The organism is Lentiprolixibacter aurantiacus, assembly GCF_026241225.1.
Lineage (GTDB): Bacteria > Bacteroidota > Bacteroidia > Flavobacteriales > Flavobacteriaceae > Lentiprolixibacter > Lentiprolixibacter aurantiacus.
Map to the genome: position 1 here is coordinate 1 of NZ_JAPFQP010000001.1, position 57,671 is coordinate 57,671.

The following is a 57,671-nucleotide window of genomic DNA, read 5'->3' on the forward strand; positions in this document are numbered from 1 at the left end:
AGTACCAGTGTGGGGGATCCCCCTCTCAGGGCCCCTACTTATCGTTGCCTAGGTAAGCCGTTACCTTACCTACTAGCTAATAAGACGCATAGCCATCTTTTACCGCCGTAACTTTAAACGTTTTACGATGCCGTAAAACATTACTATGGGATATTAATCCGGATTTCTCCGGGCTATCTCCCTGTAAAAGGTAGGTTCTATACGCGTTACGCACCCGTGCGCCGGTCGTCAGCGGTTTGCAAGCAAACCCTGTTACCCCTCGACTTGCATGTGTTAAGCCTGCCGCTAGCGTTCATCCTGAGCCAGGATCAAACTCTTCATCGTTAAATCATAATAATCACTAACGAACCCGAATCCAAGATCCTGTCCCGTATCTCCTCATTGTTTTGGAAATAATTCTAATTTGTACTTCTTCTCATCAACCAACTAATTGGCCAACGAAAAAACGCTTGTCTCTGCCAATATTTCAATGAACTTTTGCTATTCTTACCCCACAGATCCTAACCCATCATCCATCATCTCATCCGTAAAGCGGGTGCAAATATAGAGGACTTTTTTTGGTTGCACAACTGTTACTGAATTTTTTTTTGACAGTTTGAGGACCCCTGTTAATAATCCCCAGCCAGAGAGCAACTTAGGGTAAATCAAATAGTATATCAGGAGAAAAAATTCCAGACAAGTCCAAACCGGATCACAAAGTCACGGTAGGGATAATCCGGGGCCGCATAAAAGGTATTGCCGGTAAATGAAGAATTAAAGTGCTCTGCCTTTAAATAAATACGCGTTTGTCTCACCTTGGCGTTGATAAAGAAATCCATCATGGGGAAGCCACCAAGCTCTTCCCGGTTCTGCACATAAAACTCTGCAAGCAATGGATTGTAGGCATCCATATTATAACTGGTAAAATACTTAAAGGTAATACCAGTTTGAATATACATCGCTTTCCTAAAGATGTCATCCGAAAAATAAAGGGTGTTCCGTGTTACCAGCTGCGGAAGGTTCAGAATATTACCGGACTGGTCTACCTGCTGATACATTAATGTATTGTTAAGCGCCCATTTTCGGTAACGGAATTCCTTTGCGTATTTTACCTTGAGCACATTAATACTGTTGCCGGCCTGAAACGGTCTAACAAAAGCATTCTCCGTTCCAGCCTCAATTTGCTCCGAACTTGCCGTGGAGGCAAAATAATTGTAATTGTTGAGCACACTGTATTTTATGGAAAGATCCCCCCATACCTGGGAAGCGAGATCAAACTGAAGGCTGCTCACCTGCTCCTTATCAAAAATTGCATCGTTTTGCCAGTTGTAATTTTCATACTCGGACTGATACAGCAAATAATTGAAATCCGGCAATCGGGATGAGGCATGCAGGCTGGCCCCAATACTGTGCTTATCGTTAATCTTATAATTAGCATTGGCCGTAAGGAAATAATCCGTCAATTCACCCGCCAGGGTATAGGAACCGTTACCTTTTAGTTTAAAATTGCCAATGGCTTTTTCATACTGAGCGCCAAGGCTTATTTCTTCGCCCTGCAGCCTGTTGGTAATGGTCTGGTTTTCCGTAATCAGAATACTATTGAAATAGTAATCGTAATTGTATATGCTGGCATATCCACTAAGTGTCCCCAGCAAGCGATTGCTGAAATTTACCGCAACCTGGTTAGTAAAGGTCTTGAGAGTAGCCTTATCGTCTATAGGACTGAGAATTGTGGAGCCAAAAAAGTCCTGCTGGGCATCCTGCTGGAACTGGTAGTATTTGGTTTCGTAATTAAAGGTATGTCCGAATGTCAAAGAAGTTGACCTGCGACCCAGTGAATCCTGCTGTGGCTTAACCAGGGCGTACTGATGATCCAGGTAATACCTTTTCCCCAAAACCTTGTTACGGGCATTGGTGAAATTCACATCCAGTCTGGACCGGTCTGAAAATTGTGGATCCTCCGATTCAAATTGCAACTCTTTCTCGGATAAGCCCCCGTTCTCTTCTCCAATAATGTCCTGGGCTGCAATATGTGCCCGGAACTGATAACGGCCATTTCTGGTGATATAATTGGCCGTGGTTCGGAAATTGCCGGACTCTGCCTGACTGTACTGGTATTTTCCCAGAGAACGAAAGCCTTTAAAGGCAATGGAAAAATTAAACCTCCTGGACGTATTTACCGCCAAAAGGGCATCAAGCAATTGTCCCTGTTCAAAAGTAGTTTTGAAAAAGAGATCGGTCATGGGGGTAGCCACGTTGTAATACTTCATATCCTCGATCTCTTCATAATTGAAGTGGCGGGCAGTGGCCCCTATCCTGGGGTACAATTGTATCCGGTCCAGATTTGCGCCAAGGCGGTTGTACGGCTGCCCCACATTCGAAAAGGGCATGAGTTCAAAATCGTCTGTCCGAAGATAATTATAACGATACTCTTTTTGTATGGTCAGGGTGGTATCCAGATAGGTGGTATCCCGATCATGGGTAATGATCTTGTAATTCTTTATGGTGATCTCCTCTGCTCCTTCCTGAGGCCTAGCAGGTATATTTTTCAGTGACTTTTCTAGTCTGGTAGTATCTAACTGTTTCCTGGAAACTGGCTGTTTATCCTGGGCAAGCAGAATAATCCCAAAGAACATAAAAAAGAGCAGTATGCAATATTTCATCATAAATCTTAACGGAAACAAAGTTAGTTTTTTTTGATTAGCCCTGGAGGAAAGTTCTCTTAATTGCCTGAACCGGTCACAACTCGGTAATGAAGTCACAGGTTACCCGTTAGCATCACTTTAACAGGGTATTTGATCGCAAAAAATTGAGAATTAGTGATAAAATCCTGATATTTAGCTGCCAAAAAAAATGCTATGCTAAGAGTTCTACTTCTTACACTTTTCCTGTGCGCTATAGCAACCTACGGCCAGGTTAATCCGCAGGAGCCATTTGTGGATCCCGGTGACGGTTCCCAGGGAATATATTCGAACATTCCCGGCAAACCCGTTAACCTTTATAAGATAAAGGAGCAGATGGATGCCTACTGGGCAGAGCGTGATCCTAGTGCCAAAGGAAGTGGCTATAAGCCTTACAAGCGCTGGGAGAACTACTGGCTGAATTTTGTTGACCAGAATGGGAATCTGCCCACTGCCAAGGAATTATATGATTCCTGGCAATCCAAAGCCAGCTCAGCAAAAACACCCAATCCCACTGCCAACTGGTCGCCCATAGGGCCCTTTAATCCCGGGACTTTGGGGAATCGTCTGCCAGGAACTGGCAGGATCAATGCCATTGCTGTTGACCCCAACAACCCGGATGTATGGTATGCAGGAGCACCTGCGGGAGGAATATGGAAATCTACCAATGCGGGCGGCAGCTGGACCAATTTGTTTGACAATTTCCCGCAAATAGGAGTTTCGGGAATTGCTATCGATCCCAATAACTCCAACATTATTTATATAGCCACAGGGGATGATGATGCGGCAGATTCTTATAGTATCGGGGTATTTAAATCCCTGGATGGTGGACAAACCTGGAACCAAACAGATCTGAATCCATCGAATACCAGCGTAAGTTCCCTGATGAATGAGATCGTCATGGATCCCACAGATTCAAACACACTCTGGGTGGGGACCAGTTTTGGTTTGTATAAAACGACAAATGGGGGAGATAATTGGAACCGGGTACTAAATGGTTATATTTCCGACTTTAAACTTAAACCGGGGAGTCCTGATACCGTATATGCTGTAAGGAATGCTCATATTGGTGGAGGCGGAAACGCTACAGCCTACTTTAAAACAACGGATGGGGGAGCAACTTTTGCTCCAATGGATGATGCTGTAAATCCTATTCTCCCCTCTTCCTGCGGACGAGTAGTCCTGGGTGTTTCCCCTGCGGATCCTGAAGTGCTATATATCCTTGCTGCAAATACAGGTATAGAAGATAATAATTTTGAATACCAGGGCCTTTACAAGTCCACAGACAGCGGAGCAACATTTACAGAAAGTCCAAACACAACAGACATTATGGAATCCAGCCAGGCCTGGTTTGACCTCGCTCTTGAAGTTTCACCTGCCAATGCCAATGAATTATACATGGGCTGTCTCAACATTTGGAAGAGTCTGAATGGAGGAAATAGCTGGAGTAAGCTTAATAATTGGTTTGTCAATAATGCAGCCTATACTCATGCTGACATTCATACCCTTAAAATAATAAACGGAAATGTCTATGCGGGTACAGACGGTGGTCTCTATATCTCCGATGATAGCGGTGCATCCTTTACAGATGTTACATCGAATATGGCCGTGACCCAATTCTATAAGATATCCATTGCCGGGAGTAATAGCAATAAGATTACCGGCGGCACACAGGATAATTCGGGCTATATTTTCAATGATAATACGTGGAATATATTCACCGGCGGAGATGGAATGGATTATGAGTTTGATCCCAACAATCCGAACATTGCCTATGGATTTTCGCAGCGCGGCCAGGTCTTGTTTATTACAACAAATTCCGGTCAATCCGTGACTACCATTGGTGCACCACGAGACGAAAATGGTGATAGGATAAGCGGAAACTGGATTACCCCCCTGGCCGTTGGCAGTGACAGTCAGGTTTATGCTGGTTTTGATGCCATCTACCGCCTCAACGGGAATGCATGGGAAAAACTATACACCATACCCAGTACCGATGGGGGTATTGAGGACATTGAGGTAGACCCTAACAATCCTCAGGTTATTTATGCAGCAGAGGGATCCTTTGTTCAGCGCAGTGCGGACGGCGGCCAAACCTTTAGTGCCTTTTTTAACGCAGGTGCTTTGATATCGGATATTGCTATAAACACCAATGACGGTTCAGCCATCTACGTGGCAACTTCAAGACGGGCAGGCATATCCCAGTCTTCCCAACAGTCCGTTACACGAAGGGTATTTAAAGTCCCGGTAAATAATGGCGTGGCCGGAAGGGAAATAGACATAACCGGAAACCTGCCTACGGATCAGGCCTTTTTTGCCCTGGCACATCAGGGAAGGCATACGGACAACCCGGTATATGTTGGCACTAACCTGGGTGTTTATCGTATTGACGATACCCTTATAAACGAGAATAATGAATCCCTTACTCAGTGGGAAGAGTATTTTACCAACTTACCAAGTGTTGCGGTAAGTGATTTGGAAATAAGTGTGGAAGACGAAGTAATAGTGGCTTCTACCTATGGTCGCGGATCCTGGAAGTCGGCAATACCCATCCAGGTCCCTGACAATGATATTCGTCTAGTCTCTGTAATTCCCGAAACCGAACGAATTCTTTGCGGGGAAATTTTCCCTGAAATCCTGGTGGAGAACAAAGGACTGAATCCTATTACCAGTATCGATATTACCTACCGTTTAAATGGGGGTGCTGATCAGAGTCTTACCGAAACGGTTACCCTCAACCCGGGGGAAACTACCACACTGTTCCTTCCTTCCCTTAATATTGCAAACACAGGTCCGGCTACACTTGAAGTGGAGACTACCATCGCCAATGATACTTTTTCGGACAATAATTCGGTCAGCCAGACCTTTTTTTCCAATGCCTTTGGCGTGGGGGATGCCCTGAACACCTTTGAATCCGCCAGCGATGATCTCATTAGTTATAACGACGGTAATCCAAATTCCGGCCTATGGGAGCGTGGGGTGCCAAGCGGTACTTTATTGAATCAGGCTGCTTCAGGAACACAGGTTTATGGAACCAACCTTTCTGGCAACTATCCGGACGGGGTAAAAAGTTACCTGGTGAGCAATTGCTATGAGTTCTCCACCATCCTGGCACCCGTATTAAAATTTTCTATGGCATATGACCTGGAAGCTAATTTCGACATTGTCTATGTGGAGTACTCCACGGATGATGGTGCTAACTGGAACGTGCTTGGCAGCATAAACAGTCAGCCCAACTGGTATAACAGCGACCGTACCAATGAAAATTCAGGAAGCGATAACGATTGCCAGAACTGCCCCGGGGCGCAGTGGACAGGTACTAATGCCACTCTAACTGAATATGCTTATGATTTCGTTGCCAATGCGGCTCTCGGGGAAACAGACCTGACCAATGAACCCAATATTATTTTCCGGATTGTATTTCACTCGGATCCTTCAGTAAACCTGGAGGGGGTTGTAATTGACGATTTTGTGGTGGAAGGTTTCCAGGACGACGATGATGACGATAACGATGGTATCCTCGATGTTGATGATAACTGCCCGTTAGTGGGTAATGCTGATCAACTCGATACCGATGGTGACGGCCTGGGTGACGCCTGTGATGAGGACGATGATAACGACGGCGTATTGGATGTGGACGACAATTGTCCACTGGTAGCCAACCCGGATCAGGCAGATACAGATGGGGACGGTATAGGAGATGTTTGCGATGAGGATGCAGACAATGATGGTGTGCCCAATGATCTGGACCTCTGTGATGATACCCCGGCCGGTTCAGTTGTTGATGTAACCGGATGCCCCATATTTACGCTTCCCCCTGATAACTTCAGGATTCAGACTGTTGGGGAATCCTGCAGAAACAGCAATAATGGTAGTATTACTATTACAGCTGTACAGAGCCTGGATTATACGGCAACGGTTAGCGGACCTAATACAGATGAGACGCTTAACTTCACCGAAACCTTGCAAATATCGCCACTTTCAACAGGGGAATACACGGTTTGCATTACCGTAGCAGGTCAGGTTGATTATGAAGTTTGTTACACGCTTAATGTCCCGCAACCCGAGGATTTATCGGTCTCTTCAAGGATCAGCTCATTGGATAATGAGGTGATCATCAGTCTTGCCGGGGGACAGGCGTATACCATAAGACTAAACAATGAGGTATTCCAGACAACGGATAGTGAGATTACGCTGCCTTTAAGCAAAATAGAAAATACTTTACTGGTTAGTACAGACAAGGCATGCCAGGGTACTTACGAGGAAACTATTTTCCTGAGTTCAAAATTACTGGTATACCCCAATCCGGTGGAAGGCAGTAATTTAAATATTTTCATGGGTGATAATGAGTTAGAAGAGGTAGAAGTGACCCTCTTCACCCTGAATGGAATTGAGGTAATGAGCAAAAAATATGCTCTTCTTAATCGTGAAGTTAGCCTAAACCTGGGCGGGTTAGCCAAGGGGGTATACTTACTGAATATTCGTACAGCACGTTCACTGGTGAACTATAAAATATTGCGCAAATGAGTTGGAAAGTGAAACTGAATATATTACTGCTGTCGGGACTTTTTATAGCCTGTGGCGGCGGAAGTGACAACCCGGGGTCAGATCCCGATCCGGAACCCGATCCCGTCCCTGCCCCCAGGGCAACCACGCTAATTTTTCCGGAAAATAACAGTGAATGCACAACAGGGGTGGTAGTCAGTGATACCCAAAGTCAGGTTTTATTCGAGTGGAACGAATCGGAAAATACGGATTCCTATGAGGTAAATCTCAGAAACCTGAATACCAATAATACTTCAAGGTTTACCTCCAACACCAATAGCGTTAATATTACGCTCAACAGGGGCACACCCTATGAATGGTTTGTGGTTTCCCGTGCCGATGGCACCAGTGAAACGGCCAACAGCCCTTCCTGGAGGTTTTACAATGAGGGACCAGGTATCGAGAATTACGCTCCCTTCCCCGCTGTGGCCATCAGTCCGGAAAGGGGTGCCATTTTGAACGGGATCACATCTGTAGATCTATCCTGGACGGGAAGTGACGTGGATAACGACATAGTAGATTATGAGGTATATCTGGACACCAATACTGACCCTACAACTTCTTTGGGCATAACGGCAGAGACCAGTCTGCCGGATGTCGCAGTGAGTGCAGGTAACGTTTACTACTGGAAAGTGGTTACCCGGGATAGTCAGGGCAACAGTTCTACTTCTGAAATCTTTCAATTCCGTGTAGACTAAAATTTTCACAAAAGATTTGCATTAAAAACCTGCAAATGCTGGCTTTTTGCATGATTTTTGTGATTAATTATGAATTAACCCAAGGAAAATAAAAATGAGATTACTATCCAAAACCATCTTTTCAGCAATTCTATTGCAAGCTATTATCGTTAATGCTCAGGTCTCCGTTAATCTGCCCTCTGCCTATATTCAGAATCAACTTGACGAGTCAGGTATACCAAAGAACGTAGTTGGGTCAGCATATGACACTGAGAACTTCAAATACGGAAGTGTACTGGTTAAAGGATCCGAATCGTACAAGGCGCTATTACGATATAACGGTTTCAGGGATCAAATCGAGATGAAAAGCAGTGATAACAGCATTACGGTATTAATGAAACGCAATTACATTAGTGCCAGAATTAATAATGAGTTAATCACCATCAGGAAATTTGAAGACGAAGGCCGGGAACGACAGGGTTATTTTAGTGTTATTGCCCAACACGGGGATTTTGAACTCCTGCAGAGACGTCAGATTATTCTAAAAGAAGCGCAACAAGCTTCTTCCTCTTACGCCAAGGATAAACCCGCAAGGTTTGAAAAGGATTACAATTACTATCTTCAGTATAAGGAAGACGGTGTTGCTAAAAAAGTAAGATTAAGTAAAAAGTCGGTCATTGATGCCCTACCTGCTGAATATCAGGATAAGGCAAATGCCCTGTGTAAAGAGAATAAATGGAAATTAAAAACAGAAGCTGAAGTAGGTTTATTGCTTCAGAAACTGATTGAGACAACATAAGGCTTTCAATTGGCATTGTTTGCCAGGAAAAAATAAGGGTGTTGATAAAATATAATCAACACCCTTTTTCTTATTTTATATTTTAAGAGTTCACCTGAGAAGGAATAAGAACGGTTTATATGATTGCACCTCAAAACGAAATAAGATCAATCTAAACAACAGGGTTCAGGTAAAAGGGTGTCCCAACAGTATCTTCAGGTCTATTAGCACTAGGGGTAACGAATTACTTTTCAAAATATGATGAGCTTATGCCGTTAATCTCCGGGGAAGTGCTGCTGCTTTACTACTAAAAATACAGCACACTACTATGGACTTTTTGTATGCAAAACATTAGCCAGAAATACCGAGTATCATACTATAATATATCCTTTTATTAAAGCTACTGCGTTTTTGGTCCTTATTTAAAACTTTACGTGCTTATTGCTAATCCTACTTAAAGGTTATTAATTTTCAGTTGCCGCTGAACACCTTTCTTACAGACCTTTTATTGATCTAATAGTGCATCGTGCTCATTTTATTGAAGGGGAGACTATTTATAAATAAAAAAGCCCCGGAAACATTTCCAGGGCTTTTAATAAAATATAATCTATTCTTATTTATATTCCAGTCATTACAATATCCACTGTAAAAGCAGTAGTAAATAAATTCTGACTTAGAGTAATAGTGAATTGATCATCACAGGATGAATAAACTCCTGAACTTGGTCCAGAATAATCAAACCCAACTTCTGGTACAGTATCTCCTATAAAGTCAACCGTAAAGTCTTCATTGAGAACAATGGTCCCGGGATATATATAAATGCCACTAAAACCAGCACTTCCAGTTGCCCAAGCCACAAACTCAGGACCCCATGAAGAGGTAATAGTCCATTGGTTATCCGTTCCAGGAACAGGAACCAAATCTACTGTATGCGAAGGAGCTTCTGCTCCAAAGGCAAACACGCGAACACCATAGGAGTCAGAAATTTCTGTCGGACAGTCATTGTCGTTAATGGTAAAAACAGCCGAGGTTCCTTCAAGACCCTCACCAGCAACCCCTACCGGAACTGAACTGGATTCACTTAACTCAACCCGGATAACTACATTGCCATCCGCATCTAGATTATCTATTGGAGTTATTGTGATTTCTCCAGTGAACTCTCCTTCAGGAATATCCAACACCCCATTAGCCGGGCTAACTTCAAACCTGGAAGCATCGCCACTCTCAATGATCACGTCAAAATTTACGCTTACACCAGAACTATTTTCACCGGAGCCCAAAAGCACTCCAATAGTCATGGCGTCACCATCTTCAAATGTAGAAGCAGAAGTCGACTGGAATTGTACAAAACCATCTCCTACATTATATAGTCTATTGTCACCTAGATCCTCACAACTAATCGCGAAGAGGACAATAACTGAAAAAATTAAAGCTTTATAAACTTGTCTCATCTTATTTAAATATTAGTATCCAGGGTTCTGCTGCGTGCGCAAGTCCGGATTTGCGTTAAATTCAATTTGCGGAATTGGAAATGTAAACCTGTAATTATCAGGTGACAGGCTACATTGATTAACAATAGCACAATCAATTGCATCACGACTTACTTGTCGGTTTCCACGAAGCCCCATACGCTTAAGGTCTTTCCAACGGTGACCTTCAAAGGCGAATTCGAACCTTCTTTCATCAAGGATTGCTCCGTAAGCTTCCGTTTTATTAGCAAAAACTGGCAGGGCGGTGTCCGTACCAAATCTTGCATCTCTCAATTGCTTGATCAAAGCAGCAACTGAATTTGTTGCACCGTTTAGGTCTCCTATTTCAACCCATGCTTCCGCTAAAATCAATAACATCTCAGCAGATCTGAACACCTTCAGGTCATTCATATTGGTTACACCTTCAGAACCCGGGTATTTATAAACAACCAGTACATCAAGAGTAGGGTTATTATTTACCTCATAATCAGGGTCTATATCACTGTCAGGAGCAACCAGCACATCATATCGGATATCATCAGGATCGAGGGCGTTGAACAAAGACCTGCCCACTTCTAAAAATGCTCCACCTGTTCGGGTAGCAGCCGAAAAACTAAAAATCCCACCTGCATGGCCTCCAGCCGTACCACCAGTTCCCTGGTTGTCATAATTATCACCAATGGTTCTTTCCAATTTGAAGATAACCTCGGTATTGTCTACATCTTGAAAAATACCCTGGTACTGAGCCCTTGTAGCAAGGGGATATTTGTTCAAAAGTTCCTGGGCATAACCAGCAGCTTCAGCGTAATGCGCTGGACCACGGTATGCCGCTACTCTGGCCCTAAATGCGTCAATTACATCCTTATTGATCGTAGTAGGGTCTGAAGTATCATCAGAAAGCAATGACTCCGCCAAATCCAAATCATTTTCGATCAATTCGTAGAAATCAGCGTTAGTACTTCGAAGCAACAACTGATCGATAGTGGGAACAAAATCAACCAAAATCGCTGCCAACGCACTGTCATCTGCATAATCTGTTGAATAATATGACAACAACTCGAAGTGGCCCCATGCCCTGAGGAAATAAGCCTGTCCAAGAATTTCGTCCTTTAAAGATTGCTCTGCTGCATCTGCAGCCTCAACAATATCACCAGCCTCAATTAACCGGTTAGCTGCATTGAGCAAATCATAATTTCTGGTCCAGAAATTATTGGTAATGGCACTTGATGGGTTTAATACTAAACTATATAACCCAATTTGTTGTCCTCCATTTTCGATTCCTATGGCCAGCTCATCCGTAAAGATGGCGTTAAAAAGAATCTCAGGAGTTAAATCCACTCCGTCATATACCCCATTCAGACCTAAACTTAAATCCTCAACGGTTTGAAAAGCTCTGTCCGCATCAAGTCGTCCGGGCTGATTGATATCTATCGCATCCTCACAACCTACGGTGAGCACAAGCGATAATAATAAGTAATATATTTTTCTAATTTTCATTGCTATTATTTTAAATGCCTATTTCAAATCCAAGTGAAAGAATTCGCGGAGTAGGATATTCGTTTTGTTGTGAAACAAGTCCCTCTACATCAAATCCTCTCCATTTAGTAAACGTCAGAACGTTCTCTCCGTTAAAAAAGAAACCAAGTTTCTTGATTCCTGTCCCCTCAAGAAATTTCTTAGGGAAGTTGTAACCAACAGCCAGGAACCTTAACCTTACATAATCCGCACTAAACAAGAATCTATCTGAAGACACTCCTGCCTGCCCGACAGCATTCAAGTTGGAAGCTGTAAGGCTTGGTACGCTAGTTACCCGGTTGTTAGGAGTCCATGCATCCAGCAGGTCTCTGGAGGTCCTGAACTGACCAATAGTAGATGGATTCATTCGACCATAATAATCAAAATCCAAATTGTCTATCCCTAACATGTAGTTAAACTGGGTCTGAACATAAAAACCTTTCCAGTCAAAATTGAAACCAAAGCTTCCTACCCAGTCCGGGTATGGGTTTCTGCTCGTCCATACCCTGTCAGTATCAGCATTGGGGTTCTCTGTAAGATTACCATCCGCATCAAGGAACAACAGGTTACCATTTGCAGGATTCACACCCGCATATCTAACCCTAAAATATTCATCCAGCGGCCCTCCATTTCTACCAATTCCAATAATCTCACCTTCATCGCTTGGTAGATCCTGTAATTCGGTCTCATTGTAGTTACCGACCAAATTCAGCGTAAGCACCATATCCTTATTTCGGATTAAATCGTAATCCAAATCAACCTCAACTCCACGGTTGAACAGGGAACCTACGTTGGCATTCAAAGTAGTTACTGAATTAATCGCAGATACCGGTGTGCTCTGGAAGAGGTCTGTTGTCTTCTTTTCATAAACATCGAACGAACCTCTTAACCTGCTGTTGAATACTTCAAAGTCAAGACCAATATTCGTTTGTTTAACTGTTTCCCAGCGCAATGTGGTATTTGGGATCTGTGATAAAAACAGGGCGTTCTGTCCCCGGTATCCTGGACCAGTTGCAAAAAGACTTCTGGTTAAATCAGGAGCACTAAAAATACTGGTTCCGGTTATTCGCTGGTTACCAGCAGTACCTATAGAAGCTCTCAGTTTCAAAACATCAAAAACAGACCCGTCCATAAAGGACTCGTTACTGATGTTCCAACGACCAGCTACAGACCAGAATGTTGCATATCTATTAGACTCTGCAAAGCGGTAAGAGGCATCCCTTCGGACTGTCCCAACTACACCATATCGCTCATCATAATCGTAGTCAGCCTGTCCAAAGTATGAGAACAACCCGGCATCCCTTTTTGTAGCATTGATAATAGGAACAAAAAAGTCGTTGTCAGAATTATCCTGAATCCATCCCGCATCGTCCCCGGAAGCAAAAGTCCTGGGATCCAAACCTTCCTGTCTGTATCCAAGGTCTCTAAAGTGAGCTTTAAAGTATTCTGTATAAGCCCCTACGTTAACACTGTGTTTACCCCATTGGTTGTCGTAAGTTAAAGAAGTTACCTGGTTGTAAGTAAACACGCGATCATTATCTCCAAATTGGCGACCATTGTAATCGTCCCCGAAGTAAAAGTCATTCCAGTTATCAGGAGCTTCTAGCGCATTAAAGGTTGTATCAATATAATCCATACTACCGGTTACATTGGCTCTCAAGTTCTTAGCAACTTCATAGCTGGCATTTGCACTGGCTACTATTCGAACTTCCTCATCTCTTTGCTCATAGGAATTTAAAAAATCCAATAAGAGTAAAGGGGTATCAGCAAAAGTCCAATTCTGAGCCAGCAACTCAGATCCCGGATATTCATCAGGCGTTATATAAGTAACCGACTGATTTGCACCCAATAGAAAGTTCCTGTTGATACTTCCAGTTCCTACAGAAGATACCTCATTAGAAATAGAATAGTTAATGGTCAGATTTGTACCGTAAGTAAATCTTCCATCTTCGCTTCTACCTGTAATATTGTTTCTGAAGTTAAAACGCTTCAGATCCGATTCTACAACAACACCGTCTTGTTCAAAGAAACCGAAAGACGTGAACTGTGTGGTGTTAGAGCTACCACTTGACAAGGTCAGCGTATGGTTCTGGTTTACACCCTCGCGGATAAAAAAGTCAACCCAATTAAAATTGGGAGCTGCAGCAATTTCAGCGTCAGTAAGTTGTGATCCACGACCCCTATTCAATTGTTTCTCAAGAGCGAGCTGTTCCTGGGAATTCATTAAATCGTAATCATTGCCCGGTAACTTGCTAAATCCTGCAATACCGGTGTAGTTGATGCTTAAACCCTGATCATAATTACCTGTACGTGTTTTAATAACGATAACCCCGTTTGCACCCCTGTTTCCATAAATTGCTGTTGCACCAGCATCTTTAAGCACAGAAATAGACTGGATGTCCTGTGGGTTCAATGACCTGAAGTTATCCTCGTCTACCGGAGCACCGTCGATAATGAAAAGAGGTTCAGTGTTACCATTAATTGAGTTTACCCCACGTAACTGTACCAAAGAGTTGGCTCCCGGCTGACCGGATGTGGTGGTAATATTCAAACCGGCAACCTGTCCCGACAGGGTTTGAACAACACTGGCATTCGGACGGTTCTTAATAGATTCGTCAGCAGAAATGGTAACCTGTGCAATTGCAGATTTCGTTTTGGGCGCTGTTCGGTACCCTTGAACTACCACTTCCGCAAGCTGTTCGGCATCATCCTCCATCCTAATGTTAAGAACAGAAGTGGAAGCCGAAACAGTACGGTTTACTGTTTTCTGACCCAGGTAGCTGAATCGCAACACCTGGCCCACATTAACTGTAATGGAGTAATTTCCATCAAAATCAGTTTGTGTACCCGTAGAAGTTCCTACAACCACTACAGCTACACCGGGCAACGGTATTCCAGAAGAATCTGTCACGTTACCTGTAACTGTCTTTTGCGCGAAAGCAAAAGAAACGCAAAACACCAATAAAGGTGTAAGCACCTTCGTAAGCTTTGATCTCATTTAATTAGTTTTTTGAATTAGTCAGCGGCAAATTTGCCAATTAATTGTTAACTATGCAAGGATACAGGAGGCTTGGAAGGGGTTTGTGTTAAAAAAAAACAAATTATTACGAGTCTTTTATCAATTTCGTTAAAACTGTAATGTATATGTAATTTTTGAACATAAATACTAATTTATCCATCAACAATAATTCTATTTTTTAAAAATCATTCAAGTTATGTTGCAGGCTTATCTGCATAGTCCCTATGAGGCAGGCACTGACGAGGCGGGAAGAGGTTGCCTGGCCGGTCCGGTTACCGCAGCAGCCATAATTCTTGAACCGGATTTTTCCCATAAAACCCTCAATGATTCAAAATTGCTGACTGAAAGGCAGCGCAAGCAAATCCAACCCTTACTTGAGGAAGCAGCCCTTGCCTACGCAGTGGCACACGTATTCCCGGAAACCATAGACAAGATCAATATCCTCAATGCCTCCATAAAAGCCATGCATATGGCACTGGACCAATTGGCCCATATACCGGAATACATACTGGTAGATGGGAATAGGTTCAAACCCTACGAGAATATACCCCATACCTGTGTGGTTAAGGGCGACGGTAAATTTCTGCATATCGCTGCAGCCTCCGTCCTGGCGAAAACAGCCAGGGACGCATATATGGAACAGATACACCTGGAATATCCGATGTATCAGTGGATCAATAATAAAGGATACCCAACAAAAGCCCACCGGGAAGCCATTAGGAAATATGGCCCATGTGAATATCACCGAAAAAGCTTTCGCCTGCTTCCGGAACAATTGGAACTGGAGTTCTAAAGCGTAATTTCCCAAAAAACAACTTGCCCATATCTGGAGCAAACAGGCCACAGAGTTTTTTACCTTTGTTGTGTATACTGAAGTTCAGCTATGATTAGATACCCCTTTTTCCTGGCCCTGCTCTCCCTACTTATAATAAATTGCTCACCCGGAACAGAGCGAAACACAAATCTACACCGGTACATACCAAAAGATGCCTCCCTGTTGCTGCAGGTAAGGAACCTGTCCAATTTTAAAAGCAACCTGAGGAATTGCGAATACCTGTCTCAAATCAGTGCTCATCCCCTGCTTACCCCGGAAGAACTCTCAGGTGGCCTCCTTAATTATGTGGAGAGCGATAGCAGCGCCCTGATAAGCCTCATAAATTGGAAAGACAAAAAAGCAATGCTCATAGCTTCATGGGTAAATACCAACAAAACAGAACAGGATAGCACGGCAGCTGATCCTGGTGAGTCGGTTTCATCAAATGGCGTAGCCTTGTGGAAGCATTTACAGGATTCCCTGACATGGTACTCAACTACTTCGGGCGGGATAAAACTTTGGTCCCTTCATCCTGAGGTCCTCAGCAATATATTGAAACAGGATCAACCTGCAGACGCGGAGCTTTCCCGACTGCTGCGCGCTGCTAACGACAGGAGCTCGGCTTCCCTTTTCAGAAAAGCCAGTCCTGATCCCTACATGCATTTTTTCCCGTTTACGGAGGAAGAGGCCTCCGTGGACTCAGTCCAACCCATTTGGCAAGTGATGGACCTAGAGTTCCGAAAGGCTGGAATAACCGGTAGTGGTGTGGTTATGATCCCGGATTCCGGTCAGACCTGGGCCTCCTACTATCGGGGAACAGTCATGGAAAACAGGATTGCTGCCCTGGCCCCCTTGCAAAGCGATGCCATCATTAGTTTCATTTTGGATACCGCTCTGTTATCGTCAGAAATTCCACAGGATTCCCTTGAATTATATGAAGAAGAACAAAGTTTGTTAAACGCAGTTGCATCAGCCGGGGTGATCATCCAAAACAAGCAAAGATGGGTAGTTTTGGATCTCCTTGATGCCAGCGGGCTTGAGACCCTGCTGAAAAGTTTGCAGGTGGGTTCCAGGCAGTTCCAGGGCAGTGAAATTCTGGAACTTGGTCAGGGACAGTTTTTGGATGCCTATACCAACAAGGTTGTTAAAGGGTTTGATGCCCGGTTTGCAACCCGAATTGAAAACCAGTTTATTTTTGCCGAATCCTCCGCTTCACTGGAACTATTGCTACAGGACTATAACAGGGGAATGGTCTTTGAAATGAGCAGTCTTTATGAGAACAGCATAGACTTACAGTCTGGTGAGGCCTCCCTTCAATTTACTGCCAATGCGGAAGGAATGGGGAAACTGTTGCAGGAACCTTTATTTGCCGGTACCTCTCCAAAAAACCTTTCCCTGTTTCCCGAAGGTTATGTCTATTCGGGGCAGGTGCTGAGCGGCTCAGGCCATCTACTGAATAATATGGCTATCAATCGCATAAACAAAAAAGCAGAAAGCAATACCACTTCTGAGGAATTCAGGCTGCAACTCGATGCCGAGGTGGCCACTATTCCCCAATTTGTCATCAACCACCGGAATCGCCAAAAAGAAATTGTTGTGCAGGACGAAACCAACAAGCTCTACCTGATATCTGGGGAAGGGAAAGTACTGTGGAAAAAACAGCTGGATAGCAGAATTCAGGGAGAAATTAAGCAGGTTGACCTCTACAAGAACGGCAGACTTCAACTAGCCTTTACTACCAATAACCAGTTCCTGGTACTAGACAGGAATGGCAAAGAAGTACTCCCTTTCAACATGCGGTTCAAAGGGGGCAACCTTAATCCATTGGCAGTTTTTGACTATGAGAATAACAGGAATTACCGCTTTGTGGTTACTCAAGGCCGAAAAATCTATATGTATAATCGACGTGGTCAGATCGTCAGTGGCTATACTTACACAGAGGCAGCAGCACCAGTGCTCAGGGAACCCCAACATTTCCGGATTGGCAGCAGAGACTACCTGGTATTCCAGCTGGAGAACGGCGCCCTGGAAATCCGGAACCGGGTAGGCAAGACCCGCATACCAGTCAGCGAGCGCTTTCAATTCTCTGAAAATCCGGTGTATATGTACCTCAACCAATTCTCATTTACAGATAATTCAGGTAGATTATACTCTATTGATACCAAAGGAAAACTATCTGCCAGCAAGCTGAATCTGGATGCGCTTCACCGGATTGATGCCACCAGCAAAACCCTGGTCACCCTTAGCGAAAATACCCTCACCATCAAAGGCAGGCCTATCACCCTGGACCTCGGTGTTTACACTGGCCCAAAGATATTTTATCTCTACGATAAGATATACGTAAGCGTAACAGACCTACAAGCTGAAAAAGTATATTTGTTTGACAGCCAGACCAAGTCCATTCCCGGATTTCCGGTATTTGGTACAGATGCTATGCGTTTGGACGATGTGGATAACGACCGGAACCTGGAGCTGGTAACCAGTGGGCAGGCAAATGACCTCATCCTGTATCGGATGAATTAATTCTGAAAATCACCAGATCTGCCGGATTTGGAGAGCCTGGCTTCAAACAGTGTTTCAAAATGCCTTAGTAGTTTCTGCTTAACCTCCTCTACATCGAGCTCGGTTTTGCCAAGTTCCACATTGAGGGATGTAACAGCCTTGTCTTTTATACCGCAGGGAATCATATGATCGAAATACCCCAGGTCTGTGTTCACATTGAATGCAAACCCGTGCATGGTAACCCAGCGGCTGGCACGTACACCCATAGCGCAAATCTTTCGCGCAAAAGGAGTTCCCACATCCAGCCAAACGCCGGTTTCCCCATCGGAACGTTCTCCCCTGAGTCCATATTCCTCAAGGGTGAGGATAATCATTTCTTCAAGCAGCCTGAGGTATTTATGGATATCGGTAAAGAAATTATCCAGGTCCAGGATGGGATAGCCTACGATCTGGCCAGGCCCGTGGTATGTGATATCCCCTCCCCTGTTGATCTTATAGAATTTGGCCCCTTTTTTCTCCAGCTCTGCTTCCGCAACCAGCAAATTTTCAATATTGCCGCTTTTACCCAGCGTATACACATGAGGGTGCTCAACAAAAAGCAAATAATTAGGTGTAGGCTCCTGTAAACCCTCGCGCCTGTTGCGGATCTTCGTATCCACTATTTGCTGGAACAGGTTCTCCTGGTAATCCCATGTTTCCTTGTAGTCGCGATAGCCCAGTTCCTGAAAAGTAACCTGCTTGTTCATTCCCGCAAAGATACAACGCTCAGTTGGGATTATTAAGGATAATGAGTGCCGCAATCACACCTGGTACCCACCCGCATAGGGTAAGAAGAAAAACAATAATAAAAGACCCGCATCCCTTGCCAATAACAGACAGGGGCGGAAATATAATGGCCAGTAAGACCCTTAAAAAACTCATTTGGGGTATGTTGATTGATGTACTATATATGTATCCTAAAATGTGCTTTTGTTACATTTTCTTGTAAATTTAATCCTGCCTTCTTGAATATGGTTCGTTTTTTACTCGTTTTTAGCTTTTTTCTGTGCCTGCAGGCAGAGGCCCAATATCTTTTTACGGGAGAACTTGCAGAGCAATCAGCGGGCAGTACAGTTTACTTGTCACTGGTGGAGGATTATCGCAGGAGCTCCCGCATCTATTTTGACCAGATTATCCGTAAAACCACAGCCGATTCCCTGGGGCGATTTGCTTTTGAGGGGAATAACCTCTCTATTGAAAACCGGCTGTATCGCATCCATATAGACGAATGTCAGGATCAGAACAGCCCGGATGAGTACTTCCTCGGAAATTGCCCTAATAACCAGTCCATACTTTTCCTGGCCAATAACCGCGATACACTGGCCTTTCCGGCTACCTATGCCAATGAGCCTTTTTGCGCGGTGGAGTCTACCAACAAAGCATCAGACAAGATCCTGGAAATTGAGGCTATGAAGGAAGAAATGATCCTGGACTTCACAGAAGTGCGCAGCGAAGCAAATACCCGCCTGAATCTCCAAACCTGGTTCCGGAAATGGCAGGAATACGGTGAAGCATTGCAGGAACCTGTACTGGAACTATATATTTATGGGTTCCTTTCTGACCGCACTAATGAAACCTACGATTATTATCTGGAAGAAGTAGGGGATAATCCCTATTACCAGGAATTATTAGGCAGACTGCAACTTAAATACCCGGGGGCCTCTTTTACGAATGCGTACCAGCGTGAAATCCTAACCGATCGGTTGCTATCAAACCCTCAAAACAACAAGCAGGAACTATTGATCTGGATCCTGGGCGCCTTACTGGTCATTTCTATCCTCCTTAATATCTACCTGTTCAGGCGTATCCCCGGCAAGGGCACGGCGGTAGAAACGGATCCTACCAAATTAACCCAGCAAGAAAGGAAAATAGCCCTGCATGTGCTGGAAGACAAGACCAATAAGGAGATTGCCGATGCCCTGTTTATAAGCGTAAGCACAGTTCGGACGCATATAAACAACCTGAACAAAAAGCTCGGGGTAGGCGATCGTGAAGCCCTGAAAGTGCAACTGCAACAACAATTTCCACCGGGGGACTAGTCGGTAAATCCACCCCGAAACACTAACAGAGGAGCTGAATTTCTGTGAATTTTGGATCAAATTCAAATCACAGATCTATGAAAACAACACTCAGCATGTTCCTGGCATTGTTACTTGTTACAACCCTGGCGGCCCAGGACGAAGTAAAAGAGATTGAACTATCTAACGGAAACAGCATCCTTCTGGGAAGTATCCCTGAGGATGCACTACGGCAGGCTTCCTATTCCAACTGGTATTCCACGAACTATTCCCAATATTTCCCTGATCTGGACCGTATTTCACAGTTTAAGGAAGAACTTAAGAAGTATCACATCCTTGTTTTTATGGGAACCTGGTGTGGCGACAGTCAGAGGGAAGTACCACGGTTCATGAAAATTCTGGATGTGGCAGAATTCCCCGAAGAACAAGTCAAACTGGTTGCTGTGGATCAGAGGAGGGAATTCTACAAGCAGAGTCCGGGTGGTGAAGAGTGGGGATTAAATATCAGCAGAGTACCTACTTTCATCTTCCTTAAAAATGGTAAGGAAGTAGACCGAATTGTTGAATATCCACTGAATACCCTGGAATTGGACATGGAGAAGATTCTGCTGGGAATGCAGTAAGTACAAGGTGTATAAATTAAAAAGACCCTTCCGTTAGAAGGGTCTTTTATATTAACTAAAATACTGAATAAGTTTTAGCGTGAATCGTTATCAGCAGAAGACGAGATGCATAAGCCCTCAAGCGTATCTTCTATATCACCGGGAGTACTCATAATTTTCATGAAGGTACCCATTGTGAGATCCGGCCAGTGCAACGCTATCCTGTACTTGCCGTGCAACATGGTCGCCTCATTTTTCTGAAGGATGATCTCATAGGGCAATGCCGCGGCATGTTCAACCCCTATCTTAGGTAGGAAATGGGATTCACCGTCTTCTGTACTTTTCAAGCCTATTCCAAATACAGCCACTTGCTTATCCGGATAGACCAGTTCATAGACCTTTACGGTATTTCCCTTCCCGGATTTGAGGTTTTGCCTGATGATCCGCAACCCTTGATTAAAGGAAGAATATTCTGCCAGGCTAATAGGGTCTGTGAAGTAAGGCATCATAATCTTGTAATGGTATTTTTTCAGCTTATCTGCCTTCACAGTTCCACCAAAGGGCACAAATTCCTTCCCAACGGAAGTAAGCGCTTTTTTAAGGTCTTTGGATAGTTTATCAAAGATTGCCTGATGCCTGGTAAAATCATCCCTCAGATAGGCTCTGAGTAAATAATCAGGATTGGTATAGGAAACCGTTACCCGGCCTTCTTTTTCCACAAGTCCCACCTTCAGCACAGCACCGAGAGCACCTCGGTCTGCCACTTTAACGGTAGTGTTTTTTAGATCATTTCGCGTAAAGGCAATTACTTTGAGGGATTTGCTATTGGCTGGCTGATATGTACCCAATACCTCAAAGGAATTTTGCCGGAGTGCATCCATAATCCCTTCAGACAGGGCGGTAATGGATCCTGTTGTTTCAGTTACCTTAATGTAGGGTGACAATTCCTGTCCCAGCAGATTAACGCTTCCGCCGAGTACAAGCAATATGCCTGCTATTAAACTTTTCATTTTGAAAGTATTTATATGAATTAAACAGTGCTTTACGATTTTCCAGTAATTGACTACAGGACAGCATGGTAAATGAAGCTGACAATAGCATGCATTACAACCCTACAAAAGAAGGGATCAGAGGGCTGATTTTTCATGATTTTTATCATAATAGGGATAGCATGGATAGCAAAAAGCACCTTTAATTGATCAGCCGCTTTCGCCTTTAGTTAAATAATGTAATTTTGCGGCTCAAATCATTGTGAGATGCAACTTTCTGAGCAGGAAATCGTAAGAAGACAGAAACTCGAGCAACTCAGGGCTATGGGAATCGATCCCTATCCCGCTGCTCTATACCCCGTTGATACCACTTCAGCCGGAATACGGCAGGATTATGAAGAAGGAAAAAAAGTGGTTATTGCCGGAAGGTTGATGTCAAGAAGGATACAGGGTAAGGCGTCTTTTGCTGAACTTCAGGATAGCGAAGGACGTATACAGGTTTACTTTAACCGCGATGAGATCTGCCCCGGGGAAGACAAGAGCCTCTATAATGAGGTTTACAAAAAACTCCTGGATATAGGGGATATTATTGGTATTGAAGGAGAGCTTTTTACAACCAAGGTGGGCGAAAAAACGGTTATGGTCAGAGACTTTACCCTCCTGAGCAAATCCCTCCGCCCCTTACCCCTGCCCAAGGTAGACGCCGGGGGAAATGTCTATGACGAATTCACAGATCCGGAACTGCGGTACCGCCAGCGCTATGTGGATCTGGCAGTTAACCCCTCAGTTAAGGACACCTTTATAAAGCGAACCCGGATTACCAACAGCATAAGGGAGTTCCTCAATGAAAAAGGGTACCTGGAAGTGGAAACACCTGTATTACAGCCTATTCCAGGGGGTGCAGCCGCCAAGCCTTTTATTACCCACCACAATGCCCTGGATATACCGCTTTACCTTCGTATTGCTAATGAATTATACCTTAAAAGACTTATAGTTGGCGGCTTCGATGGGGTCTATGAATTCTCCAAGGACTTCCGTAATGAAGGTATGGACCGGACCCATAATCCGGAATTTACCATTATGGAGTTGTACGTGGCCTACAAGGATTATCACTGGATGATGGACCTTACCGAGGAATTGCTCGAAAAGGTTGCCCGGGATGCCAATGGGAGCACGAAGACTATGATGGGTGATCAGGAGATCGATTTTAAGGCGCCATACCCCAGGATTCCTATTTTGGAAGCCGTAAAAAAATACACCGGATATGACATTGCGGGCATGGACGAGGCTGAACTGCGCGAAGTGGCCGGAAAACTGGAAATAGAGGTTGATGAGACCATGGGAGTAGGCAAGCTTATCGATGAAATTTTTGGGGAAAAATGTGAAGCCCACTTTGTACAGCCCACCTTTATCATAGATTACCCGAAAGAAATGAGTCCGCTTACAAAGGAGCACCGAAGCAATCCGGCCCTTACCGAGCGGTTCGAGCTTATTATCAATGGCAAGGAGATTGCCAATGCCTATTCCGAGCTGAACGATCCCATTGACCAGCGGGAGCGTTTCGAAGAGCAACTCAGGCTCTCTGAAAAAGGAGATGACGAGGCCATGTTTATCGACCAGGATTTCCTCAGAGCCCTTGAATATGGTATGCCACCTACTTCAGGTATTGGAATCGGGGTAGACCGTCTGGTGATGCTGCTTACCAACAATTCTTCCATTCAGGAAGTTTTGTTTTTCCCTCAGATGCGTCCTGAAAAAAAACCACTTCAGCTCAGGGATAACGAAAAAACCATACTGGAGACCCTCAAACCGAGTAAAACTATGCCTTTGGCAGACCTGAAAGCTGCTTCCGGGCTTAGCAACAAGGCCTGGGACAAAGGAATCAAGGCCCTGGGAAAACTAGGACTGGTAAAGGTTGTAAAGGAGGGAGACACCCTTAACTGCGTCTTGCAGGAATAACCCCTGAGTTTCTTTTAAGACTTTATTAACTTACTTGTAATCAGCATGTTAATAGAGAATGCAGTTCATCGAATCCCGGTACTTTGGTGAAATAAAGGCCTTGTATTCTACGTTTTATATGGGCGAAATCCCTAATTCGCCTATATGAAGAAAAACTACCTGCTAATATTTTCTGTTTTCCTGCTGATCACCTGTTCCAAGAACGGTGTTGAAGAAAACACCCCATTACCCGAAGATGCGGTTCTTGAAGCCTGTTTTGAAATGAGCCAGGAAACCATCCTCATCGGTGAAACCCTTCAAATAACCAGTTGTTCCAAAGGGGCCAGTAAATTTCTCTATGATTTCGGGAACGGTGATGCCAGCACAAAGGAAAATCCTGTCATCACATATCAGGAAGCGGGCACCTATGCCATTTCATTGACGGTTTCTAACGAAAGTGGAAAATCCAGCTCCTTTGAGGAGGAGGTCAGGGTAGTATCCAATGATGGATTTTACTTTTACCCGGATATTGCAGAAGGGTTCTCTTCAACACCTCTGGAACTGAGCATTAATCCTATTTCCGGGAAACCTTACTATATAGAACTGCTGCAAGATGAAGTGGGTTCTGAAGGCTCTAAATTCTACTACCGTGAACTGTCAGAGGACCTGAGTTCGGAAAGACAGTACCTGGCAGACAAACCCTACAACAGCAACTCTGCTTTTGTGAATTTCTTCCCCAGCGGCAAACAGAATTTTGTGTTCTCAAGGACCCTCAACAGCCTCTATGGGACGCAGGAGGTGAGTTATGATATGAACTGGGCATTCCTAAATGGCATCCAATCGGCTAAAAAGCACAGCTACGGAGTCCTGGAGGCAGAAGGCAACTATTTGTATTACGGCACGGAAAAACCCGGAGATTTTCATCAGGCCGCCATAGAGATCCGAAACAGCAATGGAGATGCCTTTCAGGTCATTTCCCTTCCAGTTCCCGGTTATGACAATGCAACAATCGGGGATATGATCGCTATAGAAGGCGGCTATGTAGCCTTTGGAGGGGTTTTCAAAACCAATATGGCTCCTCCCTACATTGCAGATTATTATCCTGTTCTGTTGTTTTTGGATGCCTCCTTTATCCTGACCCATCATGTGGTCTTTGATGAAACTGCACTTACCGGGGTTGTCGATGCAAGTGATGATCTGAATGGGAGCTTCCATATTGCACAACTTTCCAACGGCAACCTGGCCATGTATGCCATGGGTGAACTATGGCTCACAGATGCAAACGGGACTACGCTTTTCAGTCAGCACTTTGAAGGCACACCCAACAACCAGGCGCTGGTTGGCCTGGGCGATAGCTTTGTAATATCTGCCCGGGATTACCTCAAAAAATATAATGCTGCCGGATCCCTGCTCACAGAACTCAAGTACGGCGGACAGTACCTGCCGGAAATAATTCGGTATGGCGATTCCCTGTTTTTTGTAGCAGGTTATGAAGATAATGCGCGGATCAAGACCTTCTATGGAAGCACAGATACCGACCTGAATTTGATCTCCCTGCAGAATTAGCCATACATGCAATCTTTCTCATCCATTTTTAAAAACAAGCGAAAAACTATAGATTAGACCCTAAAATCAACCTATGGGTCTGAGCAGGAAAGTGGGACTGGTAGCAGGCCCGTTGCTTTTTATTCTGATCATCAATCTCCCCGGGCTTCTTCAAGGACATGAGCAGGCAAACGCTGTAATTGCCGTGGCGGCATGGATGATCATCTGGTGGATTACCGAGGCGGTTTCCATATCGGTCACCGCATTGCTGCCTTTGATTTTATTTCCCCTTCTTGAGGTAATGCCCATCGCCGATGTGGGAGCCAATTACGGGAGTCCCATTATCTTCCTTTTTTTCGGTGGCTTTGTACTGGCCCTGGCCCTGGAAAAGGTAAACCTTCACAGGCGCATAGCCCTTAATATCATACGTGTAACGGGGACAACACCAAACAGGGTGGTCCTGGGCTTTATGATCGCCACGGCATCCCTAAGCATGTGGATCAGCAATACGGCCAGCACAGTAGTGATGCTCCCCATAGCCATGTCCGTCATTAGCCTTCTGATCAACGATGCTGATGGCTTTACCAAAAACGACCAGAATTTTGCACTCAGCGTTATGCTGGGAATTGCCTTTTCTGCCAATGCCGGGGGTATTGCCACCGTTATTGGCACACCGCCTAACTCTGTTCTTATTGGTTTGCTGGAAAATGAGTATAATATTGAGGTTTCCTTCCTGAAATGGATGACTCTTGGTCTCCCTTTTTCGATTATTCTTGTGGGTATTTGTTATTTGGTTCTGGTAAAATGGATGTTCCCCAATAAACAGCTGGCGTTTTCGGCGTCCCGTGAGGTAATTGGTCAGGAACTGGAGAAACTGGGTCCTACTTCGGGAAGGGAAAAAATGGTGCTGGTAATCTTTGGTATTACCGTTTTCTTCTGGATCTTCAGGACCTTAATCAATAAACTAATACCCGGACTGGGATTGTCTGATACGATTATTAGTGTTGCGGGCGCAATTGCCCTGTTTGCCGTTCCCTATAATTATAAAAAAGGTGATTTTATCCTCAAATGGCCGGATACGCAGCGACTGGCCTGGGGGATACTCCTGCTGTTCGGGGGCGGACTGGCACTGGCCAAGGGTATGTCTGCCAGTGGAATTGTGGATATAGTGTCTGAGGCCATTGCCAGCAGTGAAATTGGCATACTCTTTACAGCCTCCCTGTTGATATTGCTGATGTTATTTATGACGGAACTCATGAGTAATGTTGCCCTGGTTGCCGTCCTGGCGCCAGTAGTGGCAGGGATAGCCATAGGCCTGGACATTCCTATGCTCTATTTACTAATCCCCGTAACCATAGCCAGCAGCTGTGCCTTTATGCTACCCATGGCCACACCCCCCAACGCTATCGTCTTTGCCAGTGGATATATCAAAGTACACCAGATGGCGAGGGTGGGTATCATACTCAACCTGATCTCGGTTGGTCTTTTGATCCTGCTATTTCAGTATATAGTTCCCTTACTTTTTTAAATAAAAAAACCCGGCTTAATAGCCGGGTCACTAATTCAATAAACTTGTAAAGGAATTAAGAAGCTGAAATTGCGCTGAATCCCTCAGGCAGATAATGCCTGATCTCAAAGTCGAACTCAATTTCTTCCTCTTCCTCAATGTATTCAATGCTATTGAGGTCGAAATACTTTTTGTAGGGATTAAAGTATTTGGGCAAATACTCCTGCACATCAAAATCTAGCTCTACTTTATCCTCTTCCTCAATAAAGGACACATCCATGAAGTTTTCAGGGTGTGCATAGGGATTAAAGTCCTCGGGCAGATACAATGCCGTATCAAACCCTAAGTTAACCGGACTTACCTCTTCTATAAAGATGACAGGTTCGGTTACATTCTGATTTATAATTTTTGGAGAATTCCCAGTCTGTGCTCCCAAGGCCAACACTGTAGAGACAAGCCCCAAAATTCCTGTTAAAATCTCTCTTCTCATTTCGATTTAATTTAAAATTTGGTACAAAGATACAACCCCTTTTCAGGGTAATTATTGTCCTTCTGAATACCTTAACAATTGCTTAAAACAATAATAAAAATGGGCTTCTTAACATTTCAGATCAAACATTGCGAAGTTCTCATTGGAAGCATCAAAACCTTGCCGAGGCAGCATCAAAACTCGAAAGGTATTGCCAAGTTGATTTCTTGCAAATTCGTGTTAAATTTTTGTTAAAACGCTGGATTGTTGGTCCGGATCCAATCATTCAGACCTAAAAAAAATAAAGCCCTGAAACAGGGCTTTATTGCTGACTAATTCAAAATACTGATAGAAAATGAGATTGTATTCTATCGTATACTTTCTATATGGCGTAGGGATCGAATCCCTCAGGCAAAAAATCGGCCGGATTGAAATCAAACTCTATCTCTTCATCCTCCTCGATATACTCCACGGAGTCCAGATTGAACACATAGGTTTCGTATGGGTTAAAGCCTTCGGGCAGATAGGCCGCGGTATCAAATCCAAGGTCAATTACCTCTTCTTCCTCCATGTAGTTGATTCCTTCTATACCTTCCGGAGCCGCATAAGCGTTAAAATTATCTGGCAGGTATACTGAGGTATCAAATCCCAGGTCAGATTCATCTTCCTCTATGTAGATTATATTGTCCAGGTTAACATATACCTCGTTTGCGTTAAAACCTTCTGGTAAATAGTCACGGGTATCAAATCCAAGATCAATAATTTCTTCTTCCTCGATAAAGACGATCTCATTCAGATCCAATTCAGCTGTGGAATTGGTAAGGTTCTTACTTATCAACTTGGGCGCTGTTATGAAAGTAGCCGCTTCGCTAGTGTGAACTTCGATGACATTTACTTCCGCATTTACACCCAAAGCCACTTCCTGATAAGTGCACTCTGCTGTGGCGTTTTGTTCTTGCGGCGTGGTGGTTGTGCTTAACATAACCAATCCACATACTAGTAATAACTTGTTCATTTTAATTAGTTGATTGCTTGCCTTGTCGGTTCAGCGTTTATTAATTGTTGTTTGATTATAAGACGGAACAAAAACAAGTTTGTTACAGATTTCGTTACGATTTAACAGCTAATTATGAGATTTAAACAGGTCCGGATAGTTTAAAAAAAATATCTTATATAATTGATTTTCAATTATTTATAATCTTATAGATATATTAGCAGGAATCGATCTACTTATGATTTTCTTAACAGTAGAATCCATTTATTTTTCAGTTATTTGAAACCGTTTTTACAAAAAAATACAGCTTATGACCCACAGACACATTATCAAAATCACAACTTTTATTCTAGTTGCTTTTATGGCAGGCCCTCAGGCCCAGGCGCAACTTTTCAAAAAGAAAAAGAAGGCCAAAACCGAGGCCAGTGCCAAACCCAATGGCAATGGAAAAAAAGACAAGATTCAACCCTACAGCAAAGTAATTACCAAAGATGCTAAAACAGATAAGGGATTGTTCGATGTTCATGAAGTAGACGACAAATTCTTTTATGAAATACCAGACAGCCTCTTTGGCAGGGAGATGTTAATGGTTAGCAGAATATCCAAAACGGCTTCCGGAATAGGCTTTGGGGGAGGTAAGATCAATACACAGGTGCTTCGCTGGGAGAAAAAACCGAATAAGGTGCTGTTGCGTGTTGTAAGCCATAATGTAGTTGCCGCAGATTCACTTCCGGTAAATGAGGCAGTCGTTAATTCAAATTTTGAACCCGTCCTTTACGCATTTGACATCAAGGCTTTTAAAAAGGATTCCCTCAACCCGGCTACTGTGATAGACGTTAATGATCTTTTCATGAAAGACGTCAAGGCTTTGGGTATGCCGGATCGCTACAGAAGACAATATAAAGTAACCCGGCAGGACGAGAAACGAAGCTTTATTGAAAGTATAAAAAGTTACCCTTTAAATATTGAAGCGCGCCACGTTAAGACCTATAATGCCTCAAGTGCCCCTTCTAATGGAAGTGTAGGATCTATTTCTATTGAAATCAACAACTCTATGATCCTGCTCCCTGCAGAACCTATGAAGCGCAGGTATTTCGACAGGCGTGTGGGTTGGTTTGCACGTGGCCAGGTAGATTATGGCCTCGAAGCTCAGGAAAGCAAAACCGTTCGCTACCTGGACCGCTGGAGACTTGAAGTAAAGGATGAAGACATTGAAAAGTTCAAAAGAGGCGAATTGGTTGAGCCCAAAAAACCGATTATATACTATGTTGATCGGGCAACGCCTAAAAAATGGGTTCCCTTCATTAAGCAGGGAATTGAAGACTGGCAGGTAGCCTTTGAGGCAGCAGGTTTCAAAAACGCTATCATAGCCATGGATCCTCCAACCCCTGAAGAAGATCCGGAATGGTCACCTGAGGATGTGCGTTATTCTGTAGTCCGTTATCTGGCTTCGCCTATTCCTAATGCAAACGGACCACACGTTAGTGATCCAAGGAGTGGTGAGATCCTGGAGTCCGATATTAACTGGTACCACAATGTAATGACCCTGTTGAGAAACTGGTTCTTTGTACAAACGGCAGCTATCAACCCCGAAGCACGTGGGGTTGCCTTCGAAGATGAGGTAATGGGAAGGCTGATACGCTTTGTCTCTGCCCACGAAGTAGGTCACACCCTGGGATTGCCGCACAACATGGGAAGCAGTGTAGCATACCCTGTTGACTCCCTGAGATCTGCAGAATTCACTAAAAAATACGGAACCGCTCCCTCCATCATGGACTATGCGAGGTTCAACTATGTGGCCCAGCCCGGGGACGATGGGGTGGCACTGATGCCTAACATTGGGATTTATGACAAGTACGCCATTTCCTGGGGGTACAGGCCTATTCTGGATAAATCAGCTGAAGAAGAAAAAGAAGTTCTGGATCAATGGATCCTGGAGCATGCCGGTGACCCTCTTTACCGATTTGGGCACCAGCAGGTTGGAGATGTGGTTGATCCAAGCTCACAGACGGAGGATCTCGGGGATAACGCCGTAAAAGCAAGCCTTTATGGTATTGCTAACCTGAAGCGTATTGTACCCAATCTTACAGAGTGGACCTTTGAAGAAGGAAAGAACTATGACGATCTGGAAACTTTATACGGTCAGGTAATTGGGCAGTTCAATCGTTATATGGGACACGTAGGCAACAATATAGGCGGGGTTTACGAATACCATAAGACTTATGAGCAGGAAGGTGCCGTGTACACCCATGTTCCCAAAGAGCACCAGGAGGCCTGCATGGACTTCCTGCAGGAGCAACTTTTTGCAACACCGGAATGGCTTCTGGATAAGGAGCTGTTTGGTAAGATACAGTATTCCGGTTTTATAGAAAGGATTAGAGGTATGCAGGTAAGGGCCCTCAATAATGTAATGAGCCTTGGCAAGATGGCCAGGTTAATTGAGAATGAAGCCCTGAACGGCCGTGACGCCTATACCCTTATGGAAATGATGCGCGACATGCGCAACGGCATCTGGTCTGAGCTTCGCACCGGAAGGTCTATTGACACCTATAGAAGGAATCTACAGAAAGCGCACATAGACCGTTTGGAATACCTCATGACAGCGGAGAACCAACGCAAGTTACCAGACTTTGGGGGATACAGAAAATCTACTGCTGTAAATACCAGCCAGTCAGACATACGTTCCATTGCCCGTGCCGAACTGAACAACCTGAAGCGCAACGTTAGGGCCGCAATAGGCAGGACAGGAGATACTATGAGCCTTTACCATCTGCGCGATGTTATGGAGCGCATCGACAATATTCTGGACCCCAGCTAGGTCTCAATCAGACAAAAAGTATCCTTTCGCGGATGAAAGGTAATTAGTGGTATAAAAAAACGATCCTTCGGGATCGTTTTTACCACAATACCAGTTCATTTCACAACAAAATGGGCTGGTTTACACCACAAACCTCAAAATATAGAGGGAAATTATTCTAATTTGGAGGAAACAAATCTCAATAACCATGGCCTGCAAAATCAAAAGCCTGATGTATTTTTTAGGATTACTTGTAGCAATAATGTTGTACTACACTACCGAACAGCATTCGGATGAAATAGATCAACAGATGGAAAGGCCTTTGGCAGAAAACGAAAATCCTACTGAAAAGTATATGGAATTAAAATAATTCCAACCTTTTTTCCCCAAACAATTATATGCGATATTAAAGAGTGTGATCAAATCACACTCTTTTTTTATACAGCAAAAGTTTCCCGCCTATCGCGCAATATCAGTTAAACCTTTTTGGAAATTCCCGGTCTAATCTGTGAATCAAAAAAGTAAACACATGAAAAAACTGATTTTAACCCTGGCGCTGCTTACAGGTGTGCTGCTGAGTGCTCAGGAAATGAGGCCGCGTATGCATAAGCAGAAGCACAGTGATTTAACGGCAGAACAAATGGCCGTCCTGAAGACCAAACGAATGGCTCTTGCCCTCGATCTGACAGACAGCCAGCAAAGACAGGTACAAAAGCTCAATCTGGAACAGCAGGAACTCCGGAAATCCAGACGGGCTGAAATGAAGGCTAGACGCGAAGGAAATGACGAAAAGCCTGTTTCCACAGAAGAGCGCTATGAGCATGAACTGGACCGGCTAAATAGCATGATCGCTTTTAAAGCACAGATGAAATCGATCCTCAACCAGTCTCAATACGAAAAGTGGGAACGCATGCAAATGCACAGAAAGAAAAATTCCCGTTCTAAAAGGCATGGGCACCGCCGTATGGGCAGGTAAAGCAAATGGTAAATCCAGGGCCATCTGTTACAGATGGCCCTTTTTCTATTTTAAATCCGGGGCAACACGCTCCAGGGCCTTTATTGTAGCGTCGAGGTCATCGTAACTGAGGGCATCATTCAGGAAGTAGCTTTCATATGCACTTGGCGGCAGGTATATGCCCTGTTTGAGCATTCCGTGGAAATAACGTTTGAAGGTCTCATTATCCCCGGCTTTCGCACTGTCAAAATCAACCACAGGATCTTCGGTAAAATGAACCGAGATCATACTACCTTCCCTGTTTATCTGATGAATAATCCCATGTGATTCCAGAACCCCGGCAATACCTTCATGCAGGTAGGTCGTTTTTTTCTCCAGGCTTCCGAATATTTCCCCCTTCTCGTTCAATGTGCTCAGCATGGCCAGTCCGGCGCTCATGGCAAGTGGATTTCCACTCAGGGTCCCCGCCTGATAAACGGGTCCTTCCGGGGCCAGGAATTTCATGATCTCCTCACGGGCAGCGAAGGCCCCTACAGGTAGGCCGCCTCCAATTACTTTTCCAAAACAGAGAATGTCCGCATTTATGCCCAGGTATTCCTGTGCACCTCCCGGAGCAAGGCGAAATCCCGTCATTACCTCATCGAAAATCAGCAGTATGTTTTGTTGTGTACAGAGCTCGCGCAGTCCCTTTATAAAATCCGGGCTCGGAGGTATACAGCCCATATTACCGGCAACGGGCTCGATGATAACTGCGGCTATTTCCTCAGCATTCGCTTTGACCAGGGCTTCTACGTTTTCCAGGTCGTTGTAACGGGCAAGCAAGGTGTCTTTAGCCGTTCCCTGGGTTACTCCGGGGCTGCTCGGACTGCCAAAGGTTACCGCTCCACTCCCCGCCTGAATCAGGAAGGCGTCGGCATGCCCATGGTAACAACCGGCAAATTTGATGATCTTTTCTTTTCCACTGTACCCCCGGGCCAGCCTGACGGCCGACATACAGGCTTCCGTACCGCTGTTTACAAAACGTATCTTATCGATATTGGGAACCATTTCCACCGCCAGCTTAGCGAGTGTGGTCTCTATTTCCGTTGGCATTCCAAAGGAAGTACCCTTGCGGGCCCGATCGGTAATCGCCTCGATTACGGGTTCGAATGCATGGCCCAGGATCATGGGACCCCATGAAGCTATGTAATCTACAAGTTGGTTGCCATCCTCATCGTACAGGTAGGCCCCTTTGGCTTCCTTTACAAAAATGGGGGTTCCTCCTACCGCCTTAAAGGCCCTTACTGGTGAATTTACCCCTCCCGGAATGTAGGTTTGCGCCTCCCTGAACAAGGCGCTGCTTCTTTGGTATATCATTGAAATTATCTGAGTTTTTCGGTCTTGATCTTTAGTTCCTGTCCTATAGAAAGATGGCTGCTTTGCATATCGTTTAGCTCCATAAGTTCTTCAACAGGTACAAAATAGCGCCGGGAAATAGAATATAGCGTATCCCCTTTTTGCACCACATAAAGTTTATACTCGTATTCCTTTGAGGGGGGGGCTACAGCATAGCCTTCCCTCAGGACCTCTCGGTCAAATTTATATAGCTGGTATCTCTCAATAAAGCCAATAAGCTTTTGGGGATATTTCCGGTCAGTGGCGTAGCCTGCAGCCCTTAGACCTCTTGCCCAGCCTTTATAGTCGTCCCTCCTGAGTCGAAACAGGGAAGCGTAGCGCGATCTGCTGGAAAGGAAGATACTGTGGTCACGGAAGGAGTACATGGGATGGTTGTATTTTCTGAAGCACTCACCTTTGCTGTCATCGTCGTGAAAGGCATATTCCCCATCCCAACCGGTATGGCATTTTATGCCAAAATGGTTATTTGTTTTTTGGGTGAGCTCTCCTTTTCCAAAACCGCTCTCCAGAATACCCTGGGCAAGTGTAATGCTCGCCGGGATGCCGTAAGCTTTCATTTCGAGCTTGGCCACATCCGCAAAGGTCTCTATATATTCTTCAACAGAATTGATATCGTAAACCACAAACTTCCCACTGTCCTCCGGCATGGGATACCCGGATGTATTACGCTGTTTTTTTGATTGGGCTTTATCGCTGCTTGCAAATGTCCTCTTCTTGGTACCACATGCCTGTAAAACAAGCAATGCCCCCAGTAACCAAAATAGTTTTCTCATACCTCAATTAACGGTAAATTCTTTTTCTTTAATACGTTATTCATCCCTGCTATACCCTGCAGGCCACCACTGTGAATGGCCAGTATATTTGTACCAGTCTTAAATTTGCCCCTGCCAATCAGGTCAATTATACCGTACAGTAATTTTCCAGTATAGATCGGATCCAGGGAAACCCCTGTTTTCCTCCTGAAATCATTAATAAAAGTGACCAGCTCACGGGATACTTTGGCGTATCCACCAAAATGGTAATCCCAGATCAATCGCCATTGGCCTCGTTTTACAAAAGTAGGAATATCCTCCTTCAATCCTTCATCCTTCAATACAGGAAATCCCAGAACCTCCTGATGGGGCCGGGCAGAATTGATCAATCCGGCCAATGTGCCCCCCGTACCCACGCAACTGGCTATAAAATCAAAATGCGCGTCCTGAGGTTTCAATATTTCCTCGCAACCCTTAACTGCCAGGATGTTGGTGCCTCCTTCCGGCAGGACGTAGAATTTCCCCCAGCGCTCTTTCAATTTATCCAGAATTGACGTGGTTGTCTTTTGCCGGTAATCCTTCCTGCTCATAAAATGGAAGTGCATGCCTGTCCGGTGAGCCTCCCGTAATGTAGGGTTATCCTGCCAGACGTATTCCAGCTCTTCCCCCCGAATAACACCAATGGTACGCAGGCCATTTTCGGCCCCTGCAAAAGCGGTTGCCGCTATGTGGTTGGAATAAGCCCCCCCAAATGTTAGGAGGGTATCAAATCCTCCTTCCCGCGCTGCCTGCAAATTGTATTTTAGTTTGCGGTACTTGTTCCCGGATACAAGCGGGTGAATAAGATCTTCCCTCTTAATATTGAGGGTTACTCCGTGTTCTTCAAGTATGGGTAGTTCTATTTTTTGATTTGGAATATCCAAGTTTCAGCGCCATTTCAGGACCAAAGATATTTAATAAAGCTGTAAGGATTCCGGGAATTGAGATAATTGAGATCGCCCTCGTGCGAATAAGCTTCACGCTCAAAACTCAGGTTTTGATAGGCAAGGTAAGCATCCCGGTACATGTAGCATCGCACGCACCATTCCAACAGATACCACAAATAGAACGGAACAATAAACAGCTCTAGCTGTTGCCTGAGATGTATTTTCTCGTGATTGACCAGGACCTCGTCCTGCTTCAATTTATCTTCCTTAAGCACTATAAAGGGCCATAAGGTAACACCTACATAATTTCTGACGAATATAAACGGGAGGATAAGGATCATGATTTTACCGGATATTTTAAAGATAACGTGAAATTAACTTCTGCTGTATGACAGAAACGATAAAATGTCAATATATTGATGAATCCTCACTGCAATGTCATAACGATTACCCTGATGACCATGGAAATACATCAGCATAATTGCGCTAATTATCGTATTTTTGAGTAGCGCATTTTAGGCGTTTAAACTATTGTTGTGAAGAAGATTATCCCCCTTGAAGAAGGTGATTTTTACCTTTCCAAAGAAGGATACCGGGTATTTACCGAACAATATCTGCTCAAGCGAGGCTACTGTTGCGAGAGCGGCTGCAGGCATTGCCCTTATGGCTTTTCAAAAAAGGGCAGAAAGGGATAAAATACAAGCCTTTCGGCATGATATTTGCTGTTTAATATATGTTCTGTTGGCAACCCAAAAAATTAACGTGTTATGAAAAAATTCAAATTACTGGCCTTACCCGTACTGGCATTGCTGCTTTTCGCTTCCTGCAGCACAGTTCGCGTTGCGGCCGATTACGACCGGGAGGCAGACTTCCAAATGTATCGATCCTATGCCTTTTACAAAACAGGTATTGACAAAGCACAGATTTCTGATCTTGACAAGAAACGAATCCTGAAAGCCATTGATACGGAGATGATGGCCAAGGGCTTTGTAAAATCGCAGGATCCTGATATTCTCATCAGCATTTTTACCTCAGAAAAAGAACGTGTGGACGTTTACAACAACCTTGGCTGGGGCTGGGGACCCGGCTGGGGCTGGGGCTGGGGACCCGGCTGGGGTTACTGGAGTCCATGGATGTGGGGAGGACCCGGTTGGGGTGGAAACAGTGTAAGCACCCGAACCGAGGGATCGCTTTACATTGACCTCATCGATGCCTCTACCAAAGAACTGGTCTGGCAAGGGAAAGGAGAAGGAACCCTGGCTTCCTATAAGGATATCGCTAAGAAAGAAGCCCGTATCCGGGAATTTGTTTCTGAAATTATGCAACAATACCCGCCTGGTACACTGGCAAATAATTAAGCTCTAAGCCCTGATTTTGGTCAGGGCTTTTTTTATTCTTCCACTAAAAACGGAATGCCTCATATCCCTTTCAACAGGGCCATATCCGACGGAAATATGAGGTGATTTTAGTACCTTTACGAACCTAAAAAAGGCCTTTATGCGTTACGAATCAAACCCCATACTGGATAAACTCCCCCAACACCTGAGACAATACATCAAACCCCAGGATTACAAGGATTATTCCCCTATTGACCAGGCCGTATGGCGCTATGTGATGCGTAAAAATGTGGATTACCTCAGCACAGTAGCCCATAAGTCGTACGTACAGGGACTCGAAAAAACAGGAATATCCATAGACCACATTCCCAATATGTATGGGATGAATCGCATCCTTAAAGAAATAGGGTGGGCAGCTGTAGCGGTAGATGGTTTTATTCCTCCTGCCGCTTTTATGGAGTTCCAGGCCTATAATGTGCTGGTAATTGCTTCAGACATCAGGCAATTGGAACACATTGAATACACACCGGCACCAGACATTATCCATGAAGGCGCAGGACATGCCCCCATAATTGCGAATCCGGAATACGCGGAATACCTGAGGCGATTCGGGGAAATAGGCTGCAAGGCAATCTCCAGCGCAAAAGATTTTGAACTCTACGAAGCTGTTCGTTACCTCTCGATAATCAAGGAGGCCCCCGGAACCCCTGCAGAGGATATAGAAAAGGCAGAACAGCACATTGAAGAATTACAACAGAACATGGGGGAACCCAGTGAAATGGCACTGATCCGAAACCTGCATTGGTGGACGGTGGAATACGGCCTTATAGGCACTTTGGAAAATCCTAAGATCTATGGCGCCGGACTGCTCTCCTCCATTGGGGAAAGCTCCTGGTGCATGACCGATGAAGTAAAGAAGATACTCTATTCCATCAAGGCTGCCCATACATCCTTTGATATCACAAAACCACAGCCCCAGTTGTTTGTCACCCCTGATTTTGCTTACCTCAGCGAAGTGCTGGAGGAATTTGCCAATACCATGTCTCTTAGAAAAGGTGGACTTAGCGGTGTAAAGAAGCTCATAGACTCTAAAGATCTGGGAACGGTAGAGCTCAGTACCGGCCTGCAGATATCCGGTAAGTTTAACAGCGTAATTGAGCATGATGGCAAACCTGTCTACATACAGACTGCAGGGGAAACAGCCCTGTCTTATCGCGAAAAGGAACTTGTAGGGCACGGTATAGAGCATCACCCAAACGGCTTCGGAACGCCAGTGGGCAAACTGAAGGGAATCAATATCGCCATAGAGGACATGAGTCCGCGCGACCTTAAGGCCTACAATATCTATGAAGGAGAACGCATTACCCTTGAATTTGAGGGAAATATCAGGGTTTCAGGCAAGATCATTACGGGCACGCGAAACCTAAGGGGAGAGATCATCCTGATCACATTTGAAGACTGCAAGGTGACTCACGGCGACAATATCATTTTTGAACCTTCACTCGGTCTGTATAATATGGCCGTAGGCGAAAAGGTAGTCGCTGCCTTTAATGGCCCTGCAGACCTGAGCAGCTTTAACCTGATGACTCATAAAATATCGTCCACCACCATCAAACCTGAAAAATCTCCCGAGCGCCGTAAACTGGAGCAACTTTACGGACAGATACGGGATTTTCGCGAAGGGACCAACACTACCATTTCCCGGAACAAGGTATTTAAAGAGGTGTGTGATAATTACCCGGACGACTGGCTGCTATCGGTAGAGCTCTACGAACTGGCAAGAAGGAACCAGGATAATGACTTTGCTGTTGAAATTACGGAACATCTCGAAGCTGTAAAACAGCGCAATCCCAAATTAGGCCACCTCATTGATGACGGTCTGGCCCTGGTGGATGGAGTTACTGCAGCGAGCTGAGTTTTGCAAGGTTAGCCGGACTCTCCAATAGCCTTGGAATGGACAGTTGCTTAACGGCTAAATAACTCAAAGAAATATTTTGCTCATCCCTTTTAACTTCAAGGGAAACCGGTTTTTCTATACTACCGTATTCAATGCTATAGGTTACAAACTGGTCTCCTTCCCTAAGCCCGGCTTTATAGGCCTCAGAAGTTTCATCTATGGATTTGACTGACTTACGGCCTTCCGAAAATTCAAATCCCAGATCGAAGACCCGGGAGTTCAGGTCAAATTCGTACCCGAATTTTTTCAGTAGTTCTTTCAGTGGAAAAGGTTCACCATTTACAATATGTTTCTCGAAAAAGATACCGGCATCTGCACCCAAATAGGCTTCAAGTTCAGACAACCAATAAGCATGGGAGACTTTTTGCCCTTCGTTTACAGCGTCCTTCAGGATCCCCTGCATGAGTTGATCTAAATTCTTCTCTCCACTAGTCTCTTTATAAATGAAATTGTCCAGCAAAAAAGCATATACAGCACCACGGTAGTACGCTAGCTTGCCATAATCCTGATTTACCCAGAAGTTATCGTAATTGATCTCCGAATTAGGAGCGTCAACAACCGGCGAGGTATACAGGTTTCTAATGGTTTCGTTGAGCTGTTTTATAAAAAACATTCTTTCTGTGCCGCCTATTTCATATCTGCTGATGTTCTTGGCGGTATAGTAATCCGTAAATCCTTCACTAAACCAGTACTGTTCTTCTTCATTGTCATTCTTAATAGCATTCCCCGTCCAGTTATGCTGGAGTTCGTGGTTAAATAAATAGATAATCTGACTGAGTTCGGTGTATTTATTGTTGGATATCTGACAGGCAAAAGAATTGGTCAATCCCGAACCCTGAAAGGCACTACCTCTTTCAATAGCCATCGGCCGCAACGTGACCGTAAAGTATTCCTGACTGTGATCATCCCAGAAATTCCGCTGTGCCTCCAGGGTTTCCATCAGCACTTCAAAAACTTCGTTTTCAGTAAAGGGAATCCAGTCTCCACGTACTGCGAGTACAATCCTGTTTCCCTTAATATCACCTTTCATCAGACGAAAATCCCCACCAACGAAAACCGCCATGTGAAATTTATCCAGAGATATGTCATTCAATTGCTGTACTCTTTCTTTGCTTCCAAAACTATTGTGTATCACGAAATCTTCCGGAAATCCTTCCCATGAAAGAGATACCTGGCGGGTTTCTTTTGAAACCGACTCCCAGGAATCAGGAACCATAAATAAATTATGGGAAAAGATGTGAAAATATTCGGGTTGAATAATAGGCCGGTAGCATTCCCGGGGTTGTTCCTCCAGACTAAAATCCTGTTTTAGCAGGTATTCAATAACCAGAGGGCCACCTTCACCATTATGATTAACCAAAATCCAGCTGCTGTCCTTGTTGATCTCCATTGCTCCCCCAACCGGTGAAAGTAAATTAACCTCCTCAAGTGCATTGAACAGATCTTCCTGTCCCCAGGCCTTATCGTCATATTTGATCCTGGTAGTCCCGGAAATATCCGGTTCGAGTTCTAATTGCACCCTTAGAAGGGAAACACTATCCCTAACCTCTGGGCTGATGGTGTAATGTATGTCTGATGGTTCTTTTTTCTGGCATCCTACAATAATGGCCAATAATAATACGATCAGCGATTGCCTGAAGGCAAGGTTGAATGTAGTCATGAATACGGTTTGGTTAATAGACGAATACTAAAACTGACTGTTACAAAAATGCGAGAAATTTCAATATCAGAATGACATGAAGGGGTATCTTTCCTGTATAGCGGCAGTCCTCAGTTGTAGGGCCTGTAAAAATTTTTGGTGTGATTCACTTTCGGGAAAATTCGGACGATGGGCCATTCCTTTTCTGATGGCACATACTTCCTCCATGTCTTTATAGGCTTCCTCATCGATCCACGACTGCCTGAATTTTTCCCAGATGTAATCAACTGCTAATTCATTTGGATGCACCATATCCACAGCGTAGAAACGGTAATCCCGAAGTTCGTCCATCATCAACTCATAAGCGGGAAAATAAGACACCTTGTCAGAGGCAACGAGCTTCTGTACAGCCGTAATCAGGTGTGCCTTGCTACGCTGGTTTTCCACAAAACCGTCCTTTAGATGACGCACAGGTGAAACAGAAAAAACCACCTGGACGTCCGTGTTTAGGTGGCCTATCATATCTATAATACTGCCCAGACAAGTTTGAATATCCTCCACCTCCCACAGCACTTTGGCAAACTGCTTCTGTGGAACCTTATGGCAATTGGCCACCCATTTGCCGTTTTCCCTGAGTTGATACCCCCAGGCCGAACCCAGGGTAATAAAAATATGAGTTGCCTGAGTTATAGCCGCCTGAGTTGCCTTGAGCTGTTTGTTAAGAACTTCAAGAAGTGCTTCTTCACTATTTTGGCTTACCCGGGAATGCGCTTCAAAACTATGCCATTGTTCATTGAGCATAAATACATCCTCCCGGGTAAAAGCCCGTTCGCGCACAAGGCGTTGAATAAGCCCCTCAATAGCTTTTGGATGGAAATAAATTCCCAGGGGGTTGATACAGGACTGAAACTGATAATAGGCCAGTTTAGCACCAATATGCTCGGCAAAACAGGACCCCAGAAGCAAAACCTTGCTCCCATAATCAATAGAAGGTGATTCCTTATGCAGGGGTATCCTGGTCTGTAATTCCATATATTGGTCTTTTCCCTAAATCGGGAGAAAGGTTAATGTACTCTAGCTGCTCCCCTTGCTACTTGCTATTCGCTTATGAAGGATCGGGCCGCCTCAAGTGCCTTTTGAATACCGTCAGGGTTTTTCCCTCCGGCTGTGGCAAAAAACGGTTGTCCGCCTCCACCACCGCTTATATATTTACCCAGTTCGCGTACTATGGCGCCTGCATTCAGCTTGTTTTTTTCTACCAGGGGTTTTGAGATATAGCAACTCAAAAGTGCTTTACCTCCTTGTTCTGCTGCCAGCAGCAAAAAGAGATTGTCGTACTGTCCACCAAGCTCAAAAGCAAGGTCTTTCATGCCTGAAGCATCCAGGTCTACTTTCCTGGCCAGGAAATTTATTCCGCCAACTTCCTCGAATTCCCGGGAAAGCTCCTGCTTGAGGCTTCCGGCCTTCTCGCGCAAAAGGGATTCTATTTCTTTTTTAAGCTGGGCATTTTCTTCCTGCAATGATTTTACGGATTCCACTGCATTCTTACCCCCTTTAAAAAGAGATTTTATTTCCTGCAGGTCCTGCAAATGCTCCTCATAGTAGTTGCGAGCCGCATCGGAAGTGATGGCCTCTATCCTTCTTATACCTGCTGCTATGGCGCTTTCGGAGACAATCTTAAAATGCCAGATATCGCCGGTACGATTTACGTGCGTACCTCCGCACAATTCTATGGATTCTCCAAAACGTATGGTGCGAACCTCTTCCCCGTATTTTTCTCCAAACAAGGCCATTGCTCCCTGCTGCAGGGCCTCCTGCATGGGAATAGCCCGGTTCTCCTGAAGCGGCAGGTTCTCCTGAATGCGTTCGTTGACAAACTGTTCTACCTGCTCCAGTTCCTCTTCGGTCATTTTGGAAAAGTGGGAAAAATCAAAACGGAGGTAGCGGGAATGCACGGCAGATCCCTTCTGTTCCACATGAGTGCCCAACACTTTGCGAAGTGCCTGGTGCAGGAGGTGGGTAGCAGAATGGTTAGCTGCCGTACGCCTCCTCTGCCCGGCATCTACAACTGCGGTAAGCGGCAGCTCCAGATCTTTGGGCAGTTCTTTTGCAAAATGCACAATTTCGTTGTTTTCGCGTTTGGTATCCACAATGTAAGCCACATCACCGTCCGGTGTTTCGAGGTATCCTTTGTCTCCTACCTGTCCGCCACCTTCAGGATAAAATGGGGTTGGGGTAAAAACCAATTGATATTGCTCACCCTCCTTTTTGGTGCTGACCTTGCGGTATTTGAGCAAGTTTACACTGGCCTCAAGCTGGTCGTATCCCACAAACTCCTGGGATGTCCCCTGCTTGAGCACAATCCAGTCTTCCTTGGTAACTTCCGATGCAGACTTGGAGCGGGATTTTTGTTCCTGCATAGCCTCCTCAAAGCCCTGTTCATCTAGGCTGTATCCCTTTTCTTCCAGGATCAGAGCGGTCAGATCAATGGGGAAGCCATAGGTGTCATACAACTCAAAGGCCTTTCTGCCATCCATAACTTTGCCTTTGGTTTTCTTCAGGCTTTGTTCCAGCAACAGCAATCCCTGCTCAAGGGTTTTGAGGAAGGAATGCTCTTCTTCCCGGATCACGTTTTCAATCAGCTGTTGTTGCTCGGAAAGTTCCGGGAAAGCCTCTCCCATGGCTTCGGTCAACACAGGAGTTAGCTTGTATATGAAGGGCTCCTGAATATTCAAAAAGGTAAAGCCGTAACGAATGGCACGCCTCAGGATCCTTCGGATAACATAACCTGCTCCTGTATTGCTTGGCAGCTGTCCATCTGCTATGGCAAAGGCCACGGCACGGATGTGATCGGAAATAACCCGAATAGCCACATCAACAGCCTCATCTTTTCCGTAAGACAGCCCGGTAAACCGTTCCAGTGCCTGTATCAAGGGCTGGAATATGTCAGTATCGTAATTGGATTTAACTCCCTGCAAAGCCATACAGAGACGTTCAAAACCCATCCCGGTATCCACGTGTTTTTCCGGCAGGGGTTCCAGCTGACCATTAGATTTCCTGTTGTATTGTATAAAGACCAGGTTCCATATTTCAATTACATGGGGGTGGTCCTGATTTACCAGGCTGGCGCCGTTTACTTCTGCCTTTTCTTCGGCGGACCTGAGGTCTACATGGATTTCCGAACAGGGGCCACAGGGGCCCTGATCTCCCATCTCCCAGAAGTTGTCCTTTTTGTCGCCCATAAGGATGCGCTCTTCCGGAATTATACCTTTCCAGAAATCATAAGCTTCCTGGTCCATCTCCAGCTGGTCTTCATCGGTACTGCCCTCAAATACGGTAACATACAGGGTTTCCGGATCAATTTTGTAGACTTCGGTCAGCAATTCCCATGCCCAGGAAATAGCCTCTTTTTTGAAATAATCCCCAAAACTCCAGTTCCCTAACATCTCGAACATGGTATGGTGGTAAGTATCCTTGCCTACTTCCTCCAGATCATTGTGCTTACCACTCACCCTCAGGCATTTTTGGGTATCGGCAATCCTGGGGTATTTTGAACGGGTGTTTCCCAGAAAGAACTCCTTAAACTGGTTCATTCCTGCATTGGTAAACATTAAGGTGGGATCATCTTTGATCACCATGGGTGCAGAGGCCACAATTTTGTGTTTCTTACCCTCGAAAAAATCCAGAAAAGCTGCCCTGATATTCTTGGAATTCATAGAAATAGCTGGAGTTTGAGTAATTTTAAGGCGTTGTACAAAACAATTTTTATATTTGTTTGTTCGCATTAAAACGAATGCACAAAAATAGGATAAAATCCCTTCATGTCTAAGGTAAAGTACTATTACGATCCGGATACCTTGTCCTATCGGAAGATAGAACCCAAAAAGTCCCGCAAATACCGGAACATTTTCCTGTTTGTCCTGGGCGCGGCCATTTTTGGAACCATGATGCATATCTTTCTGCTCAACACCAATATCCTGAATACACCGCGTGAACTTTCGCTTCAGCGGGAAGTCAAAAATTTTGAATTGCAGTACGATCTCCTGAACAGGAAGCTGGAACAGATGGAAAATGTACTGGCCAATATTGAAGACCGCGACAATAATATCTACCGGCTTTATTTTGAGGCCAATCCCATACCGGATGAGCAGAGGAGAGCGGGCTTTGGAGGGGTAAACCGCTATAAATCCCTGGAAGGTTTCAACAATTCCGAGATGATCATCGCCACCACCAAAAGGCTGGATGTTATACAAAAGCAGATGGTTATCCAATCCAAATCCCTCGATGAGATTGCAAAGATGGCCGAAGAAAAAGAAAAACTCCTGCAGGCCATACCGGCCATACAGCCCGTTAACAATGAAGAGTTAACCCGAATGGCTTCCGGCTACGGCTGGCGTTCCGATCCGTTTACCAAAGCACGAAAAATGCACTGGGGCATGGATTTCACGGCCCCCAGGGGCACTCCCATTTACGCTGCCGGGGATGGGGTTGTTAAGCGGGCAGACAACAGGGCTTCCGGCTTTGGAAAGCATATCAGGATAGACCACGGGTATGGCTACCTAACACTCTATGCCCACCTGAGTAAATACAACGTAAAGAAGGGGCAAAAGGTAAAACGGGGAGATCTTATCGGCTTTGTTGGCAGTACGGGACGTTCCGAGGCGCCCCACCTGCATTATGAGGTGTGGAAAGAGGGCCAGAAAATCAACCCGATCAATTTTTATTACGGCAGTTTAACTGCTGAGGAGTTTGCCAATATGCTCAAGTTCGCCAATCAAGAAAACCAATCCCTGGATTAATGCATATCGATCTACCAGAAAAACGCTATTATGGCATTGGTGAAGTAGCCAGGGCGTTCGATGTGAACACCTCACTCATTCGCTTCTGGGAGAAGGAATTCGATGTAATCCAACCCAAAAAGAACGCCAAAGGCAATCGTAAATTCACTCAGGAAGACATCAAAAACCTGCAGCTGATCTACCACCTGGTCAAAGAACGGGGCTTTACCCTGGAGGGTGCCAAAACCCACCTCCGTGAAGAACGGCTAAAAACCCTTAACAATTTTGAGATCATTCAGAAACTGGAACGTGTCAAGGCTGAGCTGAAAAAGATCAAAGATCAGCTCTGATGTAACAGATTCGTCTTAATTGCGACTAATAGATTACCTAACTATAAAATATCTTTCACATGAAAAAATGGTTAATTCCCGTAATTATCCTGGTTGTGCTGGCTTTTGTAATGTACAACTGGGCAGTAGGATTCAATAATACAGCTGTAGAATATGAAGCCAATGCCAAGACGGCCTGGTCCAATGTAGAAAGCGCATATCAGAGGAGAAACGACCTGATCGGAAATCTGGTAAAAACCGTACAGGGGGCGGCCGATTTTGAACGAACTACCCTTACCGAAGTCATTGAAGCCAGGGCCAAGGCCACAGCCACTAACATTGATGTGGAAAACCTGACCCCGGAGAGCATGGCCGCTTTCCAGCAGGCCCAATCCGGCCTTTCATCGGCCCTGTCGAGATTGCTGGTTACCATTGAACGCTATCCGGACCTCAAGGCCAACCAGAATTTCCTGGACCTGCAATCCCAGCTCGAAAGCACTGAAAACCGGATTAATGTGGAGCGGAACCGGTTTAATGAGGCGGTGAATATCTATGACATCCACACCACTAAATTCCCCAATAAAATCCTGGCCGGATGGTTTGGATTTGAGGAAATGGCCCGTTACCAGGCAGAAGCCGGGTCCGAACAGGCACCTGAAGTGGATTTTGAGTTCAACTAGCCCATGGACAACTCCAAGGTAGAAGCATTCCTCACCCAGGAGGAAGAACAGGAAATAGTAGACGCCATCCTTGAGGCCGAGCGGGATACCTCCGGAGAAATAAGGGTACACCTGGAAGCGACTGCCAAAAAAGACCATTTTGAGCGGGCGATGGAGGTATTCCACCTTCTGAAAATGGACAATACCCGCGAACGAAACGGAGTACTGCTCTATGTTGCTGTTCAGGACCATCGATTTGTGATCTATGGCGATTCCGGCATCAACAAAGTAGTACCTCATGATTTCTGGAACAAGACAAAAGACCTTATTCAAGAACACTTTAAAAAAGGACATTTTAAACAAGGTATAATTGAGGGGGTGCTGATGGCTGGCAAAGAACTAAAAACCCATTTTCCATGGCACCCGGATGATGAAAATGAATTGAGCAATGAAGTTTCGAGGGGTTAGTATTTTACTGCTGTTCCTGAGCTGGAACGTACTGCTGGGACAGTTCGAAATCCCGGAGAAACCTGCTTTGGAGACCAGTGTGTACGACTATGTGAACCTACTCTCTGCCAGCCAAAAAACAAGTCTTGAGCAAAAACTCATCCGCTATGCCGACAGCACTTCCACCCAGATCGTTGCCATCATCATCGATACGACGAACGGGGAAGACATCAACTTCCTGGGGGCACAGTGGGGCCAGAAATGGGGTATTGGGCAGGCCGACAAAGACAACGGCATCCTCATTCTCCTGGCAGAAGGAGACCGCAGGATAGCCATCAATACGGGGTACGGGGTTGAGGAGTTCCTTACCGATGCCATGTCCAAGAGGATTATTGAACAGCGTATAATTCCACAGTTCCGTGCTGGTGATTACTATGCAGGGCTCAATGCCGGGGCTGATGCGATTTTTGAAGTACTTACCGGGCAGTTTGAAGAAGACCGAACCTTCCACAAATCAAAGGATTTTCCTTTTGAAAAGATCCTGCCCTTAATCATTTTCATAGTCATTATCATTATTCTCTCTGCCCGTAACCGAAGAGGTGGTGGTGGCCGCAGGGGTGGCCGCAAAAGAGGACTCGATATCTGGGATGTCATTATTCTGAGCAATATGGGTCGTGGAGGATATCGCGGTTCTTCTGGCCGTGGATTTGGCGGAGGCGGCTTCGGCGGAGGCGGCTTTGGTGGCGGCTTTGGCGGAGGTGGCTTTGGTGGCGGAGGTGCTTCAGGAGGATGGTAAAAAGCAACCTTTTACTTAATTAAGTATCCTTAGCGACAAAACCTGACATATAATGGTTAAAAAGATTCTCCTCCTTATTATTTCGATTTCCTTTTTTCTTTCATGTGGAGATAATGTGGACTGTTCCATGGTATCTTGTGCGGCAGGCGATATCATCCGCCTGGAATTTGTCAGCAACGAGGAAAATGTCATAAACAATGGAACCTACACCGAAGAAAATATTACTGTTACAGGGGATATTACTGAAGATCTGGATGTGCAGGTTTTTTCCGAAACCCAGGGAGCAACAGAGGGGCTTCTGGAAATAAACAACTTTGACTGGCGGCCTGGAGAATACGCATATACCATAAGACTTGGAAATGACTGGGAAATCGATCTGGAGGTGACCTTTTCCCTATCAGGAAACGACCCATGCTGTGGGAATCGATTGATAATTACTGATCTAAGTGCCGGTGCGTTCCAGCTGGAGCAAACAACTTTTTCAAGTTTTTACACCATCATTTTGGAATAGAACCAAGTCTATTTCTTCCTCATAAAGATTGTTATGGGAACCCCGGTAAAATCAAAATGCTCCCTTAGTTTATTCTCAAGAAAACGCTTGTAAGGCTCCTTTACGTACTGTGGCAGGTTGCAGAAAAAAGCAAATTGCGGATAATGCGTAGGTAGCTGAGTAATGTATTTAATTTTTACATACTTACCCTTGATGGCCGGTGGCGGTGTACGTTCGATTACCGGCAGCATAATATCATTCAGCTTCCTCGTGGGGATGCGTTTGGAACGGTTTTTATAGACTTCAACAGCCGTTTCTATCGCCTTGTAAATGCGTTGTTTGGTAAGGGCAGAGATAAAAACTATAGGTACATCTGTAAAGGGCTCTATGGCCTTTCGAATCTTTTGACTGTATTCTTTTACGGACTGGGTCTCCTTTTCCACGAGATCCCATTTATTGACCAGGATCACGATGCCTTTGTTGTTGCGGGCAGCCAGCCAGAAGATATTCTCCACCTGTCCGTCGAATCCACGTGTGGCATCCATAACCAGCATACATACATCACAGTGCTCTATGGCCCGGATGGATCGCATAACCGAATAAAATTCAAGGTCTTCCTTGACCTTTCCTTTCCTGCGTATCCCTGCCGTATCCACCAGGTTGAATTCGAACCCAAAGCGATTGTAGCGGGTGTCTATACTATCCCGGGTTGTACCAGCAATATCCGTAACAATGTAGCGCTCCTCCCCAATAAGGGCGTTGATAAAAGAGGATTTACCTGCGTTGGGCCTCCCTACTACTGCGAAACGGGGCAATTCATCTTCTTCTTCCTCCGTCTCGGGCAACACCTCAACCACGGCGTCCAGTAAATCTCCGGTCCCACTTCCATTGATGCTGGAAACGGTAAAGTAGTCGCCAAGGCCAAGGGAATAAAACTCTACGGCTTCTTCGGCCCGCTTGGCATTGTCTACCTTATTCACTACAAGGAAGACAGGCTTTTTCACCTTGCGCAACAATTTGGCAACATCTTCATCCATACCGGTTATACCGGTTTCCACGTCCACCATAAAAAGTATGGCATCTGCCTCGTCAATAGCCAGCTCCACCTGTTTATCTATCGCCTGCTCAAAGATATCATCGCTGCCCAATACATAACCTCCCGTGTCAATGATGGAAAACTCCTTGCCATTCCAGTCGGATTTCCCATAGTGCCTGTCGCGCGTAACGCCACTCACGGCATCCACGATTGCTTCCCGCCGCTGAATCAGGCGGTTGAAGAAGGTGGATTTCCCAACATTGGGTCTCCCTACTATGGCGACAATTGCTCCCATGGATAAAAATTAGGGGACAAAGTTAGTACTAATGCCTCGATTAACAAGCTATTTCACAGGCATATCCCACAGGACTTCATCCATTTCTCAAGTAAGATAGATCTGAAATATCAACAGAAATCGGTATCTTTTTGGAAACAAAACCTGACCCATGCCCGCTTTATCCAACGAAGTTGTACTTCGGCCGCGGTTCCAGATCAAGCTGGAATCACCCAAGGAAGAGGCCCTGCAATGCTTTGAAGGGGAAGTAGAAAAGCCTTTTCTGGTTAAACGCCTGGACGATCATATCTTTATAAAATTCAATAAGAAAGAAGCCCATTTCTGGTCGCCACAGCTGCATCTGGAGATCAACGATTTGGATGAAGGAGGCAGCCGCTTATACGGTCTGTTTGGTCCCAATCCCACCCTCTGGACTTTCTTTATGTTCCTGCACTTCGGGGTGGCTACCTTTTTTATCATTTTCGGGATCTGGGCATACTCTTCAGCAGCCCTGGACCGTCCCTATGGCATACAGGTAGGAGCCATGGTGTTTATGGTAGTACTCTGGTTTACCCTTTATGCCTTTGGTCGCGCCGGAAGGAGAAAGGGAAAACCCCAGATGAGCCAGCTTTACAGTTTTATGAACAAAAGAATGGGAAGTATTCTTAATCAGGAATTGTAACCAAAACGTTTCAGGCGCCTTGGATCCCTGCGCCAGTCCTTGCTCACTTTCACATAGAGTTCCAGGTGCACCTGCTTGTCGAAGAACTTTTCCAGGTCTTTACGGGCCTCTACCCCTACTTTTTTAAGTGCCGATCCCTTATGCCCAATTATAATACCTTTCTGGGAATTGCGCTCCACCATAATGACGGAACGGATGCGGATGATTTCTTCATCTTCCAGGAATTCCTCGGTATCTACTTCAACAGAATAGGGAATCTCTTTCTTGTAGTTCTGCAATATCTTTTCCCTTATGGTTTCGTTTACAAAGAATCTCTCGGGCTTGTCCGTTAGCTGGTCTTTGGGGTAATAGGCCGGGCCCTCCGGCAGGAGTTCCAGAATGCGTTCAAAGACTTCTTTGACGTTAAAATTGTTCAGGGCTGATATGAGGTGGATCTCAGCCCCCGGCAGTTGCTGCTGCCAGTACTGCACCTGATCTTCCAGCAGTTGCTGGTCTGCCTTGTCGATCTTGTTCAACAGCAGGAGCACGGGTATTTTGCTGTTTTGTATCTTTTTAAAGAAGTCCTCGTCTTTCAACGCCTTCTCCCCTATCTCCACCATGTACAGCAGAACATCGGCATCTTCAAAAGCCGATTTTACAAAATCCATCATAGCCGATTGCAATTCGTATGCCGGTTTAATAATGCCAGGGGTATCCGAAAGCACTACCTGGAAATCTTCCCCGTTCACAATGCCCAGGATACGGTGGCGGGTAGTTTGTGCCTTTGAGGTGATGATAGAGAGCTTCTCGCCCACAAAGGCGTTCATAAGGGTAGACTTCCCAACATTGGGGTTACCGATAATATTGACAAAACCAGACTTGTGTTCTCCCATCACTTTTTCATTTTGGTAAAATAGGTTTTGGTGGCTGCATTTACTTTGGGTGCCAGATACAGCACTGCAATCATATTGGGGATCACCATCAGGGCATAGGACAGGTCTATCAGGTTCTTAACCAGTTCCAGGGACGCTACGGCAGCGAAGATAATCATCACCACAAAAAATACATTGTACCACTTCCCGATTTTCGCATTGGTAAGGAAGGACAAACTCTTTACGCCATAGTAGGAATAGGTAAATAAGGTAGACAGGGCAAAGGCTGTTACGATCAGCATTAGCAGCTCATCGCCGTAATCGAACAGGGTAATCTTAAAGGCATTTAAAGTCATTACAATACCACTGCCTTCCTGCAGATAGGCACCGCTGAGGATAATCACTACGGCAGTGAAGGTGCAGACCAGGATGGTATCAATAAAAGGGCCCAGCATAGCCACCAGGCCTTCCCTGATGGGTTCGTCGTTTTTGGACTGGCCGTGGTACATGGGCGCACTTCCCAGTCCGGCCTCATTGGAAAACATGGCACGCCGTATCCCGATGATAACCAGTCCCCAGAAACCACCGGTGACCACAGTCTTGAAATTCCAGGCTTCGGTTATGATCATCTTCAGGGAAGGAATCACCTTTTCCACATTCATGGCCATAACTACAATTACAGCAACCAGGTAAATCAGAACCATAAAGGGTACAATAGCCGATGCCACCCTGGCGATTTTGGTGAGTCCGCCAAAAATAACGAAGGAAGTAATTACGGCCAGAACAATACCTATGCCCAGTTTCCAGTTAATCTCAGAAGTTTCCAATATGGTTTCTGCAGGTTGCACCACGCTCATAAATGTTTCGGTAAATTGGTTGGCCGTAAAAACACCCAGGAAGCCCACCAGTCCACAAACACTGAAGAATATCGCTAGTGGTTTCCCAAATTTTCCCATGCCCCGTGTGAGGTAGAACATGGGGCCTCCCTGCAGCTTCCCTTCTGAGTCCTCTGCCCGGAACATAATGGCCAGGCTACAGGAGTAGAACTTGATGCACATCCCGATCAGGGCTGTCATCCAGATCCAGAATACCACTCCGGGTCCTCCGTCATGGATGGCAATGGCCACCCCGGAAATGTTGCCCAGGCCCACAGTAGCCGCCACAGCGGCCGACAGCGCCTGGAAGGAACTCACTTCGCCCTTGGCGTTCTTATCATCGTATTTGCCGGCTGTGATGGCTATGGCATGGCCAAAGAAACGGTAGGGCAGAAAACGGGAATAGAACACCAGGAAAAGCCCGCCTCCGATAAGGAGGATAAACATGGGCCATTCGGTGAGCGGAATAAGGTCTGACAGGAAGTTGTTCAGGGTTTCCATAGGCGGTTGTCAGTTGCCGAAGTTAGGGATTTTCTGAATTCCGTTTGTTCCCTGAAAGATATAATTCCAACAGCTGAATTTGAATAAACCAATAAACCGTTGTATATTTGCCCTCCTGTGCACCGATATAGATCGGCGCTTCGGAGGGCAACGCCCTTAAAAAGAGACATCGCGGGGTAGAGCAGTAGGTAGCTCGTCGGGCTCATAACCCGAAGGTCGCTGGTTCGAGTCCAGTCCCCGCTACAAAGAAAGCCATCAACGAAAGTTGGTGGCTTTTTCTTTGGGAAAAAGCCAAGTTAACTTGAGCTTTTGAACGAAGGAAAAGACGAAACCTCGCAACAGCGAGGTTGATGGCTTTATTTGTAAAGCCTCCCTTTAGGCCGATTTATCCGCAAGGCGGGTAAATCAATCCAGTCCATTCTTCATAACAAATGGCTTCCTTTGCTAAGCTACCCTCCCGATAGCTATCGGGAGGCCCTTTTCCGATTCACCGTAGTCACAACGGAGGTGGAGAGGAAAGAATCAAGTTTTTTCTAGATATGGCAAGGCCATGACGGCTTGGTTAGATAGCTATCCCCAAGGCCCATTTCATGCGTTCGCATGAAATGAATCCAGTTTTGCTTTGGTTTTGCGGACAAATGAAAAGATCAGATTGCGGAGCAATTGGGAGCTTATTTGGGCTGCTATCATTCGGCTCTTTTCCACAGCAAAGCTGTGGGGGGAATAAAAAAACCGAATCAAATGTGATGCATTTGTTGGTTTTACTTTGTTAAGCCACCTTTTCGGCCGATTTACCCGCATGGCGGGTAAATCAATCCAGTCCCTCTAATTTAGATGCACTGAACGCGCGGATTTCAAATCCGAGCGTTCTGTAGTTTTTGGAAATACCTATATCACATCACTTTATTCCTCTATCTTTAGAAAACCAACCAAAAATCATGAAATGAAAACTACTAAACTGTTTCCAAAAACTCATTTATGGCTTGTGATACCTTTTATAATTATAATAACAAGCTTTTATCCAAGCTATTGGACTAAATTCTTTTCGGTTCCTTTTAGATTTCATGTTCATGGTCTTACAGCTACTTGTTGGTATATATTGGTTATAATTCAACCATACTTATATCAAAGGAATAACCTTCGATTACATCGCAGATTAGGTTTGGCCGGTTTGTTCCTGGCAGGAGGCGTAATCTTTTCAGCTTTACAATTACTTCCTTTTATATTGTCGAACCCCAATATACCTCCCAATATTGTAAATGGCATCATTTATTTGGACATTGTAGCACTTGGTGGATTTGTCATATCTGTTTATTTGGGGATTCGAAATGTAAAAAATACGAGAGTTCATGGGAGGTGGATGATTGCAACTGTATTTTGGTCCTTACTTCCTGCACTAGTTCGATTTTTAAACTTTCCTGTGGGAGAAATCATAGACTTGAACATGAGCTTTACAGGCTTAGTATATGTAACAAATACACTAGTCTTTCTTGCCGCTGGAGTGATTATGCTGGATGATTACCGTAAGGAAAAAGTGGTCTATAAAAGTTTTAGTTTTATTGCTATTGTAATGGTTATCGTGACCTTAACCTATTCGTATGTGGCTGAATCATCCTTTTGGGGTAATCTATTAAGAGAAATGATAAAGATTTGATCCTTCTCAATGAAAATAAGATAAAAAGAACGCTCGGATTTGAAATCCAAGCGTTCTCTCTTTATATACCCATATGCTAGCTGGTTTCAGCATGGGCCCCTATCTTTAATATTGGGGCTTCAGGGCCTCACCCCAAATGTATTTCTGATGAATTATTCAAGCAGTTAAAGAAGCAGCCCTGTTAAAGTGGAAATCAATTCAGTCATTTCAAATATTTTCAAAGCCATTACTACCTAACTGCATAGCTCCAGGCCGTGTTGGCATTGTGTATGGAAACAATTTTGAAATATCAAACAGACAGCCTTTAAATCTGCTTCACTCAATAAAAAACATATCCTGGATATAGCACAATTTTTGTATTTTAATTGGGGTCACTGGACTCGACTCATGAAATTCTTCTAACTTTTCAAAAGAGGAACAAAATGCTTAATTAGAAATGATAACATCTATAAAACAAGTTCGATTTTATCCAACAATAGCATTATTGCTGCTTATTGTCAACATTATTGGATTTGGACCCACTTATTTTTTTAAACCCGTTATCGAATCCCCTGAACTGCCTTTCCGGACCCATATACACGGTATTATTTTTACATGTTGGCTTGTCTTATTTGCATTACAAGCTTTCTTAGTCAGAAATAGAAACATTAAAATGCACCGTTTTTGGGGAAGGGTTGGAGGATTTCTGGCCCTTGCAATGATCCTGTCTGCATTACAAATTCTTTATTACCGTGCACTGGAATTTGATGGCTCGCAGGCTTCACTTCAAAATACAGCCCTTGTTGTTTGTGGTAATATTGTATTGCTAATGCTGTTTGCATTGAATGTTGGGCTTGGCATTCAATTTCGAAGGAATCCGGCCTGGCACAAACGCTTTATGCTCCTGGCCTGCATTGCCATGATGCCACAATCTTTAGGACGCATCGGTAAAATGCCTGTCAATCCTTTAATTAACGGGTTGCCTAACGAAGTATTCTTTGGCCTGGGCGGAATGCTCTTATTGATTATAATTTTATGGACTCATGATTTGTTCCGGACAAGGAAAATTCATCCAGTTTCCGGTATTGGAGGACCTGTAATATTGGTTGCGATTATTCTGGCGGCAGTTGTATTACCGAAATCCGAATTTATTTGGGATATCATTATTTGGTTAAATAAGTTGGCTTAGAAGTCTAAAATTATCCTTTACAAAACCCTTCGACTCAATAAGTAAGGGATGCTGCCAAAAAACAACTTCATAAGGACCAATTTGGAAGGGGGGTATCTATAGGAGGTGTAACAGACTCAATTTTGGATTTGCCAGATCTTTAGTTTTTCCCTAAAAGGGTAATTCGCCTGTATATTAGACGTTATCACATCCTTTTTTATCCTCAAACACTACTCAGGATTACCCCTATCGGGGTGAAACGCACCGCTTCTTCCAAAAAAGATCCGAGTTTATTTTCTCTATATTCCAGGTTATCGGATAAACGCTAACTTTAAGTCCATAAAACGTCTGTGCCTGATCACCTCTTCGAAGAGGCACTGAAGTAGAAACTCTGACCAACCATTAACCAATGATAAAATTCTTTAGAAAAATCCGTCAAAAATTGCTTTCAGAAGGTGAAACGGGAAAGTATTTTAAGTACGCCCTGGGCGAAATTATATTAGTTGTTATTGGCATTTTAATTGCCTTACAGATCAATAATTGGAATGAAGAAAGAAAAGCAGGCATAGCAGAAGATAAAGCATTGATAGCACTGAAAAATGAATTTGAAGATAACATCCAACGGTTTAAACTTATATGTGAAGCCCGCAAAAATGCTGAAACAGGACTCAGAGCCTATTATGAGCTTATCTCAAACGACACTGTCCCTCTAGAAACAAAAGCTGAAGCACGGCGAAGAGCGGGTTTTGGAGGGAGATGGTCCGTTCAAAATACGGTACTGAACGGCCTTGTAAATTCTGGTGCAATTGAAAACATTAAAAACGACTCTCTAAAAACACTGTTAACCAGGTGGCCTACCCTGCTGAATATATGGAATGATGAGGAAGAACGATGGAGAAACTTGAGGGCAAAACTAAGCGACTATTTAATGCCCAGGCTTAGAACATCAGTCCCCAGATCTTCTGATGGATCATGGAAGTATTTCCCAAACAACACAGAAAGTGAATTGGATAGCCAGATGTATTCCTTTGTAAATGAGCTGGAATACCAAAACTATATTGCAAAGGATATCTCCCATTTACATACGCTATCCTTGAACTGTACCAGGATTTTTGAGGATTACAATAAAATAATGAGGCATCTGAATATTGAAATCAACTCCAAAAAGATAAATTAAAGGATTTTGAAAGTAAAGCTGAATTACAAAAGGTAATGTAATCGAAACCGCATTGGATAAAGGCCCCTATCCTGACCTGGATTCTGATGGCTTTCTTTGTTTAGCTAACCCACCCGATCCCGATAACTATCGGGACTATCGGGACTATCGTGAAGCCGATGTCCCTATTCATTGGGGAAACCAATCCAGTACTGTATTCATTTAAATGCCAAATCCTAGGTCTTGGACAAATTACTAACCTTCTAAGTTTAGATCCCGTTTACTGCGAAATACACGTTTTTACCCCATATGCCAGGTGGTTTCAGTATGGACCGTTATCTTGAAGACGGGGAAATTGGGGCTTCCCCTAACACATTTCCCTTTAATTAATCAAGCAACTGAAGAAGCCCTGTTGAGGCAGAAATCAAAGCGTTCCTTTATTTAGAACGTCAACAGAAGGCTCCGATTTCCAATCCGAGCGTTCTTTAATTGTGGCTTTCCTTTCGGAATTGAATTAATCTTACCTTTAAGTCCACATCCTTCATCAAAATCCCAACCATGAAAAACAAACTCGGACAAATCATTCACTGGATAAAAAACTTTATCAAAAAAATCACCCCTGGTGAAGAAGCGGTCCGGGGCGCATCCATAGGGCTGCTGACAGTAACCGGGATTTTCTGGATCGTATTCGCCATAGGTATTTATACCGGCCTGGGGGATGAGTGGGTACTCCTGTTTCTATTAAGTTTTGTAACCGCTGCAGTTCTATTTGGCTTTCTGGCAAGATGGTTGCTAAAACAATTAAGCAGTCTGTCCGAGTTGTTCAAATTGGCCCTATTGATTGCGCTACCCCTGCTCTTTATCATGAGTTTTAACTGGATCGTGCACCTGATTTTTATTGTACTATCCATGATTTGTGGAGCCGCCGTTCTGGTTTTGAAAAAATCCGGGTTTAAAAGCCTATCCAAACTAAACAAGACTTTTACTGTCTTAGGGCTCCTCTTAGGAATTGGTGGATTCGTTCTGGTTGGAATCCTGTATGCCGAAGAAGGCTTCGAGGTGGATCCCATTGCGAATGCAGCCCTGAGCTCGGAAACGAACATTCCACATATCGAAGCCATATCTCCTGCTCAAAAAGGGTCTTATGCAGTAAAAACACTCACCTACGGAAGTGGTGAAGACCTCCACAGAAAAGAATTTGGAGAAGAAGTAACCCTTAAAACGGATTCGGTCAATGGCCTTGCGTTAATTGATAACTGGAAGGGTTTCGGAGGCTGGTATCGTACCAAATACTGGGGTTTTGACTCAGAATCGCTCCCCCTGAATGCCCGCGTATGGTACCCGGAAGGGGAAGGCCCTTTTCCCCTGGCATTAATTGTACATGGTAATCACGGTATGCAGGATTATTCCGATCCCGGTTATGCCTACCTTGGAGAATTGCTTGCCTCCAGGGGGATTATCCTCGCTTCTGTAGATGAGAATTTCATTAACGGCTCCTGGTCCGATATTTTTGGCGGACTGGAGGAGGAAAATGATGCCAGGGGATGGTTGTTGCTGGAACATCTTAGAATCTGGCACCAGTGGAACCGCACGGAAGGACATCAGTTTTACAATAAAATAGACACGGCCAACCTGGCTTTGATAGGGCATTCACGGGGAGGGGAAGCCGTGGCCCATGCTGCTATGTTTAACAACCTCCCCTTTTATCCGGACGATGCCTCGGTGGCTTTCAACTACGACTTCAACATAAAATCCATTGTGGCCATAGCCCCTGTAGACGGGCAATATGAACCCGGGGAGAGTCGGGCAAAGATTAAGGATGTCAATTATTTTGTGTTGCACGGGGCGCAGGATGCGGATGTCAGCTCCTACATGGGTTCCCAGCAATACGAAAGGGTTAGCTTCACAGACAGTCTGTACCATTTTAAAACAGGGGTTTATGTATATGGAGCCAATCACGGGCAGTTTAACACAAGCTGGGGGGAGAACGATACTGGCAACCCGTTTACAGGAATCCTGAACCTGAAACAATTACTTTCGGCCGAAGACCAGCGGAAAATTGCAGAAGTATACATCAGCGCATTTTTGGACATTAGCCTAAAAGACCAAAAAGAATACCTACCATTGTTTGTCGATGCCAGAAGCGGCAAAGAATGGC

Annotated in this window: 46 protein-coding genes, 1 tRNA gene and 1 rRNA gene (1 of these 48 running past the window's edge); 28 read left to right on the top strand and 20 right to left on the bottom strand. The window is 44.7% G+C overall.

Going from position 1 to position 57,671, the window contains the following annotated elements; all coding sequences use genetic code 11:
• Both OO016_RS00005 and OO016_RS00010 read right to left on the bottom strand, forming a co-directional pair.
• Positions 1 to 324 (bottom strand): 16S ribosomal RNA (locus OO016_RS00005); the annotation flags it as partial.
• 332 nt (positions 325 to 656) lie between these two features.
• The gene (locus tag OO016_RS00010) at positions 657 to 2,645 is read right to left on the bottom strand and encodes a putative porin (protein ID WP_304608056.1); all 1,989 of its coding nucleotides are present in this window, start codon (positions 2,643 to 2,645) and stop codon (positions 657 to 659) included.
• A 192-nt stretch (positions 2,646 to 2,837) separates the two neighbouring features.
• Here OO016_RS00010 and OO016_RS00015 point away from each other — a divergent pair, with 192 nt between their 5' ends.
• From OO016_RS00015 to OO016_RS00025, 3 genes are all read left to right on the top strand, one after another.
• Entirely contained in the window at positions 2,838 to 7,187 is a 4,350-nt protein-coding gene (locus tag OO016_RS00015) for a thrombospondin type 3 repeat-containing protein (protein WP_266009899.1), read from the top strand.
• Positions 7,184 to 7,903, top strand: a complete 720-nt coding sequence (locus tag OO016_RS00020) for a hypothetical protein (RefSeq protein WP_266009900.1) — start codon at positions 7,184 to 7,186, stop codon at positions 7,901 to 7,903. The genes OO016_RS00015 and OO016_RS00020 overlap by 4 nt, the downstream gene beginning before the upstream one ends.
• Before the next feature lie 94 nt (positions 7,904 to 7,997).
• Positions 7,998 to 8,681: a hypothetical protein gene (locus tag OO016_RS00025; protein WP_266009901.1), complete on the top strand. Its 684-nt coding sequence runs from the start codon at positions 7,998 to 8,000 to the stop codon at positions 8,679 to 8,681.
• Positions 8,682 to 9,277: 596 nt separating this feature from the next.
• Here OO016_RS00025 and OO016_RS00030 read toward each other — a convergent pair.
• From OO016_RS00030 to OO016_RS00040, 3 genes are read right to left on the bottom strand one after another with little or no spacing between them, the layout of a single operon-like run.
• Positions 9,278 to 10,111: a hypothetical protein gene (locus OO016_RS00030; RefSeq protein WP_266009903.1), complete on the bottom strand. Its 834-nt coding sequence runs from the start codon at positions 10,109 to 10,111 to the stop codon at positions 9,278 to 9,280.
• 12 nt (positions 10,112 to 10,123) lie between these two features.
• Positions 10,124 to 11,626, bottom strand: coding sequence for a RagB/SusD family nutrient uptake outer membrane protein (locus OO016_RS00035; protein ID WP_266009905.1), 1,503 nt, complete (start codon positions 11,624 to 11,626; stop codon positions 10,124 to 10,126).
• A gap of 10 nt (positions 11,627 to 11,636) precedes the next feature.
• Positions 11,637 to 14,642: a SusC/RagA family TonB-linked outer membrane protein gene (locus tag OO016_RS00040; RefSeq protein ID WP_266009907.1), complete on the bottom strand. Its 3,006-nt coding sequence runs from the start codon at positions 14,640 to 14,642 to the stop codon at positions 11,637 to 11,639.
• Between the two features lie 217 nt (positions 14,643 to 14,859).
• Between OO016_RS00040 and rnhB the strand changes: the two genes are divergently transcribed.
• Complete coding sequence (gene rnhB / locus OO016_RS00045) at positions 14,860 to 15,456, top strand: ribonuclease HII (RefSeq protein WP_266009909.1); 597 nt, start codon at positions 14,860 to 14,862, stop codon at positions 15,454 to 15,456.
• A 90-nt stretch (positions 15,457 to 15,546) separates the two neighbouring features.
• Positions 15,547 to 18,000: a hypothetical protein gene (locus OO016_RS00050; RefSeq protein WP_266009911.1), complete on the top strand. Its 2,454-nt coding sequence runs from the start codon at positions 15,547 to 15,549 to the stop codon at positions 17,998 to 18,000.
• Here the strand turns inward: OO016_RS00050 and lipB are convergent.
• Both lipB and OO016_RS00060 read right to left on the bottom strand, forming a co-directional pair.
• A complete protein-coding gene (lipB, locus tag OO016_RS00055) occupies positions 17,997 to 18,725 on the bottom strand; it encodes a lipoyl(octanoyl) transferase LipB (RefSeq protein ID WP_266009912.1) in 729 nt (242 codons plus the stop codon). The two genes, OO016_RS00050 and lipB, sit on opposite strands and share 4 nt — an antisense overlap.
• 19 nt (positions 18,726 to 18,744) lie before the next feature.
• Entirely contained in the window at positions 18,745 to 18,900 is a 156-nt protein-coding gene (locus tag OO016_RS00060) for a YqaE/Pmp3 family membrane protein (RefSeq protein WP_266009913.1), read from the bottom strand.
• Between the two features lie 89 nt (positions 18,901 to 18,989).
• Between OO016_RS00060 and OO016_RS14410 the strand changes: the two genes are divergently transcribed.
• Together OO016_RS14410 and OO016_RS00070 are read left to right on the top strand one after the other, a co-directional pair.
• Positions 18,990 to 20,057: a response regulator transcription factor gene (locus OO016_RS14410; RefSeq protein ID WP_304608057.1), complete on the top strand. Its 1,068-nt coding sequence runs from the start codon at positions 18,990 to 18,992 to the stop codon at positions 20,055 to 20,057.
• Between the two features lie 77 nt (positions 20,058 to 20,134).
• Positions 20,135 to 20,659: a thioredoxin family protein gene (locus OO016_RS00070; RefSeq protein ID WP_266009914.1), complete on the top strand. Its 525-nt coding sequence runs from the start codon at positions 20,135 to 20,137 to the stop codon at positions 20,657 to 20,659.
• Between the two features lie 74 nt (positions 20,660 to 20,733).
• Here OO016_RS00070 and OO016_RS00075 read toward each other — a convergent pair whose 3' ends face one another.
• A complete protein-coding gene (locus OO016_RS00075; RefSeq protein WP_266009915.1) occupies positions 20,734 to 21,648 on the bottom strand; it encodes a DUF302 domain-containing protein in 915 nt (304 codons plus the stop codon).
• Positions 21,649 to 21,894: 246 nt separating this feature from the next.
• On the opposite strand from OO016_RS00075, the gene lysS reads away from it, so the two are divergent.
• The 3 genes from lysS (at position 21,895) to OO016_RS00090 (ending at position 26,638) form a co-directional block, all read left to right on the top strand.
• Positions 21,895 to 23,586: a lysine--tRNA ligase gene (gene lysS, locus OO016_RS00080; RefSeq protein WP_266009916.1), complete on the top strand. Its 1,692-nt coding sequence runs from the start codon at positions 21,895 to 21,897 to the stop codon at positions 23,584 to 23,586.
• Positions 23,587 to 23,730: 144 nt separating this feature from the next.
• The gene (locus OO016_RS00085; RefSeq protein WP_266009917.1) at positions 23,731 to 25,131 is read left to right on the top strand and encodes a PKD domain-containing protein; all 1,401 of its coding nucleotides are present in this window, start codon (positions 23,731 to 23,733) and stop codon (positions 25,129 to 25,131) included.
• A 73-nt stretch (positions 25,132 to 25,204) separates the two neighbouring features.
• Positions 25,205 to 26,638 (top strand): SLC13 family permease, encoded by a 1,434-nt coding sequence (locus OO016_RS00090; protein WP_266009918.1) that lies wholly within the window; start codon positions 25,205 to 25,207, stop codon positions 26,636 to 26,638.
• Between the two features lie 55 nt (positions 26,639 to 26,693).
• On the opposite strand, the gene OO016_RS00095 is transcribed toward OO016_RS00090, so the two are convergent.
• On the bottom strand, positions 26,694 to 27,107 hold the full coding sequence (locus OO016_RS00095; protein ID WP_266009919.1) for a hypothetical protein: 414 nt from the start codon (positions 27,105 to 27,107) through the stop codon (positions 26,694 to 26,696).
• Positions 27,108 to 27,468: 361 nt separating this feature from the next.
• On the bottom strand, positions 27,469 to 28,101 hold the full coding sequence (locus OO016_RS00100; RefSeq protein WP_266009920.1) for a hypothetical protein: 633 nt from the start codon (positions 28,099 to 28,101) through the stop codon (positions 27,469 to 27,471).
• Between the two features lie 289 nt (positions 28,102 to 28,390).
• Between OO016_RS00100 and OO016_RS00105 the strand changes: the two genes are divergently transcribed.
• The 3 genes from OO016_RS00105 (at position 28,391) to OO016_RS00115 (ending at position 31,853) form a co-directional block, all read left to right on the top strand.
• The gene (locus OO016_RS00105) at positions 28,391 to 30,898 is read left to right on the top strand and encodes a zinc-dependent metalloprotease (protein WP_439649293.1); all 2,508 of its coding nucleotides are present in this window, start codon (positions 28,391 to 28,393) and stop codon (positions 30,896 to 30,898) included.
• Between the two features lie 187 nt (positions 30,899 to 31,085).
• Positions 31,086 to 31,247 (top strand): hypothetical protein, encoded by a 162-nt coding sequence (locus OO016_RS00110; protein ID WP_266009921.1) that lies wholly within the window; start codon positions 31,086 to 31,088, stop codon positions 31,245 to 31,247.
• 159 nt (positions 31,248 to 31,406) lie between these two features.
• Positions 31,407 to 31,853 carry a DUF4890 domain-containing protein gene (locus tag OO016_RS00115; RefSeq protein WP_266009922.1) on the top strand — a complete coding sequence of 149 codons (447 nt, stop codon included), beginning with the start codon at positions 31,407 to 31,409 and terminating at the stop codon, positions 31,851 to 31,853.
• 45 nt (positions 31,854 to 31,898) lie between these two features.
• Here the strand turns inward: OO016_RS00115 and hemL are convergent, their stop codons facing one another.
• The 4 genes from hemL to OO016_RS00135 are packed head-to-tail and all read right to left on the bottom strand — an operon-like array spanning position 31,899 to position 35,246.
• A complete protein-coding gene (gene hemL / locus OO016_RS00120) occupies positions 31,899 to 33,188 on the bottom strand; it encodes a glutamate-1-semialdehyde 2,1-aminomutase (protein ID WP_266009923.1) in 1,290 nt (429 codons plus the stop codon).
• Positions 33,189 to 33,193: 5 nt separating this feature from the next.
• On the bottom strand, positions 33,194 to 34,000 hold the full coding sequence (locus OO016_RS00125) for a glucosaminidase domain-containing protein (RefSeq protein ID WP_266009924.1): 807 nt from the start codon (positions 33,998 to 34,000) through the stop codon (positions 33,194 to 33,196).
• Positions 33,997 to 34,902, bottom strand: coding sequence for a 1-aminocyclopropane-1-carboxylate deaminase/D-cysteine desulfhydrase (locus OO016_RS00130; RefSeq protein WP_266009925.1), 906 nt, complete (start codon positions 34,900 to 34,902; stop codon positions 33,997 to 33,999). Before OO016_RS00130 ends, OO016_RS00125 begins: the two co-directional genes overlap by 4 nt.
• Before the next feature lie 14 nt (positions 34,903 to 34,916).
• Complete coding sequence (locus tag OO016_RS00135) at positions 34,917 to 35,246, bottom strand: hypothetical protein (RefSeq protein WP_266009926.1); 330 nt, start codon at positions 35,244 to 35,246, stop codon at positions 34,917 to 34,919.
• A 195-nt stretch (positions 35,247 to 35,441) separates the two neighbouring features.
• Between OO016_RS00135 and OO016_RS00140 the strand changes: the two genes are divergently transcribed.
• The 3 genes from OO016_RS00140 to OO016_RS00150 all read left to right on the top strand — a co-directional run bounded on the left by OO016_RS00140 (position 35,442) and on the right by OO016_RS00150 (position 38,157).
• Positions 35,442 to 35,600, top strand: a complete 159-nt coding sequence (locus OO016_RS00140) for a C1orf53 family protein (protein ID WP_266009927.1) — start codon at positions 35,442 to 35,444, stop codon at positions 35,598 to 35,600.
• Positions 35,601 to 35,672: 72 nt separating this feature from the next.
• Positions 35,673 to 36,263 carry a DUF4136 domain-containing protein gene (locus tag OO016_RS00145; protein WP_266009928.1) on the top strand — a complete coding sequence of 197 codons (591 nt, stop codon included), beginning with the start codon at positions 35,673 to 35,675 and terminating at the stop codon, positions 36,261 to 36,263.
• A 139-nt stretch (positions 36,264 to 36,402) separates the two neighbouring features.
• On the top strand, positions 36,403 to 38,157 hold the full coding sequence (locus OO016_RS00150; protein ID WP_266009929.1) for an aromatic amino acid hydroxylase: 1,755 nt from the start codon (positions 36,403 to 36,405) through the stop codon (positions 38,155 to 38,157).
• On the opposite strand, the gene OO016_RS00155 is transcribed toward OO016_RS00150, so the two are convergent.
• The 3 genes from OO016_RS00155 to alaS form a co-directional block, all read right to left on the bottom strand.
• Positions 38,141 to 39,859 carry a M1 family aminopeptidase gene (locus OO016_RS00155; protein WP_266009930.1) on the bottom strand — a complete coding sequence of 573 codons (1,719 nt, stop codon included), beginning with the start codon at positions 39,857 to 39,859 and terminating at the stop codon, positions 38,141 to 38,143. The two genes, OO016_RS00150 and OO016_RS00155, sit on opposite strands and share 17 nt — an antisense overlap.
• A gap of 66 nt (positions 39,860 to 39,925) precedes the next feature.
• Positions 39,926 to 40,870: a GSCFA domain-containing protein gene (locus OO016_RS00160; RefSeq protein WP_266009931.1), complete on the bottom strand. Its 945-nt coding sequence runs from the start codon at positions 40,868 to 40,870 to the stop codon at positions 39,926 to 39,928.
• 65 nt (positions 40,871 to 40,935) lie between these two features.
• Positions 40,936 to 43,554, bottom strand: a complete 2,619-nt coding sequence (gene alaS / locus OO016_RS00165) for an alanine--tRNA ligase (protein WP_266009932.1) — start codon at positions 43,552 to 43,554, stop codon at positions 40,936 to 40,938.
• 105 nt (positions 43,555 to 43,659) lie between these two features.
• On the opposite strand from alaS, the gene OO016_RS00170 reads away from it, so the two are divergent.
• The 6 genes from OO016_RS00170 to OO016_RS00195 are packed head-to-tail and all read left to right on the top strand — an operon-like array spanning position 43,660 to position 47,358.
• Positions 43,660 to 44,637 (top strand): M23 family metallopeptidase, encoded by a 978-nt coding sequence (locus OO016_RS00170; RefSeq protein ID WP_266009933.1) that lies wholly within the window; start codon positions 43,660 to 43,662, stop codon positions 44,635 to 44,637.
• On the top strand, positions 44,637 to 44,966 hold the full coding sequence (locus OO016_RS00175; protein WP_266009934.1) for a MerR family transcriptional regulator: 330 nt from the start codon (positions 44,637 to 44,639) through the stop codon (positions 44,964 to 44,966). The genes OO016_RS00170 and OO016_RS00175 overlap by 1 nt, the downstream gene beginning before the upstream one ends.
• 59 nt (positions 44,967 to 45,025) lie before the next feature.
• Positions 45,026 to 45,625 carry a LemA family protein gene (locus OO016_RS00180; protein ID WP_266009935.1) on the top strand — a complete coding sequence of 200 codons (600 nt, stop codon included), beginning with the start codon at positions 45,026 to 45,028 and terminating at the stop codon, positions 45,623 to 45,625.
• A 3-nt stretch (positions 45,626 to 45,628) separates the two neighbouring features.
• A complete protein-coding gene (locus OO016_RS00185) occupies positions 45,629 to 46,072 on the top strand; it encodes a TPM domain-containing protein (RefSeq protein WP_266009936.1) in 444 nt (147 codons plus the stop codon).
• The gene (locus OO016_RS00190; RefSeq protein ID WP_266009938.1) at positions 46,053 to 46,847 is read left to right on the top strand and encodes a TPM domain-containing protein; all 795 of its coding nucleotides are present in this window, start codon (positions 46,053 to 46,055) and stop codon (positions 46,845 to 46,847) included. The genes OO016_RS00185 and OO016_RS00190 overlap by 20 nt, the downstream gene beginning before the upstream one ends.
• A 52-nt stretch (positions 46,848 to 46,899) precedes the next feature.
• The gene (locus OO016_RS00195; protein ID WP_266009940.1) at positions 46,900 to 47,358 is read left to right on the top strand and encodes a hypothetical protein; all 459 of its coding nucleotides are present in this window, start codon (positions 46,900 to 46,902) and stop codon (positions 47,356 to 47,358) included.
• Positions 47,359 to 47,366: 8 nt separating this feature from the next.
• Here the strand turns inward: OO016_RS00195 and der are convergent, their stop codons facing one another.
• Positions 47,367 to 48,668, bottom strand: a complete 1,302-nt coding sequence (gene der / locus OO016_RS00200) for a ribosome biogenesis GTPase Der (protein WP_266009942.1) — start codon at positions 48,666 to 48,668, stop codon at positions 47,367 to 47,369.
• A 151-nt stretch (positions 48,669 to 48,819) separates the two neighbouring features.
• On the opposite strand from der, the gene OO016_RS00205 reads away from it, so the two are divergent.
• Complete coding sequence (locus OO016_RS00205) at positions 48,820 to 49,329, top strand: GTP-binding protein (protein WP_266009943.1); 510 nt, start codon at positions 48,820 to 48,822, stop codon at positions 49,327 to 49,329.
• Here OO016_RS00205 and era read toward each other — a convergent pair.
• Together era and OO016_RS00215 are read right to left on the bottom strand one after the other, a co-directional pair.
• Complete coding sequence (gene era, locus OO016_RS00210; RefSeq protein ID WP_266009945.1) at positions 49,317 to 50,201, bottom strand: GTPase Era; 885 nt, start codon at positions 50,199 to 50,201, stop codon at positions 49,317 to 49,319. The genes OO016_RS00205 and era overlap by 13 nt on opposite strands.
• Positions 50,201 to 51,556 carry an alanine/glycine:cation symporter family protein gene (locus OO016_RS00215; protein WP_266009947.1) on the bottom strand — a complete coding sequence of 452 codons (1,356 nt, stop codon included), beginning with the start codon at positions 51,554 to 51,556 and terminating at the stop codon, positions 50,201 to 50,203. The genes era and OO016_RS00215 overlap by 1 nt, the downstream gene beginning before the upstream one ends.
• A 170-nt stretch (positions 51,557 to 51,726) precedes the next feature.
• Between OO016_RS00215 and OO016_RS00220 the strand changes: the two genes are divergently transcribed.
• From OO016_RS00220 to OO016_RS00240, 5 genes are all read left to right on the top strand, one after another.
• A tRNA-Met gene (locus OO016_RS00220) sits at positions 51,727 to 51,799 on the top strand.
• 700 nt (positions 51,800 to 52,499) lie between these two features.
• Entirely contained in the window at positions 52,500 to 53,210 is a 711-nt protein-coding gene (locus tag OO016_RS00225) for a hypothetical protein (protein WP_266009949.1), read from the top strand.
• Positions 53,211 to 53,646: 436 nt separating this feature from the next.
• A complete protein-coding gene (locus tag OO016_RS00230) occupies positions 53,647 to 54,378 on the top strand; it encodes a hypothetical protein (RefSeq protein ID WP_266009950.1) in 732 nt (243 codons plus the stop codon).
• A gap of 388 nt (positions 54,379 to 54,766) precedes the next feature.
• Positions 54,767 to 55,534, top strand: a complete 768-nt coding sequence (locus OO016_RS00235; protein WP_266009953.1) for a DUF6090 family protein — start codon at positions 54,767 to 54,769, stop codon at positions 55,532 to 55,534.
• A 537-nt stretch (positions 55,535 to 56,071) separates the two neighbouring features.
• On the top strand, positions 56,072 to 57,671 hold the 5' portion of the coding sequence (locus OO016_RS00240; RefSeq protein ID WP_266009955.1) for an alpha/beta hydrolase family protein. Its footprint extends 794 nt past the window's final position; 1,600 of the gene's 2,394 nt are visible here — the first part of the coding sequence; the start codon lies at positions 56,072 to 56,074; the stop codon falls past the right edge of the window.

What these genes read in the sequence shown, in the direction of transcription:
- OO016_RS00010 (WP_304608056.1), bottom strand. Translation starts at nt 2,645, where the DNA reads ATGATGAAATATTGCATACTGCTCTTTTTTATGTTCTTTGGGATTATT.
- OO016_RS00015 (WP_266009899.1), top strand. Translation starts at nt 2,838, where the DNA reads ATGCTAAGAGTTCTACTTCTTACACTTTTCCTGTGCGCTATAGCAACC.
- OO016_RS00020 (WP_266009900.1), top strand. Translation starts at nt 7,184, where the DNA reads ATGAGTTGGAAAGTGAAACTGAATATATTACTGCTGTCGGGACTTTTT.
- OO016_RS00025 (WP_266009901.1), top strand. Translation starts at nt 7,998, where the DNA reads ATGAGATTACTATCCAAAACCATCTTTTCAGCAATTCTATTGCAAGCT.
- OO016_RS00030 (WP_266009903.1), bottom strand. Translation starts at nt 10,111, where the DNA reads ATGAGACAAGTTTATAAAGCTTTAATTTTTTCAGTTATTGTCCTCTTC.
- OO016_RS00035 (WP_266009905.1), bottom strand. Translation starts at nt 11,626, where the DNA reads ATGAAAATTAGAAAAATATATTACTTATTATTATCGCTTGTGCTCACC.
- OO016_RS00040 (WP_266009907.1), bottom strand. Translation starts at nt 14,642, where the DNA reads ATGAGATCAAAGCTTACGAAGGTGCTTACACCTTTATTGGTGTTTTGC.
- rnhB (WP_266009909.1), top strand. Translation starts at nt 14,860, where the DNA reads ATGTTGCAGGCTTATCTGCATAGTCCCTATGAGGCAGGCACTGACGAG.
- OO016_RS00050 (WP_266009911.1), top strand. Translation starts at nt 15,547, where the DNA reads ATGATTAGATACCCCTTTTTCCTGGCCCTGCTCTCCCTACTTATAATA.
- lipB (WP_266009912.1), bottom strand. Translation starts at nt 18,725, where the DNA reads ATGAACAAGCAGGTTACTTTTCAGGAACTGGGCTATCGCGACTACAAG.
- OO016_RS00060 (WP_266009913.1), bottom strand. Translation starts at nt 18,900, where the DNA reads ATGAGTTTTTTAAGGGTCTTACTGGCCATTATATTTCCGCCCCTGTCT.
- OO016_RS14410 (WP_304608057.1), top strand. Translation starts at nt 18,990, where the DNA reads ATGGTTCGTTTTTTACTCGTTTTTAGCTTTTTTCTGTGCCTGCAGGCA.
- OO016_RS00070 (WP_266009914.1), top strand. Translation starts at nt 20,135, where the DNA reads ATGAAAACAACACTCAGCATGTTCCTGGCATTGTTACTTGTTACAACC.
- OO016_RS00075 (WP_266009915.1), bottom strand. Translation starts at nt 21,648, where the DNA reads ATGAAAAGTTTAATAGCAGGCATATTGCTTGTACTCGGCGGAAGCGTT.
- lysS (WP_266009916.1), top strand. Translation starts at nt 21,895, where the DNA reads ATGCAACTTTCTGAGCAGGAAATCGTAAGAAGACAGAAACTCGAGCAA.
- OO016_RS00085 (WP_266009917.1), top strand. Translation starts at nt 23,731, where the DNA reads ATGAAGAAAAACTACCTGCTAATATTTTCTGTTTTCCTGCTGATCACC.
- OO016_RS00090 (WP_266009918.1), top strand. Translation starts at nt 25,205, where the DNA reads ATGGGTCTGAGCAGGAAAGTGGGACTGGTAGCAGGCCCGTTGCTTTTT.
- OO016_RS00095 (WP_266009919.1), bottom strand. Translation starts at nt 27,107, where the DNA reads ATGAGAAGAGAGATTTTAACAGGAATTTTGGGGCTTGTCTCTACAGTG.
- OO016_RS00100 (WP_266009920.1), bottom strand. Translation starts at nt 28,101, where the DNA reads ATGAACAAGTTATTACTAGTATGTGGATTGGTTATGTTAAGCACAACC.
- OO016_RS00105 (WP_439649293.1), top strand. Translation starts at nt 28,391, where the DNA reads ATGACCCACAGACACATTATCAAAATCACAACTTTTATTCTAGTTGCT.
- OO016_RS00110 (WP_266009921.1), top strand. Translation starts at nt 31,086, where the DNA reads ATGGCCTGCAAAATCAAAAGCCTGATGTATTTTTTAGGATTACTTGTA.
- OO016_RS00115 (WP_266009922.1), top strand. Translation starts at nt 31,407, where the DNA reads ATGAAAAAACTGATTTTAACCCTGGCGCTGCTTACAGGTGTGCTGCTG.
- hemL (WP_266009923.1), bottom strand. Translation starts at nt 33,188, where the DNA reads ATGATATACCAAAGAAGCAGCGCCTTGTTCAGGGAGGCGCAAACCTAC.
- OO016_RS00125 (WP_266009924.1), bottom strand. Translation starts at nt 34,000, where the DNA reads ATGAGAAAACTATTTTGGTTACTGGGGGCATTGCTTGTTTTACAGGCA.
- OO016_RS00135 (WP_266009926.1), bottom strand. Translation starts at nt 35,246, where the DNA reads ATGATCCTTATCCTCCCGTTTATATTCGTCAGAAATTATGTAGGTGTT.
- OO016_RS00145 (WP_266009928.1), top strand. Translation starts at nt 35,673, where the DNA reads ATGAAAAAATTCAAATTACTGGCCTTACCCGTACTGGCATTGCTGCTT.
- OO016_RS00150 (WP_266009929.1), top strand. Translation starts at nt 36,403, where the DNA reads ATGCGTTACGAATCAAACCCCATACTGGATAAACTCCCCCAACACCTG.
- OO016_RS00155 (WP_266009930.1), bottom strand. Translation starts at nt 39,859, where the DNA reads ATGACTACATTCAACCTTGCCTTCAGGCAATCGCTGATCGTATTATTA.
- OO016_RS00160 (WP_266009931.1), bottom strand. Translation starts at nt 40,870, where the DNA reads ATGGAATTACAGACCAGGATACCCCTGCATAAGGAATCACCTTCTATT.
- alaS (WP_266009932.1), bottom strand. Translation starts at nt 43,554, where the DNA reads ATGAATTCCAAGAATATCAGGGCAGCTTTTCTGGATTTTTTCGAGGGT.
- OO016_RS00170 (WP_266009933.1), top strand. Translation starts at nt 43,660, where the DNA reads ATGTCTAAGGTAAAGTACTATTACGATCCGGATACCTTGTCCTATCGG.
- OO016_RS00175 (WP_266009934.1), top strand. Translation starts at nt 44,637, where the DNA reads ATGCATATCGATCTACCAGAAAAACGCTATTATGGCATTGGTGAAGTA.
- OO016_RS00180 (WP_266009935.1), top strand. Translation starts at nt 45,026, where the DNA reads ATGAAAAAATGGTTAATTCCCGTAATTATCCTGGTTGTGCTGGCTTTT.
- OO016_RS00185 (WP_266009936.1), top strand. Translation starts at nt 45,629, where the DNA reads ATGGACAACTCCAAGGTAGAAGCATTCCTCACCCAGGAGGAAGAACAG.
- OO016_RS00190 (WP_266009938.1), top strand. Translation starts at nt 46,053, where the DNA reads ATGAAGTTTCGAGGGGTTAGTATTTTACTGCTGTTCCTGAGCTGGAAC.
- OO016_RS00195 (WP_266009940.1), top strand. Translation starts at nt 46,900, where the DNA reads ATGGTTAAAAAGATTCTCCTCCTTATTATTTCGATTTCCTTTTTTCTT.
- der (WP_266009942.1), bottom strand. Translation starts at nt 48,668, where the DNA reads ATGGGAGCAATTGTCGCCATAGTAGGGAGACCCAATGTTGGGAAATCC.
- OO016_RS00205 (WP_266009943.1), top strand. Translation starts at nt 48,820, where the DNA reads ATGCCCGCTTTATCCAACGAAGTTGTACTTCGGCCGCGGTTCCAGATC.
- era (WP_266009945.1), bottom strand. Translation starts at nt 50,201, where the DNA reads ATGGGAGAACACAAGTCTGGTTTTGTCAATATTATCGGTAACCCCAAT.
- OO016_RS00215 (WP_266009947.1), bottom strand. Translation starts at nt 51,556, where the DNA reads ATGGAAACCCTGAACAACTTCCTGTCAGACCTTATTCCGCTCACCGAA.
- OO016_RS00225 (WP_266009949.1), top strand. Translation starts at nt 52,500, where the DNA reads ATGAAAACTACTAAACTGTTTCCAAAAACTCATTTATGGCTTGTGATA.
- OO016_RS00230 (WP_266009950.1), top strand. Translation starts at nt 53,647, where the DNA reads ATGATAACATCTATAAAACAAGTTCGATTTTATCCAACAATAGCATTA.
- OO016_RS00235 (WP_266009953.1), top strand. Translation starts at nt 54,767, where the DNA reads ATGATAAAATTCTTTAGAAAAATCCGTCAAAAATTGCTTTCAGAAGGT.